A 48,049-nucleotide genomic window follows, 5' to 3' on the forward strand; every position below is an offset into this window, starting at 1 on the left:
GGGATGGAGCAGTCTGGTAGCTCGTCGGGCTCATAACCCGAAGGTCGTCGGTTCAAATCCGGCTCCCGCAACCAATTCTACTAGTAGGTATTACCTTACTAATTTATATCGCGCATTCTAAGTAATGCGCGTTTTGCGTTTTAGACTATGTAGTTTAATTAGGTCAGTTTACTGACTCGCAACCAAGCTTGGCCCTAGGCCACACAGTTTTATGCTTTATTGGTGTGACGCCCCGCTTGGTTCGGGGCGTTGTTGTATCTGCACCTTGCGATTTGTGGCAATTGTCATCAAATTAAAACTTAAACTCAGTATTTTAGGGCTATAAGCCCTTTTTTTGTTTGTATGGAGGATTTTCGTGACAAAACTTGAACAAGATTTAGTAACCATGTTAACGCCTGCGGTAGAAATGTTAGGCTTTGAATTGCATGGTCTTGAATTTGTGCAAGCGGGTCGCCATTCTACCTTAAGAGTATATATTGCTCATGAGGATGGGATCTCAGTTGATAACTGTGCGGATGCAAGTCGCCAAATTAGTGCGATTTTAGACGTCGAAGACCCAATTACAAATGAATATGATTTGGAAGTATCGTCTCCTGGTGTTGATCGTCTATTATTCAAACAAGATCACTACGAGCAGGCGCAAGGAGAGGAAGTACGCGTGCGTACTAAACTTCCACAGGATGGTCGTCGTAATTTTAAAGGCGACTTAGTAGCAGTTAGCAGCGATATGATCACACTATCTAGCGATGGTGCAGAGCATCTGATCATGCTTAGTAACATCGAACGTGCGAATTTAATCGCGAAGTTTTAAATTCGAGTGCGAAGGAATAGGGCAAGCGAGGCATTACCCATGGCAAAAGAGATATTATTGGTTGCTGAAGCCGTTTCCAATGAGAAAGCGGTTCCAAAAGAAAAGATTTTTGAAGCTCTAGAGTTCGCTTTAGCGACAGCTACAAAGAAAAAACACGATGGCGAAATTGAAGTACGCGTAGCAATTGACCGTAAAACTGGTGATTACGATACGTTCCGTCGTTGGCAGATTGCCGCTGTATTAGAAGATGGTTCTTTAGAGAATCCATACAGCGAAATCACTCTAGAAGCAGCACAGGTTGAAGAACCTGATTTGCAAATGGGTGATTATGTTGAAGAGCAAATCGACTCAATCAAATTTGACCGTATTACAACACAAATGGCTAAGCAAGTTATCGTACAAAAAGTACGTGAAGCTGAGCGTGCTTTAGTTGTTGAAGCATACAAAGATCAAGTAGGTGAGTTGGTAACGGGTGTTGTTAAAAAAGCAACGCGTGACTCTATTGTTCTTGATTTAGGCAATAACGCAGAAGCAGTAATTTACCGTGATGACATGTTACCACGTGAAAACTTCCGCCCGGGTGACCGTATTCGTGGCTTTTTATATGAAGTTAAGCCTGAAGCACGCGGTGCACAATTATTTGTAACGCGCTCTAAACCTGAAATGCTAATGGAATTATTCCGCATTGAGGTGCCAGAAATTGGCGAAGAGATGATTGAATTACGTGCTGCAGCACGTGATCCAGGTTCACGCGCTAAAATTGCTGTTAAATCTAACGACAAACGCATTGACCCAATTGGTGCATGTGTTGGTATGCGTGGCGCACGAGTGCAAGCTGTATCGTCAGAACTTGGCGGTGAGCGTGTTGATATCGTACTTTACGATGACAACCCGGCACAATTTGTTATCAATGCAATGGCGCCAGCAGAAGTTGCTTCAATCGTAATGGATGAAGACACTCACTCAATGGATATCGCTGTAGAAGCAGATAACCTAGCGCAAGCAATTGGTCGTAATGGTCAAAACGTTCGTTTAGCAAGTCAGTTAACTGGCTGGGAACTAAACGTAATGACTGTTGAAGACATGCGTACTAAAAATGAAGCTGAATCTGATAAGTTACTTAACTTATTCACTGAAAATTTAGAAATTGATGATGAGTTTGCATCATTACTTATCAACGAAGGTTTCTCTACACTTGAAGAAGTGGCGTATGTACCAGCGTCTGAATTTTTAGAAATTGATGGTCTTGATGAAGAGACTGTAGATTTACTGCGTTCACGCGCAAAAGATGCATTGACTACTAAAGCACTTAAAACGGAAGAAAGCTTAGATGGCGCAGAGCCAGCTGAAGACTTACTTGCGCTTGAAGGCTTAGAACGTCACTTAGCATTTGTGATGGCAAGCAAGGGTGTTGTTACACTTGAAGACTTGGCAGAACAAGGTATTGACGAATTAGTTGATATCACAGAAGTTTCATCTGAAAAAGCGGGTGAACTGATTATGGCTGCACGAAACATTTGTTGGTTTGCAGACGAGTAATTTATTAACGGAGGTATTACACACTATGGCAGAAGTAAATGTTGAAAAACTAGCCGGCGATATAGGTACGACTGTTGATAAATTGCTACAGCAGTTTTCACAAGCAGGTATCACTAAGCAAGCAACTGATAATGTAACAGAAGCTGAAAAAGCAACGTTACTTGATCATTTAAGTAAGCATCATGGCGGTACAGGTTCAGATGGCCCTGCGCGCATGACTTTACAACGTAAGAGCAAAAGCACGCTAAGTGTGACTGGCTCTACGGGTAAAGCAAAAGATGTTCAAGTTGAAGTTCGCAAAACACGTACTTACGTGAAGAAAAGCGCAATGGAACAAGAGCAAGAGCAAGCACGCTTAGCTGCTGAAGAAAAAGTGCGCCTTGAAGAGCAGCAAAAAGCTGACCAAGAAGCCGCAGAATTAAAAGCGAAACAAGAGGCAGAACGCAAAGCGAAAGAAGACGCTGACCGTAAAGCCAAAGAAGAAGCTAAACGCAAAGCTGATGCAGAGCGTAAAGCGAAACAAAAGCAGATGACCCCAGAGCAAAGTGCTAAGTCTGAGAAAGATCGCATAGAAGCTGAGCGTCTGCAAAAAGAAGCAGAAGAGGCCGCATTGAAGAAAGCTGAAGAAGAAGCGAAACGTCAAGCAGAAGAAGCAAGAAAGCTAGCTGAAGAGAATTCAGCACGCTGGAAGAAAGAAGAAGAAGAACGTAAGAAACGCGAAGAAACAGCGGATCACCATCTTACGACTTCTACTTATGCACGTGAAGCAGAAGATGTTGCCGATGCTCGTGATGAGCAAGGTACACGCCGTGCTAAGAAAAAGAAAAAAGCGCCAGCAAAAGATAAATTTGCAGCGTCAAGAGGCCGTAACAAGTCTAAGCTAAAAGCGCCAGCATCATTACAACATGGTTTCCAAAAACCAACTGTTGATGTTAAAAATGAAGTGCGTATTAGCGAAACAATTACAGTAGCCGAGCTTGCATCACGCATGGCCGTTAAAGGCGCTGAAGTTGTTAAAACAATGATGAAAATGGGTGACATGGTTACTATTAACCAAGTGATTGACCAAGAAGCTGCACAATTAGTTGCAGAAGAAATGGGTCACAAAGTTATCATTGTTAAAGAAAACGAATTAGAGCAAACAGTACTTAATGACCGCCATGAAGATGGTAAGTCAGAGCCTCGTGCTCCAGTAGTAACTGTAATGGGTCACGTTGACCATGGTAAAACATCTACGCTAGATTACATTCGTTCTGCGAAGGTTGCTTCTGGCGAAGCCGGTGGTATTACACAGCATATTGGTGCATACCATGTTGATGTAAACGGCAATATGATTACGTTCTTAGATACTCCAGGACATGCTGCATTTACATCAATGCGTGCTCGTGGTGCTAAAGCGACTGATATCGTAATCCTAGTGGTTGCAGCAGATGATGGCGTTATGCCACAAACTAAAGAAGCGGTACAGCATGCACGTGCAGCTGGCGTTCCTTTAATCATTGCTGTAAACAAAATGGATAAAGAAGGCGCAGATCCAGATCGTGTTAAAAACGAACTTGCTGTACTAGACGTTATTCCAGAAGAATGGGGCGGCGATACGCAGTACGTTCATATCTCAGCTAAAACTGGCTTAGGTATTGACGACCTTCTTGAAGCAGTATTGAACCAATCTGAGCTTCTAGAGCTTTCTGCACCGACTGAAGGTATGGCGGCTGGTGTTGTTATTGAATCTCGTCTTGATAAAGGCCGTGGTCCAGTAGCATCAGTACTTGTTCAATCTGGTACGCTTAACCAAGGTGACATTGTATTATGTGGTCTTGAGTATGGCCGTGTTCGTGCAATGCGCGATGAAAACGGTAAAGACATTAAGTCTGCTGGTCCATCTATTCCAGTTGAGATTTTAGGTCTTTCTGGTATTCCAGCTGCGGGCGACGAAGCGACTGTAGTTAAAGATGAACGTAAAGCGCGTGAAGTTGCTTTATACCGTCAAGGTAAGTTCCGCGATGTTAAACTAGCACGTCAACAAAAAGCTAAGCTTGAAAACATGTTTACTAACATGACTGAAGGCGATGTTTCTGAAGTTAACGTGGTACTTAAAGCTGACGTTCAAGGTTCTATCGAAGCAATCTCTGATTCACTAACTAAACTTTCTACTGATGAAGTAAAAGTGAAGATTGTTGGTTCAGGTGTTGGTGGTATTACCGAAACTGATGCAACACTAGCTGCAGCGTCTAACGCAATTGTAGTTGGCTTTAACGTTCGTGCTGATGCTTCAGCTCGTAAAGTTATCGAGACTGAAAACTTAGACCTACGTTACTACAGCGTAATTTATGCCTTGATTGACGAAGTTAAACAAGCAATGTCAGGTATGTTAGCGCCAGAGTTTAAACAAGAAATCATTGGTCTTGCTCAAGTTCGTGACGTATTCAAGTCTCCAAAAATTGGCGCAATCGCTGGTTGTATGGTTACTGAAGGTGTTATTAAACGTAGCGCTCCAATCCGTGTACTACGTGAAAACGTTGTTATCTATGAAGGTGAACTTGAGTCACTTCGTCGCTTTAAAGACGATGTTGCTGATGTTCGTAACGGCATGGAATGTGGTATCGGCGTTAAGAACTACAATGACGTACGTGTTGGTGACCAAATCGAAGTATTCGAAACAGTTGAAGTACAACGTACTCTATAATTGTTACTAGGGAGTATTGAACGCTCAGGTTAACGCCGGACGTTCTACACACCCTACGCTAAGATTTTAAATGGGGGCTTAGCCCCCATTTGCATATCCATTATTTAGTTAACTTATTATTTAATTTCAATAAGTTATTATTTTAGGACAAGTATAATGAGAGAATTTTCTCGCACTGATCGTGTTGCACAGCAAATCCAAAAAGAGATTGCTGTAATTTTACAACGCGAAATTAAAGATCCACGCTTAGGTATGGTGACAGTGTCAGCGGTAGAAGTATCGCGCGATTTATCTTATGCCAAAATTTTCATTACTGTGTTTAACACACAAGATGAAGACGCAGCAAAGCAAAGCGCAAAAGTACTTAATGAAGCAACGGGCTATATTCGCTCGTTACTTGGTAAGCGTATCCGTGCACGTATAATGCCTGAGTTAAAGTTTGTAGTTGATAACTCATTAATGGAAGGTATGCGTATTTCTAACTTAGTGGATTCTATTATCCGCGAAGATAACGCAAAGCATGTAGATGAAGACGTAGAAAGTGTTGATGCTGCTGATGTTTCAGATAGCGAAGAAGGTACTGATCACGTAGACGATACAGATAGCGAAGAAGGCACTGATACAGATGGCAAAGCGCAGTAAAGGCCGTGCAGTTGACGGTATTTTGTTGTTAAACAAACCTGAAGGCATTTCATCAAATAAAGCATTACAGCAAGCAAAAAGTGTTTATTTTGCGCAAAAAGCTGGACACACAGGTGCTTTAGATCCACTTGCCACAGGTATGCTGCCAATTTGTTTTGGTGAAGCGACTAAGTTTACGCAGTTTTTACTCGATACAGATAAAACCTATATCGTTCGAGCACAACTGGGTGAGCGTACAACAACATCAGATTCTGATGGCGAAATTGTTAGCACTAAAGATGTGAACGTTACGCGTGAACAGCTAACAAAAGAAATAGCTGCTTTTGTTGGTGAGTCTGAACAATATCCGTCAATGTACTCAGCTCTTAAGTACCAAGGTAGACCGTTATATAAGTACGCGCGCGAAGGTATTGAAGTTCCTCGTAAATGCAGAAAAATAAACGTGTTTAGCTTATCGTTTGACGAATTTGATGAACAAAGCAACGTATTACAAATGACGGCCCATGTATCTAAAGGGACCTACATTCGTACAATCGTTGATGATTTAGGCGAAAACCTAGGCTGTGGCGCACACGTTATTATGCTCCACAGAACCGCTGTTGGTCAGTATCCGGCAGATAAAATGGTCTCGCTTGATGAGATTGAAGCGTTGCTTGCTAAAGCGAAAGAAGAAGAGCTTGCGCCTTCAACTTATTTAGACTCGCTATTGCTACCAATTGATACTGCTTTAACTGATTTACCCGTTGTTGAAATTACAAAAGAACAAGGGGGGATTTTTAGTCACGGGCAAGCTGTAGAATTATCAATCGCTTTACCTGATGGTGCAATTAAAGTTGTTGCGGATAATATATTTATTGGTACTGGTGAGCGCAACTCAAACGGTCATTTAAAGGTTAAACGTGGTCTTGCTAGTCAGCAAGACGATTACGTAAAGCCTGAATAAGCAACTAATGTGCCTAACGGTGGCTTATTAGTTGTAGTTGGGGATAATTAGCTTGTAGTTATTCCTACAGTTGGTAGAATACGCCCGCTTAATCGTTTTGGCTGAATTAGTGATCGGCTAAGACACCTTTTAAATTTAATTTTTGGAGTTACTATGTCACTAAGCAATCAAGAAAAAATCGATATCATTGCTAAATTTGCACGTGCAGAAGGCGATACAGGTTCATCAGAAGTACAAGTAGCATTACTTACTTTTGACATCAACAAGCTTCAAGGTCACTTTGCTGATCACAAGCATGACTTCCACTCACGTCGTGGTCTGCTTCGTAAAGTAAGCACTCGCCGTAAACTACTTGATTACCTTAAAGGTAAAGACATCACTAGTTATACTGCGTTAATCAAAGAACTTGGCCTACGTCGCTAAGAACTAGATTATAGAAAAAGGAGCTTTTTAGCTCCTTTTTTTGTGCCTAAAATTTGTGTTTCCAAATTAAGAAAATTCTTAAACCTATTGAATTATAATATAAAACCCCCATTTCATAGACTACCAATAGCTGTTGTATTTACCCGCTAATTAGCCCAGTTTAAATCTAGTAGCGAGTGTGTGTTGACCTTTCGTGATTAATTTTGCAGCTGTATGTTTGGTCTTTAGGCAAGGCAGCGCCTATGTAGTGTGGTTATTCCCCATAAATAGGCGATAACGCAGCATAAATGCCAAACATGCGCTGCCCTGCGGGTTCATCCTAGGGGCGATTAACTCTTTGTTGCTCGATTTTTACTTAGCCCACTAGGTTACAAATCTCGCGCCGTGATTAAATCGACCCTAGATTGAACAAATTTCAATCCACAAAGATCAACACACCCTAGACTCGCATTTTGAAGCAGCTTTGGTATATACTATGCGCGTAGGTAAAAAGGTTTATCTACGCTTATTCACATCATTGCCAATTGTAGTACTTAATTGATTTCCAACTGAATACAATTATGTACTGTAATTGGTACTTTGATGACAACTTATTAGAATACATTTAAGGAATATTTTAAGTGCAAGCAATTATTAAAGAATTCAAACTAGGTCAACATACAGTGACTCTAGAAACTGGTGCAATCGCTCGTCAAGCAGACGGCGCTGTACTTGCAAGCATTGGCGACACTTCAGTTTTAGTAACTGTTGTTGGTAAGCGTGAAGCACAACCTGGCCAAGACTTTTTCCCACTAACAGTTAACTACCAAGAGCGTATGTATGCTGCTGGTCGTATCCCAGGTGGTTTCTTAAAGCGTGAAGGTCGTCCTAACGATGGCGAAACACTTATTGCACGTCTTATTGACCGTCCAATTCGTCCACTTTTCCCAAGCGGTTTTGTAAACGAAGTACAAGTTATTGCTACTGTTGTTTCTGTTAACCCTGAAATCCAACCTGATATGGTTGCGATGATTGGTACTTCAGCAGCACTTGCTATCTCTGGTATCCCGTTCAGTGGTCCAATTGGTGCATCTCGCGTTGGTTACATCAACGGCGAATATGTACTTAACCCTACATTAAAAGAGCTTGAAGAAAGCCAACTTGATTTAGTGGTAGCCGGTACTGATAAAGCGGTACTTATGGTTGAATCAGAAGCTAACGTACTTGCAGAAGACGTAATGCTTGGCGCTGTTGTATATGGTCATGAGCAATCTCAAGCGATCATCACTGCAATCGAAGAATTTAAAGCAGAAGCAGGCAAGCCTACTTGGGATTGGACTGCACCAGCTAAAAACGTTGCACTAGAAGATAAAGTTGCAGCAATTGCTGCTGATAAAGTAGGCGCAGCTTACTTAATCACTGATAAAGTAGCGCGTAAAGAAGCACTTGGCGTAGCTAAAGATGAAGTTGTTGCAGTGTTAACAGCTGAACTTGCTGAAGGCGAGTCTTTAGATAAGCAAGAAATTGGTAAAATCTTCGGTTCACTTGAGAAGAAAATCGTTCGTGGCCGTATCGCTTCTGGCGAAAAACGTATCGATGGTCGTGAACCAGATATGATTCGTGCACTAGATGTAATGACTGGCGTATTACCGCGTACTCACGGTTCTGCTATCTTTACTCGTGGCGAAACTCAAGCGTTAGTAACAGCTACACTTGGTACAGAACGTGATTCACAGTTAATCGACGATTTAACGGGTACTCATAAAAACCACTTTATGCTTAACTACAACTTCCCTCCATTCTGTGTAGGTGAAACTGGTTTTGTTGGTTCTCCTAAGCGTCGTGAAATCGGCCATGGTAACCTTGCTAAGCGTGGTATTGCTGCTGTAATGCCAACATTGACTGAATTCCCATATTCAATCCGTGTAGTATCTGAAATCACTGAATCAAACGGTTCATCTTCAATGGCTTCTGTATGTGGTACTTCACTTGCACTTATGAATGCCGGTGTACCAATTAAAGCGTCTGTTGCTGGTATTGCGATGGGTCTAGTTAAAGAAGACGATAAATTCGTTGTTCTTTCTGACATCTTAGGTGATGAAGATCACTTAGGTGACATGGACTTTAAAGTTGCTGGTACAGCTGCAGGTATCACTGCACTTCAAATGGATATCAAAATCGAAGGTATCACTCAAGAAATCATGCAAATTGCGCTTAAACAAGCAAAAGCTGCACGTTTACATATCTTAGAAGTGATGGACGAAGCAATTTCTGCTCCTTCTGAAGAGCTATCAATGTTTGCTCCTCGCATATACACAATGAAAATCCCACAGAAGAAAATCGCTGAAGTTATCGGTAAAGGTGGCGCAACTATTCGTCAGCTTACTGAAGAAACTGGTACAACGATTGAAATCGGTGACGACGGTACGATTAAAATTGCCGCTACAGATGGCGAAAGTGCAGCTAATGCAATTAGCCGTATTGAGCAATTAACAGCTGAACTTGAAGTAGGTACTATCTACGAAGGTAAAGTTGTACGTATTGTTGATTTCGGTGCGTTTGTAAACATTCTTCCTGGTAAAGATGGTCTAGTACATATTTCTCAAATTAGTACTGAGCGCGTTAATAACGTGGCTGATCACCTTTCTGAAGGTCAAGAAGTTAAAGTTAAAGTACTAGAAGTAGATCGCCAAGGCCGTGTACGTCTAAGTATTAAAGAAGCAATGGAATCAGCAGCACCTGCAGCTGACGCGCCAACTGACGCGTAATTGTTAACTTATTAATCTAGTTATATTAGCTAGATGATAAAAAAGGGGCTGTTTAGCCCCTTTTTTTATGCTTTAATGAAACCTTATTGGACAAGGTCTGTCTTATATTAATCGCGATATATCTTGGTATTAAGGATTTTAATGATACTCAAACATTTAGCTTTGGCATCTTTTGCTATTTTGTCTTTAAGCGCTTGCCAAACTACAACAGAATCAGAACCAACCCCGATTGTTAATGTGCCATTTACTGCACCTTTAGCCTCTGACTTTAGAAGTGAAATTGCTATTGCACGCTACTCAGAGTTATTGAATAGGGCTGACTTAAGCGAAGAGCAACAAGCTAAGCTTTATTACGACCGTGGTGTACTTTTCGATAGTCTAGGTATGACCACTCTTTCGCGTATTGATTTTAACCGCGCAGTAAAACTTAAGCCTGATTTAGCTGAAGTGTATAATTTTTTAGGTATTCAACATACGCTTATGCAGCAGTACGAAAAAGCCTATGAGTTTTTCGATTCAGCTCTAGAACTTGATGAAGAGCATGAATACGCCTATTTAAATCGAGGAATTGCACTGTATTACGGCGATAGAGCTGGCCTTGCTAAAAATGACTTTAATGAGTTTTTAGCCCGTTCTCCTAACGATCCGTACCGTGTTTTATGGGTTTATTTAGCCCAGGCACAAGAGGATAAAGTAATCGCACTTGATGCCCTTAAACAAAATGCGACTGCGCTTGATGATTCACAATGGGCGTATCAGTTAATTTCTCTTTATACGGGCGATATGAGTGAACATGCATTTTTATCAGGCATTAGTGATGGTGTTAGAACTGAGCAAGAATATGCGCAACGTTTATGTGAAGCTTATTTTTACTTAGCCAAAATGCATCAAGCAGCGGGTGAGCTGTACTTAGCATCAGACTATTTTAGGCTTGCGCTAGCAACCAATGTACATGAGTTTATTGAGTACAAATATGCGCGTTTAGAACTTGAGTTGATGGAAGGTGTTGACGCAAGTTAAGCGTTTTAAATTAATAGGTGTATTACTATGTTGTTTGTTAATTACAGGCTCGAGTAATTACCTTGGCGCTATTGGCTTTTGGCATGTTTTAAATACAAAAGCCAATGTTCTACAAAGTTATTGGAATTCACCAGCTTATTTTTCTGATCACCTAGAGCAGTTACCAAAGACCTCTTTAGCTATACTTGCTCGCAGTAAAATTTCCTCAGCACAATATATGTATTCTCTTAAGCTTATTAAAAGCAGTCAGAGTGATACTGCAAAACAATTTTGGCTCTCCGCTATAAATGACTTAACAATCCCAGAGCGTAAAATATTAGCAACAAAGTTACTTGAGCAATCACGTTGGAGCGATTTAGAGTTACTCGCTAGTAAAAACAAATTACCAGCAGGGGATGTACTAAATCATCTAAAACTTCAGTTAAAAATACCACAGAGTAAAATATCTACCGCGTTTATCCACGATCTCGGTTTTTCATCTTTAAGAAATATAAGCAAACCTAATAAGCAATGTATGTTTAACGTGCTGACTATGAGCGATCATCGCAGTGGCTTATATAAACTTACAGAGTTTATTAATGCTTATAATAAACAACCAGAGCCCCGTGAAAATATTTTTTGCTTTTCAAAACCCGTTTACGTTGCGGGTATGCTTGAGTGTAAAAGTAGTACTAGTCAAATAGCAAAGTGTGACTGGCAATCATCTAAACTTAATAGCCAGCTTCCTAACAATTTTGATTTTATAGTGATGATGCCTAAAGATGGAACGGCTAATGTCACGAAGGGAACAATGCTAATAAACTCAAAAGCAAAATACAGTATATTTTTGCATGAGCTGATGCATTTTAACGGTTTTGAAGATGAATACGCTTTGCCTAAAACTAAGCAAGCATGGTTGTGTGCAAAAACGGGTTTTGTTGCACCTAATTTATTTATTTCTCATGGTGAGTCACCGCCAACAGGTTGGCATAAAGCAAAGAGTTGCCAGGTAGGAGGTATTGCTTATAAACCTAGTGAAAATTGGTCTATTATGCAATATCAGCAGTTAGGGCTCTCAGCGCAGTATAGACAACTTTGGTTGAAACATTTAGATATGACCAATGGTAACTTTCATCGTCACCCTGGCGCGCTTACATTTGCAAATAAGGCCATATTAAATTAACAATTATCAGTATTAATTAATTGTTTTTTTAGGCTTAATAAATTGTTAGTTCTTGTTTAAAAAACACCCATACAGAACCGCTTTTTATAGACAAAATCAGTGTTTTTCAGTATAACTATAGTCATTAATGTCGTTTAAAAACAGGCAGTAAAAGCATCACTTAGTATTAAAAAGAGATGCCCTAATAAACTTATGATAATAAAAGGCCCTACATTATGACTTTGCTCTGGATACCCTTGTTATCCTTAATTGGCAGTGTTATTTCTGCATGCACAGGTAAGTTATCCCGCAATTTAAGCACTAGTTTAACGGCTCTTGCGCCTTTGACGGCTTTGGGGATTACTCTATACCATGCACCTGCCGTTTTAGCGGGCGAAACCATTCGTTATTCTTTAGCTTGGATCCCGTCAATAGGACTCGATTTGTCTCTGCGGTTAGACGGCCTCAGTTTATTGTTTATGTTTATGATTTTAGGCATAGGCTTGCTCGTTATCCTCTACACCCGTTACTACCTAAGCGCTAATGACTCAATGGCTAAGCTATATAGTTACTTAATGCTATTTATGACTGCAATGCTTGGTATTGTTATGTCTAACAACGTCATTCAACTGTGGTTGTTTTGGGAATTAACGAGCATCAGCTCATTTTTATTAATTAGTTTTTGGTGGCATAAATCAGAAGCGCGAAAAGGCGCACGTATGGCGCTTGCTGTAACAGGCGCGGGCGGCTTAGCGTTACTTGCTGGATTGATGCTATTAGGTGATATTGTTGGTAGTTACGACCTAGATGTTATTCTAGCGAGTAAAGCAATAATTCAATCTCATGATTTATACGAAGTAGCATTGGTATTGGTGCTACTGGGTGCGTTTACTAAATCGGCACAATTTCCATTTCACTTTTGGCTTCCTCATGCAATGGCAGCGCCTACGCCAGTAAGCGCGTATTTACATTCTGCGACGATGGTAAAAGCCGGTATATTTTTGTTAGCACGTTTTCATCCTGCTTTAGCCGGCACCGATACTTGGTTCTTGCTCGTTGGGTTAACGGGTTTAGCTACGCTGTTGTTTGGCGCTTATATAGCACTATTCAAACACGACTTAAAAGGCTTGTTAGCCTATTCAACAATAAGCCATTTGGGTTTAATAACGCTATTACTCGGACTTGATACTGAACTTGCGACTGTTGCTGCTATTTTTCACATAATTAACCATGCGACGTTTAAAGCGTCGTTATTTATGGCCGTTGGTATTATTGATCACGAAACGGGCACGCGCGATATGCGTAAATTAAATGGTATGTGGCGATACTTACCATACACTGCAACGCTTGCGATGGTCGCGGCGGCTGCAATGGCAGGAGTTCCTTTACTAAATGGCTTCTTGTCTAAAGAAATGTTTTTTGCAGAAACGCTGCATCAGCAAGTGCTTGGTTCTATGTCGTGGTTAATTCCAGTACTGGCAACTGTTGCAGGTGCATTAGCTGTTGCGTACTCAGCACGCTTTATTCATGACGTGTTTTTTAATGGTGAACCAATTGATTTACCTCGTACGCCGCATGAGCCACCGCGCTATATGCGTGTACCAATAGAAATACTTGTTGTGATTTGTTTGTTAGTGGGTATGTTCCCGCACTTTACAATTGATGGCATTTTATCTGCGGCGTCTTTAGCTGTACTTGGAAAAGAAATGCCTGTTTACGAATTAGCTATCTGGCATGGGTTTAACTTGCCTCTACTAATGAGTGCGATGGCGATTGCTGGCGGCTTATTTATTTATATTAATCGTAAATATCTATTTCAATTTCAAGCATCACTACCACCTCTAAACGCTAAAAAAACGTTTGAACGTGTAATCTTAAATATTGTTGCTTGGTGTCAGTCAAAAGTAAACAGTACAGAAAATGGATCGCTGCAGCGCTACCTTGTAATTATGTTAGCGGTAGTATTACTGTGTGCAGGTTGGCCGTTATTTGAAATGCAACAACTTGCCGGAAGCATGCCACTTACCCCTGTTGATGTGCACAATGCAATTGGTGCAGGCTTATTGATTATTGGTGCTCTTGCCACCGTTATTTGGCATCGCTCTCGAATGGTATCGCTATTAATGCTCTCAATTGTAGGATTAATGGTGTCGGTTGTATTTACACGCTTTTCTGCTCCAGATTTAGCGCTTACGCAGCTAACCGTTGAGGTTGTTACTATTATTTTACTTATGTTGGCATTGTTTTTCTTGCCGCAGCATACGCCAAAAGAATCAAGTTCATTACGCGTACTTCGAGACTTAGCAATAGCCTCTACGTTAGGTGTAGTGATAGCGAGTATTTGTTACGCATTACTTACACGTCCATTAGATTCAATCTCAGACTTCTTTATTGCTAACGCTAAAATAGGTGGCGGTGGTACCAACGTGGTTAACGTTATTTTGGTCGACTTTAGGGGCTTTGATACGCTTGGAGAAATTACCGTATTAGGTATTGCCGCATTAGGTATATTTAAAGTACTTTCTCGAATTCCATTATTTATGCCAGCAAGCGACAGCGAAGGGCGCCCATGGGCTAAAGAACGTCATCCAATATTACTGGCGAGTATTTCACAAAGTTTATTACCGCTTGCGTTATTAGTTTCTGCATATATTTTCCTACGTGGACATAACTTACCTGGTGGTGGCTTTATTGCAGGACTGGTAACGTCAATCGCGTTTATTTTGCAATACATGGCGCATGGTACAGCATGGATAAACGAACGCTTTGATGTTAATTATCGCAAAATTATAGCCTCAGGCATCGGTATTTCTTTGTTTACAGGTGTGGGTAGTTGGTTCTTCGATAAGCCATTTTTAACAACTTGGTTTGACTACTTTGATATTCCGTTTGTCGGTAAAACAGAGCTTGCCAGCGCGATTGCATTTGACCTAGGTGTTTACTTAACTGTTGTAGGCGCTACGTTAATGATTTTAGCAAGCTTAGGTAATATGACAGCAGATACCCAGAAAAAAGAGGTAAATATTTAATGGAATTATTGTACGCATCTTGCGTTGGAGTATTGGTCAGTTGCGGTGTGTTTTTACTGCTGAGAGCTCGTACATTCCCTGTAGTACTTGGGCTTACTATGATTTCATACGCTGTTAATTTATTTTTGTTTTCAGCAGGTCGCCTTACTATTAATAAAGCGGTAGTACTTGGTACTGGCACAGAATACGCCGATCCTCTACCTCAAGCATTAGTACTAACTGCAATAGTGATTGGTTTTGCGATGACCGCATTTGTGGTTATTTTGGCAATACGTGGGCGCGCCGATTTAGGTAGTGACCATGTTGATGGTTATGTGCCTAACACCTCTGCAGATAATAAGGAGCAAAAATGATCCAACATTTAGCTTCGCTACCTATTTTATTACCTATGTTGACGGCAGTTATTTTATTGCTGCCGCCATGTGGTAAAAGCGTCAAAATTCGCCGCTTAGTTTCAATTGTAATGGCAATAGCTACTTTTGCCATTAGTGTGCTTTTACTTGTACATATTAATAATACAGGTATTAATGTTTACGCTATTGGTAGTTGGTCTGCACCATTTGGGATAGTCTTAGTCGCTGACATGTTATCTACCTTATTGGTTACGTTAACTTCACTTTTAGGTTTGGGCGCTATTTTATATGGTAGTGCTGGCGATGATGAAAAGGGCAGCTTTTATCATCCACTTGTTCATTTTTTAATATTGGGTGTAAATGGCGCGTTTTTAACTGGCGATTTATTTAACCTATTTGTATTTTTTGAAGTGTTACTGATTGCATCATATGCACTGTTAATGCACGCAGGTGATAAACAAAACACTCGTGCGGCACTGCAATATGTAATATTAAATTTAGTTGGCTCAAGCGTATTTTTAATCGGTTTGGGTATTTTGTACGGTGTACTTGGTACGCTTAATATTGCAGATATGGCGCAAAAAGTATCACAGCTTTCGGGCGATGATGTATACCTAGCAAAAGCAGGTGGTTTATTACTATTAATTGTATTTGCTTTAAAGGCCGCACTATTACCTCTGCATTTATGGCTTCCAAATACGTATTCAAGCGCTAAACCTGTGGTTGCTGCATTGTTTGCGATTATGACCAAAGTAGGCGTTTACGCCATGCTTCGTGTTTACACGGTGATATTTGGCGAACAAGCAGGAGCGCTTGAACATATGGCGCAGCCTTGGCTTTGGGGCTTAGCAATTGCCACCATTATAGTGGGTGCCATTGGCGTTATGGCAGCGCAAGACTTACGTAAACTCACCTCTAACTTAGTATTAGTATCGGTAGGTACGTTGGTTGCGCTAATTGCATTGCAAAATGTAAATGCCACTGCTGCACTTTTATATTATTTAGTGCATTCAACACTTGTTAGTGCCGCACTGTTTTTACTAGCAGACTTAGTTTCAATCCAGCGCGGTAAAGTTGGTGATAGGCTAGTAGCGGGTCGCTCTGTTAAACAACCATTTTTATTAGGTGTGTGCTTTATTGTTGCGGCTTTAACTGTAGTTGGTATGCCGCCACTATCAGGCTTTGTAGGTAAAATTTGGATACTTAAAGCCACATTAAATAGTGAGCAAGCTTTACTATTTTGGCCTGTATATTTAGTAACAAGCTTCGCGTTGTTGGTAGCGCTTTCGCGTGCTGGCACGACCTTGTTTTGGGAGCATAAAAGTAAAAATAGCGAAAACGCAGATTGTGCAAATGCACACCCGTTGCAGGTAATTGTAATTATAGGTTTACTTGCGTGTTCGCCATTGCTCGTTATTTTTGGCGGACCAATAAGTGAATACATGCTAGGTGCTGCTACTCAGTTACATGATATAAGCGGCGGTATTAATGCTGTACTTAAAGGAGGCATGTGATGAGATTACAAGCCCGTTTTCGTTGGTTACCAACGCCATTTCGTAGCTTATTTTTGTTTATGGTTTGGCTATTGTTAAATAATAGCGTGTCGGTAGGGCACTTAGTATTAGCGACTATTTTTGCAATACTTATCCCGATATTAAGTTTTTCGCTTCGCGAGCCTCAGCCACTAATTTTAAAGCCGGGCTTGGCTCTTAAGCAGTTGCTTATTGTGCTGTACGATATTGTCGTAGCAAATTTACAAGTGGCTTTACTTATACTTGGGCCATCTAAAAATTTGCGTCCGGCATTTATAAAAGTACCGATAGATTTAACTCATGATATGCCAATTACCATATTGGCCAGTAGTGTATCGCTTACACCCGGTACAGTGAGTGCAGAGGTTTACCCAATTGCTGAATCGTTACCTGAGGGTGAAGAGCCAACACAACGCTACTTATTAATACATGTGCTTGACCTTAAAGATGAAGAAGCACTTATCAAACAAATAAAACAACGCTACGAAGCTCCACTAAAGGAGATATTTCAATGTTAGACACCGTATTACTCATTGTTTTTTCGATGATTGGCTTATCATTATTGCTTAATTTATGGCGATTGATCATTGGTCCATCAGTGCCTGATCGTGTTTTAGCGCTCGATACAATGTACATTAACGTCATTGCACTGATTATTTTATATAGCATTAGTATGGATACAGGGCTTTATTTTGAAGCTGCACTGCTTATTGCCATGCTAGGTTTCATAAGTACAGTTGCAGTGTGTAAGTATTTACTACGTGGCGATATAATTGAATAAGGTGAAAACATGATCAGCGAATGGGTTGTATCAATATTATTGTTATTTGGTGGTACGTTTATTTTAATTGGCTCAATAGGCTTAGTTAAACTACCTGACTTTTTTATGCGTTTGCATGGGCCAACTAAAGCAACAACGTTGGGCATGGCAAGTATGCTAATTGCAGCTATGGTTTATTTTGCAAATTCAGGGCATGGCCTAAGTGTTAAAGAAATACTCATTACTATATTTTTACTAATTACGGCACCGATTAGTGGTTACATGCTAATAAAGTCAGCTATTCATCATAAGCTAAAAGCCAAAGAAGGCACTAAAGGCCTAGATAATGTAGAAGACGATTAACATAAAAATATATTTATAAAAGGCCGAATAAATTCATTTTACTCGGCCTTTTTAGTGATTGCTTGTACCCTTTACAAGACTAATTAATAATGTAACTATAAAACGATTATTTATATGAAAGGATATTATTATGGGTAAGGTACTACTTTTATCATTACTGATTTTTTCTAGTAGTTTATATGCTGAACAAAATACTAAGCAGCAAAAAATAGATGAACTTATTAGTGTAATGAATTTAGATTCAATGGTTGACTCTATGTACGGCCAGGTTGAAGGTATGATGAAAGGCATGTCAGACCAAATGGGCGTTAAGCCTTCTGAGCAGCCAATTTTTGATAAATACTACGCAGATATGACAGCAGTATTAAAAACGCAAATGAGCTGGGCTAAAATGCAGCCAATGATGGTTAACGTGTACGACAAGCATTTTAATGAACAAGAAATTGCCGATATGTTAGCTTTTTATAAAACAGATACTGGGCAAAAAATACTCGCTAAAATGCCAGTTGTAATGCAAGAATCTATGCAAATGTCACAAAGCTTAATGCAAGATGCAATGCCTAAAATACAAGCTTTAGCGCAGCAACTAAGTGACGAATTAAAAGTATCTCGCGAGGGTGAAAATAAGTAAGGCTGATATTTATCTAAACTTTTATTTTTCATCACATGGGCAGGGTTTACCAATATGGTAGCCCTGTACATAGTTAACACCGATAGTCTCAAGTATTTGGTTAATCTGTTCATTCTCTACAAACTCTGCAATGGTCTGCATTCCCATCATATGGGCTATTTCATTAATAGATTTGACTATTTGTTGATCTACTTGGCTGCGTTCAATATTTTTAATTAAACTGCCATCTATTTTAAGATAATCAGCTGGTAGGTTTTTTAAATATTCGTAAGTAGACGCGCCACTGCCAAAATCATCGATTGCGAACTTAATACCAAGTACTTTCATCTCTCTTATAAAATTTTGAACTTTAGTTATCTGAGATATAGCAGCTGTTTCGGTGATTTCAAAACAAATATTCTTAGCATTGATATCACTTTTTTTTATGAGTTTAATTATGTGTTGTACAAACGCCTCATTACTTAGGCTAATCCCAGATAAGTTAATAGATACAAGGGTATTATTATCAGGGAAAAACTCTCTATATCTCACTAATAAAGTACTCACTACCCATTGATCTATTAATGTTATTAAGCCATTTTTTTCTGCAGCTGGAATAAATAAATCAGGGGGAATTAGTTTATTATCAAGCGCTTTAAAGCGAATTAAAATTTCGTAGTGGGCTTGTTCACTTATAGAAGAGCTTAGTGGAGCTATTTGCTGTTTAACTAAAAAAAACTGATTATTAGTAATAGCTTGGCTAATATTCGCAATATAGCCTATTTGAAGTGCTTCGTTGTATAAACTATTGTTACCGTGATCGGTAATATAAACACGACCTCGGCCTAGTTCTTTAGCTTTATAGCACGCTAGATCTGCTTTACTAAGTAACTCTGTCGCATTTAGTCCATATGTTATAGGCACCATACCTATACTAATACCTGAGTCAAAAATTCGTTCATTCCATATAAACTTATAGCTTCTAATCGTACTAATTATTTTTTCACAGGTGAGCTGAGCTTGCTCTAAAGTTGAATCATTAACTAATAAAGCAAATTCGTCCCCGCCTAAACGTGCAAGTAAGTCTTTATTAGTAATGCTTTGCTTTATAAGTGTCGCGACTTCACATAACATGGCATCACCAACTAGGTGACCTGCGCTGTCATTAACTAATTTGAAGCGGTCTAAATCGAGTATACATAAAAAGCGTGGAGCTTGATTATTTTGCTTATTAGATAAGTAAGCTTTCAGTTTTTCATTAAAGGTTTGGCGATTTATAAGCCCAGTAAGTTGGTCATAGCTTGCTTGATATACGACTCGTTCCGAAAGCTGATGTTGCTGTGTGATATCCTTAATTATTCCGCGGTAACCCGAAAAATTACTGTTTTGATCAAAGGTTGGCTTAGCCACGAGCATTAAAATTTTAAGATCTTTACTGGATAATTTTATTTTTATAATTAGGTTTTTTATTTTATTTTTTTTCTCAGTAGCTACTTTATAATTTTCCCAAGGAAACTCAATATTATTGTTATTTTTCAATAATGACTCAAAGGTATGATTAAGCATTTTTTGCTGAGATAAATTAAAAAATAACGTTGTATTACCAGAAATATAGCAAAGTTCACCTAATTGATTTGTTTCCCAAAATACATTTGCGCCAGCTTGAGCTAAGTCTTTATAACGCTGTTGATTTATATTTAATATTTTTTGGTTTTGCTTTGTACGTCGAATTATTTCAGCCATTAATATAATGATGCACAGTGCTGTGCTAAATGCTGTAATAGTAAGCCAAACGTAGGTTTTGTACTTTTTATAAAAGCTTGTTTTTTGATTAATAAGAACTTTAGGTGTGGGGGTTAAAGCTAAATTAATACCAATTTCTTCTAATTTTCCAACATCTAAAACCCATATGCTTTGCGCCTGTAAAATAGGCTGTAACAGTGAAGCCTCAGTACCATTTAATATTTTCTTAATGAGCTGACTCGTCTGCATTGCGTGCTGAATACCGTCAAGTTCGTGTGCGCCAGTTGCGCCATTATTTAACGTAACTTTTGCAATAGTGAATATGGGTCTAGTAGTATGCTTAGCTAGTAAAGAGCTACTCTCGCTCCAGCGAATAAGTTCATTTCTTTGATTGGGATTAATGAGTTGTCCGATCACCAGTATTGGAATGTTTTTAGAGTATGGGGTAAGTGTTGTTGCAATATCTATTTCATTTAAATCGATGACCTCATAAATATGTTTAGGTGCTTTTGGGTCCTTATTAATTGCTCTAATTTTATTTAAGTTTATTTTACCGGTTATACTGCTGTCGGAAATAACAATTAACTGTTCTTTCCCCGTCATTCTCTTTATATCGAATACTGTTTGGGCAAGGTTTCTATTTTCGAAAACACCTGTCATGTTTTTTTTTGCTAAAATTTCAGGTGTAACTTGGTTAATACCACTGTATACAATTGGTAATGAAGGGAAAAATGTAGCCCTGTGACCTGTCACCCACTCGAGTGCAGAGTCATCTGTTACAGCAATAAGGCTTAAATTAGTAGATATGTATTTGTGTTGGAGGTAGGTCAAAAATTGTTCTTTAAATTTTCCTTGAGGATAGCGCTTAGCATCCATAAATTCATGGAATAAATGCGTACTTTTTTCTTCTTTAAAAGAATCTTCAAATCCTTTTTTAAGCATACTGGTCCACTCATGCTCACTATGATAAGAATGAATGATCAGAATATTATTTTTAGCATTTTCTGCTATGCCTAGATTGCTATATAGGCAACCTATAAAAATGATAAGGTATTTTAGCAAAACATAAAATAATCAATTTGTTAGGGAGTTTATAGTATGCGTTTAATTGCACTATATCCAACTTTCGATTAAAAATACGAGTTAAGTTTATACTATTATATTTTTTGTAGGGAAAAGTCATTGCATTTTAATGATGCTATTGACCTATGTGTTGCACCTAGGTTTATTATGAAACTACTGAAACATGACGGAGCTAAATTATGTATGTTAAACAACTCGCCAAGTTAATGGGCGTGACTGCCGATACTGTTCGTCATTACACGCGTGTTGGGTTACTTAATCCAATACGCAGTGAAGAAAATGGCTATCAAGAATATACAAAGCGAGACCAGCAACGTTTAAAGTTTATTATTAGCTCTCGTCAACTTGGTTTTTCACTCAAAGATATTCAACAGATTATAGGCGAGTCAGAGCAGGGGAATTGTCCTTGTCCGTTAACGCGTAAACTCATTACTAAACGCCTAGAAGAAACCGAAGCACTATTTCAAGAAACATTAAAATTACGAAACAGAATGCATGCAGCTCTGGAGCAATGGGATACATCAGCCGATGGTGCAAATACCAGTGACGTGTGTAGTTTAATAGAATCTTTTGTTGATCCAATAAACGATTCTGCAAATAAGGAGCAGCGTAATGACGACTAATACAAAAGACACCGCGCAAAACTTTATTATTGAAGGTGCTAATTGTGGCAGTTGTGTGGCCAAAATTGAAAAAGCCCTCAATAGTGTTCAAGGTGCGCAAAGCGTAGAAATGAACTTTGCTGAGCGTACTGTACGTGTAGAAGGTAAAGCCGACGAAAGCACGCTTATTAAAGCAGTCGAAAACATTGGTTATTCAGCTAAGCCAATGAGTAACGAATCTGATCAAGATGCACTTGATGAAAAAGCAAAGTCAGACGAGGCACATTACAAAAAGCTAATGCGTAATATGATATTAGCGTTAGGAGTCGGTACACCGTTAATGATATACGGGCTTATTTTTGACATGAGTGTAACCACCGACACACAACGAATAGCGTGGTTTTTAGTGGGTATAGTCACGCTTGTAGTTATGGCTATATCAGGTAAACAATTTTACAACGGCGCATGGCAAGCATTTAAAAACCATGCGGCAAATATGGATACATTAATAGCGCTTGGTACAGGTACTGCGTGGTTGTATTCGATGTTTGTAGTAATCGCACCAAATTTATTACCAGAAGTCGCAAGACACGTATATTTTGAAGCGTCATCGATGATCATCGGTTTAATTAGTTTAGGGCTCGCTTTTGAAGTAAAAGCACGTGGGCGAACCTCACAGGCAATTAAACGCTTAATTGGTCTGCAACCAAAAACTGCACGCGTAATACGCGATGATCAAGAGCAAGACATCGACATTAGTGATGTTGTAAAAAATGATGAAGTACGTGTTCGCCCGGGTGAAAAAATCCCTGTAGATGGCGACGTTATTGAAGGCAGCAGTACGGTTGATGAGTCAATGCTTACTGGTGAGCCAATGCCTGCCCGCAAAAAAACGGGCGACAAAGTCGTTGCCGGAAGTATTAATAAAAGTGGCACTTTATTATTTAAAGCCACGCACATTGGTAGCGAAACCACACTTGCCAATATTATCAATATGGTAAAGCGTGCACAAAACTCTAAGCCATCTATAGGGCGCTTAGCTGATGTTATATCAGGGATATTTGTACCAACAGTCATGATTATAGCAGTACTTGCTGGCCTTGCATGGTTAAACTTTGGACCTGAGCCATCAATTGCTTATGCCGTTGTTGCTGTAACCACGGTACTTATTATTGCTTGTCCTTGTGCGCTGGGACTCGCAACCCCTATGTCGGTTATGGTGGGTATTGGTAAAGCCGCTGAGTCGGGAATATTAATTCGAAATGGCGAGTCGCTGCAAACTACATCTAAAATCACCACCATGATTTTAGATAAAACAGGCACTATTACTCAAGGCACACCGCAAGTTACCGATGTGGTTACATTTAACAACAGCGACGAAAATACAGTAATGCAATGTGTTGCAAGCCTTGAAAGTAGCTCAGAGCATCCACTGGCTGAAGCAATTACGGCATACGCTAAAAAGCATGGCTTAACACTGAGTAAAGTTACCGACTTTGATGCCATTACAGGTAAAGGCGTAACTGGCAGTGTTGACGGGCAAACATTGTTATTTGGCAACAAAGCGCTAATGGATAAATACAATGTGAGTGTTGATGATGCAACCGAGCAAGCTCAAACACTTGCCAGTGATGCTAAAACGCCCATGTATTTTGCAAGTAATAATAAGCTCCACGCTATTATTGCTGTAGCAGATCCTATTAAAGAGGATTCAGTAGAAGCGATTAAACGCCTGCAAAATAAAGGTATCCACCTAGTTATGCTAACTGGTGACAACAAAGCCACTGCACAAGCTGTTGCTAAGCAAGTTGGTATTGATGACTTTATTGCAGAAGTAATGCCCGATGACAAAGTAAACGAAGTAACAAAACGCCAAGCCAATGGTGAAATAGTGGGTATGACTGGTGACGGTATTAACGATGCTCCCGCACTTGCGCAAGCCTATGTAGGCTTTGCAATTGGTACAGGTACTGATGTAGCAATAGAAAGTGCAGACATTACCTTAATGCGTGGCTCGTTACATGGCCTTGCTGATGCAATTGCCGTGAGTAATGCAACTATTTCAAATATTAAACAAAACCTATTTGGTGCCTTTATTTATAACGTGGCGGGTATTCCGATTGCAGCCGGCGTGTTGTATCCATTTTTTGGCATATTACTTAACCCCGTTGTAGCAGGAGCTGCTATGGCACTTTCATCGCTTACTGTGGTAAGTAACGCTAATCGCTTACGTTTTTTCAAACCAAATAAATCGTAATTTAAGCTAAGGAGTACATTATGTTGATGATTAATATAGGTGGTGCACTGTTAATAGCCGCAATTATTTATTGGTTTTGGCTATACAAACCAGAGCAAACACAAAGTGATGACAATAAAGTAACGATAGTCGTTGATAACGGTATCTATAAGCCTGGCCATATTCAAGTGGCTGCCAACAAAGAGGTTGTACTTACCTTTGATAGAAAAGACAGCGCACCGTGCGCCGAAACAGTGATATTTCCACAGCTTGATATAAGTAAAGCTCTGGCAATGGGTGATGGTAATACAGTTAAACTACCTGCGCTTGAAGCTGGTGAATATGACTTTCATTGCCAAATGCAAATGTACAAAGGTAAGCTAGTTGCGCAGTAACCTGAACTAAGTAGGTGTTGGGGTCGTATAGTTGCTTTATATAAGCTGTGATATTAGCAGGAGTCGCTATATTAAATGAATAAATTAAACCCTAAAAAATTATTGAATAGTAAATGGACCGCAACACCTGCTATAAATAAAGAAAAGCACTTTATTATTGTTGAGGTGGAATTTGATGAAGACGGCAATGTAATTGAGTGTATTACCGAGGCTGTTATGTCAAAAAATCAATATCCAATTAGTTGGCGAGATTTAAAAGACAACCAAAAGTGGCTACAAGGGTGGAAGTAGTTTAAATCTATATAATTTACCTCCCTCAAATAGTGGCACTTTTAGCGGTACTTTTGCAGATGGCTGGCACACGATGTAGGTTTGCTTAACTCAAGCGAACCTATATTTTACGGCGCATTAAGTTATGAACTCAATGCTATAACTTAGCTTTCACATTGCAACCTTTCTAGATAAATTCGCCATTTGGCAACAAAACAGTTAATTTCAAAATATCACTTCACAATTTTTATAAAATACCTCAAAAAAATATAACTATCTAATTTTAAATAAGTTTATTTTTTAATAAACTTGAATAAATCCTATGTAATTTCCATGTTCATATTCAGTTTATTTTGAAGACGAACCTAAATGCTCCCGTCACTGGCTTTTTAGCTAAAGTGTGTCTTTTTAATTAAAGTTAACTTATTGATTTATATTGGCTTATTTTTTTTAGTTAAATGACTGTTGCTAAAAAGCAACAAAAGCATCTCCCCAAATTTAGCTTCTCTCGCTTTATATTGTTTAACCCATTGTTTTTAAATAACAAATAAAAAGTGGCATCGAAGTTGTAATACCAAGAGTGTATTAAGCAAAACGTGATGAAAGCCAAAGGCCTTAATCGCAACAACCCAATGAAGGAATACTATTATGAAAACATTTCAATCAACATTAGTACTAATGGCGCTAGCTTCTTCATCAGCGGCTTTTGCAGCAACAGATTTTGATACGCTAGACGTAGATGGTAATGGCGCAATCAGCCAAGCCGAAGCTTCAGTAGATGCTGAGCTTTTAAGCAAATTTGAAGAACTCGATACAAACCAAGATGGTGAGCTATCTGAAGATGAGTTTTCTAAGGCCTAAAATTAAAGCCTTAAGCAGTTAATGCTCTGTGATGTTATCTAAATTCTGAGTTGCCAAAGACAACCTAAGTAGGCAAGGGAGCCTACTAAAAAGAATAACCAGGAAGTGACTAGAGAACACTATTGAGCAAATTTATTTAGGACACCGCATACTTTTGAAGGATTAAATTATGAAAAAGCTACAATCAATATTTGTGCTCATAGCTATTGTTTCCTCGTCAGTTGTATTTGCAAACACAGACTTTGAAACACTTGATACAGGCGGCAATGCTTTAATTAATCGCTCTGAAAAATCGGCGCAAGTGATAGAGCAATTTGACGAGCTGAATGTTCAAAGTAGTGGTGGTCCGACAGAAAATGATTTTTTTGAATATTAATTTATTCAAACTTTACTCCTAAAGGATCTTTGAAAAGGACTTCTTACCTCTCTCTTATCAGGCACAAAGCCTAAGGAAACGCTTATGAAAACATTACACAAAACTTTAGGGCGTATTGATCTTTGTGGATTGAAATTTGTTCAATCTAGGAACGATTAAATCGCGGCGCGAGGTTTGTAACCTAGTGGGCTAAGTAAAAACCGAGCAACAAAGAGTTAATAGTCCCTAGAAAGAACCCAAAGGGCAGCGCATGTTTGGTATTTATGCTGCGTTATCGCCTATTTATGGGGAATAACCACACTACATAGGCTCTGCCTTGCCTAAAAACCAAACAGACTGCTGCAAATTCACCCACCAAAGATCAACACGCCCTACCACTTGTAGCCCTAGCTTCTTCTTCAGCGGCGTTTGCTGCGGTAGATTTTGATTCTTTTGATACTGATGGCGACGGCGTAATTAGCAAATCAGAAGCACAAGTAAACTCGCAACTAGTACAGTTATTTGATCAATTAGATACAGATGGAAATGGCGAGTTACCTAAAGAAGAGTTTTCAACGGTTCAGTAACAGGCTTTATATTTGAGTTAGTTGTAAAACCTTACCAGTCATACTCACAAAGCAACTAAGTATTTAATACTTAGTTGCTTTTTTCGTAAAAATTTTTATAGTTTGTCACTATAGACAGATTTACTGTGCTAACTATTTTATTAATAGGGTGCAGGTAATCATGTTTAAAGTGGTACTTGGGCAATAAAAGCATTTATATATGGCTTAATGAAAAAACCCTCCAAGTAGGAGGGTTTTATATTACTCAGTAATAGCTATTACTACTTATCTTGTGCGCGCTTAGCTTTAAAGTCAGACTCGCTAGTCCACTTTGGCCAATCGCCATTGTTTGCAAGTTGAGCGGCTATATCAACAATAAGATCTATATCTTGCTTAACTCCCCCTAGCGACCAATCAGCAGAGTAGTCGTCTGCTTCTTTATGGTACTTATGCGCTATGTATTCAGGGTCGGTATCGCCCAGGCTCATAAATAATAGACTAGGCACACCTTGCTTAGAAAGTGAGAAATGATCAGATCTAAAAAATAAGCCATTTTGCGGGCGAGGATCCATTTTAACAACACGGCCTTGTGATTTTGCAGCCTTTGCTAAATAGTTTTCCATTGTCGATAAATCTTTACCGTATTGTAAAATGTAGTCAGTGCCATCAAGCACGTTCATGCCATCAATATTTAATAGACCGACCATTTTTTTTGTAGGTACAACCGCACCCGATGCAAATTCTTCAGAACCAATTAACCCCGTTTCTTCTGCTGTAAAGTTAGCAAAAATAATTGAGCGTTTAAATGGTTTTTGCTTATTCATTTTGTTCATGATGCGTGCTATTTCAAGCGTGGCTGCAGTGCCTGAAGCGTTATCTACTGCGCCGTTATAAATCTTAGGGCCAGTATCCGTTTGTTTAGTACCAAAGTGGTCCCAGTGAGCGCTAATAACAACGTATTCGTCAGGTGATTCGCTACCTGTAATTTGTGCAACTACGTTATGCGATTTTGCATGAGATACTTCGTTTTTAAAGGCAAGGTTTGCTTTTAAGTTAAGTGGCGTCGCTTTAAAGTCATCATTTAATGCTGCTTGTTTTAAATCTTGATAGTTAAGCTTTGCGGCGTTAAACATTTTCTCAGTCGCATCAAGTGTTAGCCAGCCCATAACCGGTAATTTAGACGCGTTTAAATTGTTATCCGTTAACGTGTATTTAGTGCCGGTGTTTGAACTTTCAACTACGCCCCAAGGGTATGCCGCAGGTGCTGTTTCATGAACAATAAATACAGCCTTTGCACCTTGGCGAGCGGCTTCTTCATATTTATAAGTCCAGCGACCGTAGTAGGTCATTGCATTACCAGTAAAAAGGGCATTGTTTTGAGTAGCAAAGCCTGGATCGTTAACTAGCACAACCACTGTTTTATCTGTTACATCAATATTTTTATAGTCATTCCAGCTATATTCTGGCGCATTAATGCCATAGCCAACAAATACAACGTCAGAGCTTCTTACATCAATTAATGGCTGAAGTTGCTCGGTACGTGCGGTAAAGTCTTTGCCTGATTCAAAGCTCAAATCACCTACCTTTAACTGCATGTCCTGATTAGCTGTCACCATTGCCATTTTTACAGGCTGTAAGTATTTACCTTTATAAGCACCGGTTAAACCCAGCGCTTTATATTGCTCGCTTAAGTAGCCTACTGTTTTTACTTCGCCATGAGTAAGCGGGCCTCGGCCTTGAAAGTCATCAGAGGCTAGCGTTTTAATATGCTGTTTAATATTGCTAAGGCTTACACCGGCTGTATTTTCTAATGGGGTTTGTTGGCTTGCAGGCTCTGAGCAGCCAAAGAGTGCAACTAGCAGGCTTAGGCTAGCGCTTTTTAAAAGAGTAGATGCCATAGTCTTCATATTGTTATTTAATTAGGCTTTCAATATAAAGGAAGCACCGCAGCGATGTCGAATTTTTATAGAGAACTTTTCATTCAATTGCAGATTGATTTTATAATGTGTATAAATAACGAACAACCTAAAGGAGCACATAATGAGCCAATGTAAAAAAAGTGGGTATTTATTTATAGCTAGTGGCATTGCATTTTTTGCTGCTGCAATATTAGCTGAGCAGGAGACATTTTTTGTGCTGTCTGCTTCTTTTATAATATTGGGCACTATAAGTATAAAAAAAGCGGCTTAATAACCGCTTAGTTTTTTTAGCTAAATATAAAGCTTAAATACAATACTTGGCACTAAAAGCAAAAAACCAGCATTAGCTGGTTTTTTAGTATAAGTTGCAGTTAGCTTTATGCGTCTGCAAGCTTTACGCGGATCTTACTTTTATCAACAGTAGATTGGTTAAGTGCTTTAATGGCGCTTTTACTTTCTATGTCGTTTGGCATTTCTAAAAAGGCAAAGCCTTTAGATTGGCCAGTTTCTTTATCAAGTACCAAGTTGCAGGTAGTCACTTTACCGTGCTCTGCAAATAAAGTACGAAGCTCATGCTCAGTGGTAGCACGAGACAAGTTACGAACTAATAGTTTCATAATGAACCTAAATAATTATGTCAGTATTAATTATCTCAAGTAACTCAGCTTTAACCTAATTTTATTTTAAAACATATATAAATAAACGTTCTATAGGAATAATTGTTTGTATCACACTGAAAAAACATAGCTTTTATAATTTTAAATAGATTGCCATCAAATTGGTCATGTTAATTGGTAATTGAGTTGTGGTTATTTGCATAGTTAATTGGTAAGTTTATGTTTTATTAACTTACTATTAACTATAAAACTAACAATGCCTAAATATAATCTTAAACTGCGTAATGTAATTACAACCGCACTTCTATCTTGTTTAGTTGTTGGTTGTGGCAGCTCTGGCTCTGATTCTACGGTGCAAAATAATGAAGCGGTTACTTTACAAACTCCTGCAATAATTGGTGGTAATAGCCGAGGCGAAGTTATTAGTGATAGTAATGATGCAATAACAGGCTCATTAACCATTACTGATCAACAATCCGGTGAGGCTGCTTTTATAGCACAAGAAAATAGCGCTACAAGCTATGGTTTTTTTAGCTTAAATGCTGGTGGAGATTGGTCATACACACTTGATGATTTAAATGCTTCAATAACATCTTTAAGTGAAGATGAAACACTGCAAGACACAATAACTGTAAACTCTTTAGATGATACTAGCGTGCAAGTTGTCATAACAATTGTTGGTGCACCAATAGCTCAAGCTGATGGCTTTGAGAAAATATCACACGTTTTATTGCAATCAGATGGCGTTAATTCGGGGCTTGACGCATACACGCTTATTGAAAATGCCTTCGGCGAAGGGTCAATTGAATCCCCAGATTTATACGCTGGCAATCATGAAAGTGTTGTCCATATTATTGAAGATACCGATACGATAATTGGTAACCATTTTGTCTTTTTAGCTCACCGAGATGATGACCAAGATAAAGACAAAGGCGTAAGTGATAGACAACGTAACGAAATAAAAACCTACGATAAATCACCACAAGAAACACTGGCGTTTGAGGGTGAAACATTTCAATACAGTTGGAAATTTAAAGTAAGCAGCGAGCTTGAGCTTACGAGTAAGTTTAGCCATTTTTTTCAAATGAAAGCCCGAAATGATAGCAACGACAACACCAATGGTAATGACGATCAGCCTATTATCACGCTTTCTGGGGCGCAAAAAAACAGTACAGGTAATCAGCTGCAAGTGCGATATAGTGCAGGCTTTGATGAAAACGGTAACAGCACGGGTCTGGATAGAAACTTAATTGAAACCGACTGGTCAGTTATTACTGATGAATGGGTCGAGGTATTCGTACAAGCTACATTTAGTGAAAGTGGTAAGCTTGATATGACATTAACGCGCTTAAGCGACAACGCAGAGATATTTAATATAAGCGAGCAAAACATAGATATGTGGCGCGGCTTTAATGATGATGATTTTGCTCGTCCTAAGTGGGGAATATACCGCTCAATTGTTGAAACCGACAGCCTTCAAGTTGATGAAGAACGTGTTAGGTTTGCTGATTTTTCTATCACAAGAGGTAAGTTAGCGCAGTAAGCTATTTTATCAATTAGCATGAAAAAGCCGTTAATAATTATGCATTATTAACGGCTTTTTTTATTCTTTGATAAAAGTGGTTATTTTACTTCTTTGCCCGCTGCCTGTTGATCAGCATGGTAGCTTGAGCGTACAAACGGACCTGAAGCCGCGTGAGTAAAGCCAATTTCGTCTGCATACGCTTTTAAGCCGTCAAACTCTACTGGTGGCACGTAGCGTTTAACCGGTAAGTGATGCTTAGATGGTTGTAGATATTGGCCTACAGTTAGCATGTCAACGTTGTGTGCACGTAAATCGCGAAGCACTTCTTCAATTTCGCTAATTTCTTCACCTAAACCTACCATTAAGCCTGATTTAGTTTTAACTTCTGGGTGAGCTTCTTTAAAGCGACGAAGTAATTCTAATGACCATTTGTAGTCAGCACCTGGGCGAGCTAGTTTGTATAAACGTGGCGCAGTTTCAAGATTGTGGTTAAACACATCTGGTGGCGTCTCGATTAATATCTCTAGTGCGCGGTCCATACGACCACGAAAATCAGGTACTAAAATTTCGATAGTGATAGTTGGATTATGTTTACGAATCTCGCGAATACAATCGGCAAAATGCTGTGCACCACCATCACGTAAATCATCACGGTCAACTGAAGTGATTACAACGTAGCTTAGCTTCATATCTTTAATAGTAAGTGCTAGCTTTTCAGGTTCAGTGGCATCAGGTTTTAATGGGCGACCATGGGCAACATCACAAAATGGGCAACGACGAGTACAAATAGCACCTAAAATCATAAAGGTAGCTGTACCGTGGTTAAAACATTCAGATAGGTTAGGGCACGAAGCCTCTTCACATACCGAGTGTAAGCCATGCTTACGTAGCGCTTTTTTAATGCCGTCAATGCGATCGGTTGATTTAGGTAAGCGAATTTTTAACCATTCTGGCTTACGCAACATTTCAGTTTTTTCTGTAGGTAAAACTTTTACTGGGATCAACGCCATTTTTTCTGCGTCGCGTAGTTTTACACCTGGTTCCATTTTGACTGGTTTATTCATTCGTTTTCAAACCCTTCAGTATGCTTAACCTGTGTTGCATTAAGCTTATTGATCATGTGTTTTACCAATCCTTCACCCGCACTTTCTAGGTTTTGAGGACCATCTAATTCTTTAGTTTGCACCATATTCATGCCCGCATAACCACATGGGTTAATGCGTAAAAATGGACTTAGATCCATATTAACATTTAATGCCAAGCCATGAAACGAGCAACCACGACGAACTCTTAACCCAAGAGATGCAATTTTGCTGTCGTTAACGTAAACACCTGGTGCATCAGCTTTAGCATAAGCTTGAATACCGTACTCGGCGAGTGATTCAATAATGCACTCTTCAAGCCACGTAACTAGTTCACGTACACCAATTTTTAAACGACGTAGATTAAATAATACATACATCATTTGTTGGCCTGGTCCGTGATAAGTTACTTGCCCGCCACGGTCAACTTTAATCACCTCAATATCGCCAGGAGCAAGTAAGTGTTCGTCCTTACCAGCCTGACCTTGGGTGAATACACTCTCGTGCTCTACAAGCCAAATTTCATCTGGCGTATTTTCATCACGGGTGTCGGTAAAGTCCTGCATTTTTTGCCAAATTGGCATATAACGCTGGCGACCCAGTTGGCGTACGATCAAAGTATTTTCGTTCACAACAAATCTCAACTATGGATTAAAGCATGTGGCGTACGTCATCAATATTGCTGATCACGTTGTAAATTTCTTCAATGTGTTTGCCACTAGTAACTGTTGCTACAAGGCTTACTGACTCGTAATTACCTTTGCTGCTTGGTTTTACTTTAGGGGCGTAATCGCCAGGTGCTATTGGTTGTAACTTAGCTAAAATTTGATCAGTTAAGTTTACATTAGCTAAACCCATTATTCTGAATGTAAATGGGCAAGGGTACTCTAGGTACTCATCAAATTTAGTATCTTTAACAGGTTGAACCACGACGGTGACTCCTCATACAAAAGTGTGGACTCTATGCAAGCTTGAAGCTTAATACAGATAGGCAATTAGCAGTCTTGCTTATATGGGGCGCATTCTAACATTTTTCAAGCAAAAAAAAACGCCTCACAGTGGAGACGTTTAAATTAGTTACCCACGTTAGTAGGGCAACTGTAAATTACTGCATTATCTGTAAACGTAAGTAATCATAAATTTTGCTAAAGAAGCTGCCTTCTTCCACTTCTTCAAGTGTTACTAGCGGGTATTGAGCAATATCTTCGCCCTCTAGTTGTAAGAATAACGTACCTACTTTAGTACCTTTAGCAAGTGGTGCTTCAAGCGTGTTATCTAGCTCAAAGTTAGCTTTAAGGTTTTTATGCTGACCACGTGGAATAGTAATTGGTGTATCTTCTAAAATACCTAAAGATACATTTTCTTTGTTACCCATCCAAATACGTTGTTCTGCAAAGCTGTCGCCTGCTTTGTACGGAGTAATTGTTTCATAAAAACGAAAACCATAGTTAAGTAGCTTTTTACTTTCTACTTTACGAGCACGTTCGCTGGTAGTACCCATAACAACAGCAATTAAACGCATATCGTTTTTAGTTGCTGAGGTAACTAGGCTGTAGCCTGCTTCTGATGTATGGCCAGTTTTAATACCGTCAACATCTAAGCTTTCGTCCCACAATAATGAGTTACGGTTATATTGCTTAATGCCGTTATAAGTAAATGACTTTTGCTTATAAAGTGCGTATTCGTCTGGCACATCACGAATAAGTGCAGCACCAAGTGTCGCCATATCGCGCGGAGTTGTGAAGTGCTCGTCAGTATCAAGGCCGTGGCTGTTGATAAAGTGGCTGTTGCTCATACCTAATTTAGCAGCATGTGCATTCATTAAATCAGCAAATGCGCTTTCGCTTCCAGCAATATGCTCAGCCATTGCAACACATGCATCATTACCTGATTGAATAATAATACCGTGGTTAAGCTGATCAACACTAATTTGCTTACCTACTTCAATAAACATTTTAGAAGATTCTGGAAAGTTTTTAGCCCATGCTTTTTCGCTTACCGTTACCATATCGGTATTGGCAATGTTACCGGCTTTAATTTCAGTACCAATTACATAACTGGTCATCATTTTAGTTAAACTTGCTGGTGCTAGCTGTGTGTCAGCTTCACCTTCAGCAATTACTTTACCAGTTGTAAAGTCGACTAAAAAATAACCTTTTGCATTAACTTGAGGTGGTGCCGGAATAATTTGGGCGCTGGCTGAGAATACGGCGGCTGTACAAACGAGGCCGCATACACCTTTGAGGATTTTATGTTTAATAGATTTCATCATACTCATTAATGGTTAAAGTTAAAAATTCGCGTTACGCCATTTTATACCCAAACTACCCCGAGATGCGAGCATCCTGGGGTAGTTTGGGTATTAGTCTTACTGAGTGTATAGCAAGAACGCGTTTTGAAATTGATCTTGTTTTAATTTTTGTAATACTTCTTTTGCATGCTGGGCATCTTTAATAGGGCCGAGGTGCAATCTATAAATAGCGTCCTTTTGAACGATATTTGTTGGTAATTTATACTGACTTCTTAACGTGCTTGCTAGCGCTTCAATGTTTGTTAGTGTACTACCTGCAGCTACTTGAATATAGGTTTGATTTACAGCAGAGCCAGCAAGCGTAACGGCCTCTAGCTTAACCTTTGCTGTACCATGAGTGTAATAGCCAAGCTTATAAGCGGCTGCGTACGAAAGGTCAATCACTCTATCGTCATGAAACGGGCCCCGGTCGTTTACGCGCACTATTACCGATTTACCATTTGCGGTATTGGTTACTTTAACAAAGCTAGGTAATGGCAGTGTTTTATGCGCTGCGGTCATGGCAAACATATCGTAGGTTTCACCATTTGAGGTGTGATAACCATGAAACTTACGGCCATACCACGAGGCAATACCTTCCTCAGAATAACCGGTTTCATCAAGCATCGGGGAATAGCTTTTACCAAGCACTGTGTATGGGCGGCTAGCGCTAGCACTTTTAGTGGTTTCGGTTACTATAGCGTCTTGCATCTCAAGTGTAGTTGGGGCTCTTAATGGCGCTGCATCATGACGCATACTATAACGGCTACTTGATCCGCTACTACAAGCACTTAAAAGTAAAATTAATAATGTAGTAAATATAAGCTGATTAGTGTGTCGCATTATTTTAAAAGCATCCTTTTATCTGTTGCGATTGACATAATAATGCCAAATCCTGCCATGAGCGTCACCATCGATGTACCACCATAACTAATCAGTGGTAAAGGTACGCCTACAACAGGTAATAAACCCGATACCATGCCTATGTTAACAAATACATATACAAAAAAGGTGAGGGTGAGTGCGCCTGCGAGCAATTTACCAAATGCATCTTGTGCATTAACAGCAATGTATAAACCACGGCCAATAATAAATAAATAGAGACTAAGTAAAACACATACGCCAAATAAACCAAATTCTTCGCTTAAAACCGAAAATATAAAGTCGGTGTGGCGCTCTGGCAAAAATTCTAATTGCGATTGCGTACCAAGCAGCCAGCCTTTACCTTCTATACCGCCTGATCCAATAGCAATTTTAGATTGAATAATATGATAACCCGAACCGAGCGGATCGCTCTCAGGGTCTAAAAAGGTGAGTACACGCTGCTTTTGATAATCGTGCATACCGTAGTGCCAAAATGGCCATGCGGCAAGCGCTACAATAGAGCTTAAAAAGCCGATTAAACGCCAACTTAATCCAGACAAAAACAAAACAAATATACCTGAACTTGCAATAAGTATAGCGGTACCTAAATCGGGTTGTTCTTTAATTAATAATGTAGGGAGCATTACAATCATAAAGCCAATAATTAAGTGCATTGGCCGAGGGGGTAAGTGGTTACGCCCTATATACCAAGCTACCATCATCGGGACTGCCAGCTTCATTAATTCTGCAGGTTGAAACCGTGTCACCCCTAAATCGAGCCATCGCTGTGCGCCTTTTGAGCTTACGCCAAATAAAAGTACACCCACTAGCATTAATAAACCAACGCAATAAAGTGGGATCACTAAACGCTTTAATGTGGCAGGCGAAAATTGGGCCAAAACAACCATAGCAACAACCGCACCGCCCATACGAGTCATGTGCCTAATCATCATTGAAGAGTCTTGGCCGCTTGCGCTGTAAACAACCATTATGCTACCAGCCATCATTATGAGTAATGCAATAAGCAGTGGTAGGTCTAGATGCATACGCATCCAAATAGAGCGTTTATCGTGCAAAGCGGTCATGGTGTATCGTTCCTTGCAAGATTAACTGGATTGGCTGCAAAGTAGTAATCCATAAGTTGGCGAGCAATTTGAATACCACCGTGGTTGTTTTCTAATACAACAGAAACCACAATTTTAGGATCGTTGTAAGGTGCAAACCCTACGTAAATTGTGTTGTCACGCTGGCGCTCTTTAAGCGATTCTGCATCGTAGCGTTCACCTTGGGCAATACTAACTACCTGTGCAGTACCCGTTTTACCAGCCGAGTCGTAGTTAGTGCCTTTAAATGCTTTGTGCGCTGTGCCTGATATTTTTTGAACTGTATTATGCATTGCATCTAACGATACTTGCCAATGGCGTGGATCTTTTAAAATAACAGGGGGTTTTTCTTCGTTGTTAATTTGCGTTATGTCGCTATCTTTTTTTATTACTTGCACCAAATGAGGTGGATGATTAATACCACGATTAACTAATATGTTAGTCGCATTTGCAATTTGAATTGGTGTAGCAGTCCAGTAACCTTGACCAATACCTACCGAAATAGTATCACCACGCCACCAAGACTCTTTAAAGCGTCCTTCTTTCCATTCTTTTGAAGGTAGAATAGCAGTAGTTTCTTCATGAATATCAATACCTGACAAATCGCCGTAGCCAAAACGGGCCATAAAATCACTGATTTTAGTGATGCCTAATCGATAAGCCGCATCGTAAAAATAGGTATCGCACGACTCTTCAATCGCCTTGTATACATCCACATGACCATGGCCCCAACGTTTCCAATCTCGCCATTTGTGTTCAACATTTGGAATTTGAAAAAAACCAGGATCCCACATTGATGTTGATTCATTTACTATATTTTCTTCAAGCGCTAATACAGCCATTAAGGGCTTTACCGTAGAGGCAGGCGCATAACGACCTTGCGTAGTACGGTTTATTAACGGACGGTCTTGGTTAAGTAACGCTTTATAATTTTTGCTGCTAATGCCGTGTACAAATAAATTTGGGTCGTAACTTGGGTTTGAATAAAGTGCCAGCACGCCACCATCTTTTGCATCCATAACTACAACAGCGCCACGCATATCTTTAAGCCCATGCTGTGCAATTTGTTGCAAGCCAATGTCTAAGGTAAGTACTAAATCGCTACCAGGTTGTGGCTGGGTCATGCTTAGAGTGCGAATTACACGGCCACGGTTATTAACTTCTACCCGTTGTGAGCCCACTTTACCGTGCAATGTCTCTTCATAGTATTTTTCTAATCCGAGCTTGCCAATATCATATGTAGCACGGTAATTGGTTGCACGATCTTCTTGTTCTAATTGGTTTAGCTCTTTTCTATTAAGCTTGGCAACATATCCAAGCGCATGCGTTAGCGTGTCGCCAAATGGGTAGTAGCGAGCCAGACGTGCCTCAATACTAAAACCAGGAAATTTATGCTGATTAACCGAAAATTTCGCCACTTCTGTTTCGTCTAAGCGGGCTTTTAATACTTGTGATTTAAAACGACGGGTGTGTTTTATATCTTTTAAAAAGTCTTGTTTATCTTGCTCTGTAATCGCAATTATTTTACTTATTTGATCAAGCGATTCGTCAAGGTCATCTACCTCTTCGGGGATGACTTCAAGGTTGTAAACAGGTTTGTTTTCAGCAAGTAGCACACCGTTACGGTCGTAAATTAAACCACGGTTGGGTGCAATAGGAATAACTTTAATGCGGTTATCGTTGGAGCGGGTTTGGTAGTCTTGGTGATCTTCTACCTGAATAGTATAAAGATTAGAAAGTAATACAGCGACTAATCCTAATACAAAAACAAAACCCACGAATGCTCGCCTAGCAAATAAGTTTGCTTCTGCGGAGTGGTCACGAATAGTGGGTCTATGTTTTAGCATGGCAAGGGGTTACTCGCGATGATAAGGATGGTTGTTATTTAAGCTCCAGCCTCGGTAAAGGCTCTCTGCAACAATTATACGCACCAAAGGGTGCGGCAATGTTAAATTAGATAACGACCATTTTTGCTCAGAAGCTGCAATGCACTCTGGAGCAAGTCCTTCAGGTCCGCCAATAAGTAAACTTACATCGCGGCCGTCGAGTTGCCATTTTTCCATATTTTTAGCAAGTTGGTGAGTATCCAGCGCTTTCCCTGTTACCTCTAACGTTACAATACGATTGCCTTTTGGAATAGCCGCTAATGTTTTTTCACCTTCAATGTGTAAAATACGCTTTATATCTGCATTTTTACCACGTTTTCCGGCTTGAATTTCAATTAACTCAAGGGCCATATCTTTAGGGAAACGGCGCTGATATTCTGCAAATCCCGTTTCTACCCATGCTGGCATTTTGGTACCAACAGCAATCATTTGTATTTTCACGTATTACTTCCAAGCATTGTCTAAAATAAGTGAGCGTTTAGCCCCACAGTTTTTCTAGATCGTAATAGATACGTGCTTCGCTTTGCATCACGTGTACAACCACATCACCTAAATCAACCAGTGCCCATTCGCCGTCGCCTTCACCTTCATAACCTAGTGGTTCTGAATCTGCATGACGCGCTTCTTTTGCTAAGTGATCAGCAATTGACTGTACGTGACGTTTAGAAGTACCAGAACAAATTACCATGTAATCTGTGATATCTGATGTCTTAGTTACGTCAATATGAACGATGTCACGCGCTTTCATATCGTCAATTTTATCCATTGCAAAGGCGAGTAGTTGTTTTGAATCCAAGGTTTTGTCTCAATTTAAAAATTTAATGGCGCGCATTTTAACACGCTAGGAGTTTTTAAGCATCAATTTGATAGAGCTGATGCGCTTCTATGTAATGACTCACTGCATCGGGCAATAGTTCATTCTTTTTATTACTTATTTTTAGCTGCTTGCGAATAGTACTTGAGGCCGCATCGAGCATTTCACCGGGTAAAAAATAAAGTTTACCGGCAAGTGACTGCTTAAGTGTTGCTGCTTCGTCTACATTTGCGTGCTGCATATAGCTTTTTAGCTCGCCATTAACAGTGCGATGTTGAGCAGGGCGTTGGTAGACCACAATATGACAAAGTTGCGTTATTGCTTGCCACTCAAACCATTTATCAAGATTGTTAAAAGAGTCCATACCAATTAAAAATAAAATAGGTGTAGTGGGGTGCTCCTTACGAAGTTCTTGCAAGCTCAGCAACGAGTACGATGGACCTGTTCGGTTAAGTTCTCTTAAATCGAGTTTAAAATGAGGATAAGGTGCAATAGCTGCGTTTAGCATATTAATTCGATGCTGCGTACTAATACCCGGCGCAGCTTTATGTGCAGGGAGTGCACACGGCATAAAATAAAGCGTATCTAAATTAAACGCATTAACGCATTGCTGCGCCATATTTATATGGCCTAAATGGACTGGGTCAAAGGTACCACCAAAAATTGCGATCATTTAACACCCATTAGCTATTTATTAATTAGCCGTGTGGCACGGCATAGGAATGTTAAGCGGCTGGCAAAATTTAATGCAAATATGTGCAAGCGCTTGGTAAGGTGCTATTAACTTACCTTGCTTATAACTGGCATCAAACAACGCTACATCACTATTTATTTGCTCTAGTGTGTGCATGTTTAACCGGTTAATAGCATTTTGAACTGGGCCTTGTTGGTTTTTCCAAATAGCCTTTTGTTTAAATAAATTAGCAATAGGCTCGCCATTTAGTAAACCAAGTTGCACGCTTATTAGTGTATTAAGCTCTTTGGTAATTGCCCACAAAATGCTCACCACTTCGGTGTTATCGCTCGCAAGTTTGTTTAATACTTTTATAGCTTGTTTAGCGTGACCATTTAATAGTGCATCACTTAAATCAAAAATATCAAACTTGGCTTGATTTAAAAGCCCTTGCATTACTAATTGCTGAGTAATTAAAGCATTGCCGTGCAGTAGTGAGAGTTTTTCAAGCTCCTGAAAACACGCTAATAAGTTACCTTCAGTGGCATTAATTAAGCTTACTTTGGCGTCGTTTTGTACATTGAGCGATAAACGTTGGCATTGATCGTCAAGCCATCGTTTTACATGCGTGCCTGTAAGCGGGTAACAAGGAACAAATACGCCTAGTTTATCAAGGGCTTTAAACCATGCACCACGTTGTACTTCTTGGCTGGCTTTAGCGCCTTTAATAATTAAAATAGTATCGGGATTAACCAGTTCAACCACTTTTTTAAAGGTGTTGCTGCCAATAACGCCTGGTTTTTGTTGGTTTAAATCAAGCTCAATAATAGTGCGCGCGCTAAACAACGACATGCTTTGATACTGGGCTATAATTTCTTGCCAATCGAACCCTTGCATTAAAGTAAACTTAATTACCTCATCAAACCCTTGCTGCTTAGCAACGTCACGAATTTGCTGTACGCATTGCGCTTCTTGAAAAGGCTCTTCCCCAAACACTAAATAAAAGGGCTTTAGCCCTTTATTTAGTTCACTCGGTAGTTGATTAGCGTAGCAGCGCATTATAGTTGCGACAGCTCTCTAACAATACGACGACTGGCTTGCTCACGAATCTCGCTAATAAGTAGCTCAAGCTCTTTTGCTTTTGCTAATGCATGATCCGGATCGTCTTGGTAATTACGGTAAAGCTCAAAGCGTTTTTCTATTGCTTTTTCGCCTGGTCGTTTAACTACATACGATACGCCATAAGCGAGCTCGTATTCAGCAACCTGACCATTTTGAAACAACGAAAGTGTTTGGCGTTCGATAGTTTCTTTACGTAAATACAACTGAGCTTTATCTTTAGCTGACGATACTAGCTCTACGTTACTCGCTTTAAGCTCTTTTTTAAGCTCAGTGAATAAAGTCGATTTTTCGTCATCGCCTACAAGTGTTAGCTGTTTTAAGTTATCAGGTAAGCTAGAGGCTTTTTTTAAATGAAATCCACAGCTTGATAACAAAAAACAGACTAGCACTAAGGCTAGTCCATTTTTAATGGCGTTAAATGCAGCCATATTAGTTAGCTACCACGTTAAGTAGTTTGCCTGGTACGTAAATAATTTTACGAATAGTTGAGCCATCAGTAAATTTAGTGACGTTAGACTCAGCAAACGCAAGGGCTTCTACTTGCTCTTGAGTTGCACCAGCTGCCACTGTTAACTTAGCGCGAAGCTTACCATTTACTTGCACGATGATTAGTTTTTCATCTTCAACAAGTGCCGACTCGTCAACTTTTGGCCATGCTGCATCTAAAATCTCGCCTTCTTTACCAAGCTCTTTCCAAAGCTCATGCGATAAATGCGGAGTAATAGGTGCAAGCATAATAATTAATGCTTCAAGTGCTTCATTAGCAATGGCTACATCTTGCTTGTCGTTTAATGGTGCTTTTAATAACTTATTAGAAAGCTCCATAATAGCGGCAATAGCGGTGTTAAAGGTTTGACGACGTTCAACATCATCAGTCACTTTAGCGATTGCTTTGTGTAAGTCACGGCGAAGTACTTTTTGCGGGTTAGTTAGCGCTGATTTATCAAGTGCTTGGTAACCTACTGTTTTAACGTCTACCGCGTATTTCCATACACGTTTTAAAAAACGGTGTGCGCCTTCTACGCCCGAGTCTGACCATTCAAGCGTTTGCTCTGGTGGTGCTGTAAACATCATGAATAAACGCACTGTATCTGCACCATACTGGGCAATTACATGTTGTGGGTCTATACCGTTGTTTTTAGACTTAGACATTTTGCTCATGCCTGATGAGAATACCGGCTCGCCATCTTCTTTATGCCATGCTTTAGTTACACGACCTTTATCGTCAGTTTCGGTGTTTACATCAGTTGGCGAAATCCAAATGTCGCCGCCTTTTTCATCTTTACGATAAAATGTTTCAGCAAGTACCATACCTTGACAAAGTAAGCGGTCAAACGGCTCGTCTGAATTTACTAAACCAAAGTCACGTAATAATTTATGGAAAAAGCGCGAGTACAATAAGTGTAAAATTGCATGCTCAATACCACCAATGTATTGGTTTACTGGTAACCAGTAGTTAGCAGCTGCAGGATCTAGCATACCTTCGTCGTAGCGTGGGCTACAGTAGCGTGCGTAGTACCAAGACGATTCCATAAAGGTGTCAAACGTATCAGTTTCGTGAAACGCAGGTGCGCCATTTACGGTTGTTTTAGCCCACTCTGGGTCTGCTTTAAGCGGTGACGTTACACCGTTCATAACTACATCTTCTGGTAAGCGAACAGGTAGCATATCTTCTGTGGCAGCAAGTTCTTTACCATCTTCATCGCTAAGCATTGGAATTGGCGAACCCCAATAACGCTGACGGCTAACACCCCAGTCACGCAGGCGGAAGTTTACTTTACGCTCACCAACACCGAGTGCTTCTAATTTATCGGCAATCGCTTTAAAACCAGCTTCAAAATCAAGGCCGTTAAATTCACCCGAATTTACAAGTACGCCTTTATCAGTAAATGCTGATTCTTTTAGATTTACTTCAAGATCGGAACCTTCAGCAGGCGCAATAACTTGTTTTATATCTAGGCCGTACGCTGTTGCAAACTCAAAGTCGCGTTGGTCGTGTGCAGGTACTGCCATAACAGCGCCTGAGCCGTAATGCATTAATACAAAGTTAGCAACCCAAATTGGTACTTGCTCGCCCGTTAATGGGTGAGTTGCGTAAAAGCCTGTTGCTATGCCTTTTTTCTCCATTGTTGCCATGTCTGCTTCGGCAACTTTGGTGTTTTTGCACTCTTCAACAAACATTGCAATAGCATCGCTATTTTTAGCGGCTTCTTGCGCAATAGGGTGACCACCAGCAACAGCAACATACGTAACACCCATAAAGGTATCAGGACGTGTTGTGTATACGCTAAATGTTTCGTCGTTATCGGTGCGTTTAAATTCAATATCACACCCTTCAGAGCGGCCAATCCAGTTACGCTGCATTGTTTTAACTTGCTCTGGCCAATCTTCTAACTTGTCTAAATCGTCAAGTAGCTCTTGTGCGTAGTCAGTAATTTTAATAAACCACTGTGGAATTTCTTTTTGTTCAACCACAGCGCCTGAACGCCAACCGCGACCGTCAATAACTTGCTCGTTAGCGAGTACTGTTTGATCCACTGGATCCCAGTTAACAGTCGACATTTTTTTATACACTAGGCCTTTTTCGTAAAGCTTAGTGAAAAACCACTGCTCCCACTTGTAGTACTCTGGATGACACGTCGCAATTTCGCGATCCCAGTCATAACCAAAACCTAATTGCTTAAGTTGGGTACGCATGTAATCAATATTTTCGTATGTCCACTTAGCGGGTGCTGTTTTGTTTTTAATAGCAGCGTTTTCTGCAGGTAAACCAAACGCATCCCAACCCATAGGTTGCATTACGTTTTTGCCTTGCAGGCGCTGGAAACGAGAAACAACATCACCAATGGTGTAGTTACGCACATGACCCATATGCAGTCGACCACTCGGATAAGGGAACATAGAAAGGCAGTAATACTTTTCTTTGCTCTCATCTTCAGTGACTTTAAATACCTGGTTTTCTTCCCAGTAGCTTTGTACTTTTGACTCTATATCTTGCGGGTTATATTGCTCTTGCATCTATGGTTCCAGACTTCTTGCAAACTAATAAAAAATTGCCGTTAGGATACCCCAAATAAAACACTATTCACAGCGTCAAAAACATGCTTTTATTAAATTGTAACTTTCAGTGCAGGTTAACCTGCTTTTTTATAGTGTGGTTAGCTAAAGACATAAGTTACAGACTGATTTAACAGCAATTTTGAAGGAGTAAAAAATGACTGATTACAAAACATGGCTTAGCAGTTTTACCCATTGGATAAAAGATGTGAAAGAGCATGGTTTAAAAGATGTGGTTTCTGGGTTTGTTGAATCTGAGCAGGCGCTTAAAGATTTAAGTCAAGAAAGATATGAGCTCTACAAAAGCTATTTAAAGAATGATATTGAACATATAGTAGAGAACGAATCACACTATAATTCGCTTGCATGGCAAGAGCTTAAAGAGTCTCTTTGGTTTGAACTTTCGCATATAGAAGATAAAACCCAGCTTGAGTGGCAATCTTTAAGTCAAGATTTTAAGCACAATGGTGTGTATCACGCAGGCGAATGGATAGCCATGGGAACATTAGTATGTAAGAATTGCACCCATAGTTACGATGTTTATCACGCTACACAAATTACACCGTGTATTGAATGTGATGGAATCTATTTTAGTCGTAAGGCACTGCACCCTTAAATATAAGTATTAAGTGGCTGCGGGCCACTTAATACGCCCAAAGGCCAGCGAATATGCTGGTAAAAAAAGAAGTTAGAATGACGAAAAAATTGCTGCCACTATCTGTTTCAAAGCTCGCACCGAGTATTTCTACTAATCACGTAAACACGTGCATGAGCAATCCATACCCAGAGCAACTTACGTTTATAGGCCAACAACGCGCCCAAAGTGCTTTAGATTTTTCATTAGGGATGGAACTGCCGGGTTACAACGTTTATGTAATGGGCGAGGCCGCTCACGGGCGCTTTACGCTTGTTAAAGATAAACTTAAACAACACGCAAAAGACCGCTCAACGCCAAACGAATGGTTATACGTAAATAATTACGATGATCACAGAGAGCCCATTGCGCTGTTTATGCAACCAGGGCAAAGCAAGCAACTTAGTGACGACATAGATTCATTTTTAGATGAAGTGCTCGACACGTTTCCTGCTGCATTTGACAACCCAGCGTATCAGCGTAAGAAAAAATCAATCGACCGTGAATTTAACGATGCCTACGACAGTGCTATTACCGCAGTAGAAATTGCGGCGTTTGAGCAAAGCGTTGCATTAGTAGAAGAAAAAAATTCAGTCGGGTTTGCACCACTTGTAGATGGTAAACAATTAAGCGACAGCGAATTTGGCGAACTTGAAGAAACGTTACGTGAAGAGTTTTTTGAAAAAATTGAAAAGCTAGAAGATGCATTAATAGAAGCGTTAATAGAGCTGCCACGTTGGAAACGCGAATCAAAAGAAAAACAACGCAACCTTAAAAAGTCGACAGCAGAGCAAGCCACTAAACCACTTTTAAAAGACTTAGAACATAAATACGCAACTCATATTGGCGTACTGCGTTATTTAAAAGATATTCGCGTTGAGATTATAGACGCGGTACTTGAATGGCTAGATGACGAAGATGAAAGTGAAGAAAGCAAAGAAGACTTTGACCGCAAAGGCATGCTTACCGACTTTTTTGCACCTAACATTTTAGTTGAGTTTAAAGAGGACGACGCAGCACCGGTTGTGTACGAGCCTAACCCAACGTTTGGCAATATATTTGGCAAAATTGAGTATTCAACATCGCAAGGCTCTTTAATTACTTGTTATCGCTCAATTCAGGCAGGTGCATTGCACCGTGCTAATGGCGGCTATTTAATTATGGACGCTGAAAAAATCATGGCAAACCCACAAGTGTGGGATGGTTTAAAGCTCGCGTTAAAAACACACCAAATTAAAAACGATTTACCGTACCAAGACAGCACAGTAGGGACGAGCTTTACACTTCGCCCGCAGCTTATACCGCTTGATGTAAAAATTATTTTATTAGGTTCGCGTGAGTTGTACTACACCATAGGTGAATACGACGAAGAATTTGCAGAGCTATTTAGAGTATTAGCCGACTTTGATTACTACTTGCCAAGTAGCGACAAATTGCAATACCAGTTTATTACTAAAGTAACCGAGTATTGTGAGCAAACATTAAAGTGCACTGCAACGCAGGCTGCTATGGTGCGTTTACTTAAATTTAGTTACCGCCAAGCTGAGCATCAAAATAAATTGTCAGCGCGTTTTGCTGATGTACTTGAGCTTATTGCAGAGGCGAGTTACTACGCAAAACAAGATAAATTAACCGTTATTGACGCGCACCATATTGACGAAGCCATTGAAGGTAAGCAATACCGTACCGGCCAAATTAGCGAAAATATGCTCAGTGACATAAAAGAAGGTCACACACTTATTGCAACCGACGGCCAAGCCATTGGTAAAGTAAATGGCTTAACCGTATTACACATTGGCGATACCTCGTTTGGTACACCAGCACGTATTACCGCAACCGTTTATGCTGGCGCCGATGGCGTAATAGATGTAGAGCGCGAAGCCGAACTTGGTAAAGCAATTCACTCAAAAGGCGTAATGCTACTTACCGGCTACCTTGGTAATAAATATGCGCAGCACTTTAGCTTAACGCTTAGCGCTAATATTGCTATTGAGCAAAGCTATGGTTACATAGATGGCGATAGCGCATCTTTAGCAGAGTTGTGTGCGCTTATATCGTCTATTACAAGCCTACCTATTAGCCAATCTATTGCGCTTACAGGCTCTATTAACCAACACGGTGATGTACAAGCCATTGGTGGCGTAAACGAAAAAATAGAAGGCTTTTTTAAACTATGTAAAATGCGTGGTTTAACAGGTTCGCAAGGCGTTATCATTCCTAAATCTAACCAAGTTAACTTAGTGCTTGATGACGAAATACTTAATGCGGTTGAAGCGGGTAAATTTAATATTTATGCAGTAGAAACCGTAGACCAAGCGCTTAACTTGTTAATGGATATAGAAGCTGGCGATATTATTGATGACCAGTATCCAGAAAACTCAGTAAATGGCATTGCGCTTGCTCGTCTTAAAGAAATTGCCGACATAGTTAATGGCGATGATGACGACGAAAAAGACGAAGAGCCAGATAACGAAAAGTAAAACAACGAAAAAGGTTAATGATGATCAATATAATTTTGGCGGTAGTTATCGCCATTTTTTGTTTTTTAATATTTCAAAATAGTAAAAAAGCAAAACAACAAGCAGGCATAAATGCACAAATAGGTGCAGACTATTTAGCCGCTAACGCAAAGGTAGAAGGTGTAGTAGAAACGACTTCTGGCTTGCAGTATAAAGTAATCCATAAAAGCGATAGTGAAAACACACCAACCCCAAAAAGTATGGTTAACGTGCATTACCACGGCACACTAATCGACGGCACTGTGTTTGACAGCTCAGTAGAGCGTAAAACACCGATTAGCTTTGGTTTGCACCAAGTTATTAAAGGCTGGACTGAAGGCTTACAACTGATGAGCCCAGGCGACAAATACACGTTATACGTACCGCATCAATTAGCGTACGGCGAAAAACGGGTAGGGAGTATTCCTCCTGCCTCAGTACTTATTTTTGAAGTAGAGTTACTGGCAATTGAGTCGTAATTTTATTCAAGGTAATAAATAGCTAAAGCCCTACTTTAATAAAGTGGGGTTTTTTGCTTTTAGCTAACAATAAAATTTACTCAAGGATTTTAATACGAGGTCGATACCTATAATAGTTACAGAGCTATTTTAGGGATAAAATAATGAAGATTTCACCGACTCCCATTCCATACTAAGTAAACAGCTCTAATACTCAACCTTTAGCGCAATCAGATAAACTATCTGTTGAAAAAGCGAGTGGAGAAAATAGCGAGGAAGAGAATGAAGAAGAGCCAAAATATGTGTTATCTAAGTTTCTAGATACCAAAGCGCAAGAATATAGTGAAGATAACGCTACGTTTAGCAATCAATATAAAAATCTAGAAAAAGTATACAAGCACTTTACTGGGCGAGTTATTGCGCTGCAAGAACAAATTAGCAAGCTTAAACAAAGTCCCGTACAACGTAGTTTAACTATAAATACTTCTGCAAGTGAGCCGAATAAAAGTGATGCGAGTTTAACTTTAGATGCAGAGCATCTAGGTGCAAAACAATATAAAAACACGCAACAACAAGAGCAAATAGACATGCTAGAGCTGCAACTTGGAGAGCTAAAATCAGAGCAAGCGGCAGTAAAGCAACAAATGGTTGAGTTGGTTATTAGTGAAATGAAAAGGCGAGGTGACGACTATACTATTTAGCGCCATCAACATGCTGGTGGAGGGCGTTCAGAATTCTGTGTCAGCCTAAATTGCTAAATATCTAGCACACCATCTAACCTACCTTCGAAGTGGATG

General features: G+C 39.7%; 43 protein-coding genes and 2 pseudogenes. 29 read left to right on the forward strand and 16 right to left on the reverse strand.

Annotation, left to right across the window (positions count from 1 at the left end; genetic code table 11):
* Nucleotides 1–355 precede the first annotated feature (355 nt).
* The 16 genes from rimP to I6F66_RS17680 all read left to right on the forward strand — a co-directional run bounded on the left by rimP (nucleotide 356) and on the right by I6F66_RS17680 (nucleotide 18,620).
* Nucleotides 356–811 carry a ribosome maturation factor RimP gene (gene rimP, locus I6F66_RS17605; RefSeq protein WP_002958482.1) on the forward strand — a complete coding sequence of 152 codons (456 nt, stop codon included), beginning with the start codon at nucleotides 356–358 and terminating at the stop codon, nucleotides 809–811.
* Nucleotides 812–850: 39 nt separating this feature from the next.
* Nucleotides 851–2,350: a transcription termination factor NusA gene (nusA, locus tag I6F66_RS17610; protein ID WP_197141540.1), complete on the forward strand. Its 1,500-nt coding sequence runs from the start codon at nucleotides 851–853 to the stop codon at nucleotides 2,348–2,350.
* A 25-nt stretch (nucleotides 2,351–2,375) separates the two neighbouring features.
* Nucleotides 2,376–5,036, forward strand: coding sequence for a translation initiation factor IF-2 (gene infB, locus I6F66_RS17615; protein WP_197141542.1), 2,661 nt, complete (start codon nucleotides 2,376–2,378; stop codon nucleotides 5,034–5,036).
* Between the two features lie 156 nt (nucleotides 5,037–5,192).
* Nucleotides 5,193–5,678 (forward strand): 30S ribosome-binding factor RbfA, encoded by a 486-nt coding sequence (gene rbfA, locus I6F66_RS17620; protein ID WP_007585506.1) that lies wholly within the window; start codon nucleotides 5,193–5,195, stop codon nucleotides 5,676–5,678.
* Nucleotides 5,662–6,621 (forward strand): tRNA pseudouridine(55) synthase TruB, encoded by a 960-nt coding sequence (truB, locus tag I6F66_RS17625; RefSeq protein WP_007585508.1) that lies wholly within the window; start codon nucleotides 5,662–5,664, stop codon nucleotides 6,619–6,621. The genes rbfA and truB overlap by 17 nt, the downstream gene beginning before the upstream one ends.
* A gap of 153 nt (nucleotides 6,622–6,774) precedes the next feature.
* Complete coding sequence (gene rpsO / locus I6F66_RS17630; protein WP_007585509.1) at nucleotides 6,775–7,044, forward strand: 30S ribosomal protein S15; 270 nt, start codon at nucleotides 6,775–6,777, stop codon at nucleotides 7,042–7,044.
* Nucleotides 7,045–7,664: 620 nt separating this feature from the next.
* Complete coding sequence (gene pnp / locus I6F66_RS17635) at nucleotides 7,665–9,791, forward strand: polyribonucleotide nucleotidyltransferase (RefSeq protein WP_007585511.1); 2,127 nt, start codon at nucleotides 7,665–7,667, stop codon at nucleotides 9,789–9,791.
* 141 nt (nucleotides 9,792–9,932) lie between these two features.
* Complete coding sequence (gene nlpI / locus I6F66_RS17640) at nucleotides 9,933–10,811, forward strand: lipoprotein NlpI (protein WP_010554683.1); 879 nt, start codon at nucleotides 9,933–9,935, stop codon at nucleotides 10,809–10,811.
* Entirely contained in the window at nucleotides 10,798–11,973 is a 1,176-nt protein-coding gene (locus tag I6F66_RS17645) for a hypothetical protein (protein ID WP_165728933.1), read from the forward strand. The genes nlpI and I6F66_RS17645 overlap by 14 nt, the downstream gene beginning before the upstream one ends.
* 215 nt (nucleotides 11,974–12,188) lie before the next feature.
* On the forward strand, nucleotides 12,189–14,981 hold the full coding sequence (locus tag I6F66_RS17650; protein WP_165728932.1) for a monovalent cation/H+ antiporter subunit A: 2,793 nt from the start codon (nucleotides 12,189–12,191) through the stop codon (nucleotides 14,979–14,981).
* On the forward strand, nucleotides 14,981–15,334 hold the full coding sequence (locus I6F66_RS17655; protein ID WP_010554685.1) for a Na+/H+ antiporter subunit C: 354 nt from the start codon (nucleotides 14,981–14,983) through the stop codon (nucleotides 15,332–15,334). The genes I6F66_RS17650 and I6F66_RS17655 overlap by 1 nt, the downstream gene beginning before the upstream one ends.
* Nucleotides 15,331–16,848 (forward strand): monovalent cation/H+ antiporter subunit D, encoded by a 1,518-nt coding sequence (locus I6F66_RS17660; RefSeq protein ID WP_010554686.1) that lies wholly within the window; start codon nucleotides 15,331–15,333, stop codon nucleotides 16,846–16,848. Before I6F66_RS17655 ends, I6F66_RS17660 begins: the two co-directional genes overlap by 4 nt.
* Entirely contained in the window at nucleotides 16,848–17,384 is a 537-nt protein-coding gene (locus I6F66_RS17665; protein ID WP_007585523.1) for a Na+/H+ antiporter subunit E, read from the forward strand. Before I6F66_RS17660 ends, I6F66_RS17665 begins: the two co-directional genes overlap by 1 nt.
* Nucleotides 17,378–17,647, forward strand: a complete 270-nt coding sequence (locus I6F66_RS17670) for a K+/H+ antiporter subunit F (RefSeq protein WP_007378493.1) — start codon at nucleotides 17,378–17,380, stop codon at nucleotides 17,645–17,647. The genes I6F66_RS17665 and I6F66_RS17670 overlap by 7 nt, the downstream gene beginning before the upstream one ends.
* A 9-nt stretch (nucleotides 17,648–17,656) precedes the next feature.
* The gene (locus tag I6F66_RS17675; protein ID WP_007585525.1) at nucleotides 17,657–17,989 is read left to right on the forward strand and encodes a Na+/H+ antiporter subunit G; all 333 of its coding nucleotides are present in this window, start codon (nucleotides 17,657–17,659) and stop codon (nucleotides 17,987–17,989) included.
* 130 nt (nucleotides 17,990–18,119) lie between these two features.
* Nucleotides 18,120–18,620 carry a DUF2059 domain-containing protein gene (locus I6F66_RS17680; protein ID WP_165742258.1) on the forward strand — a complete coding sequence of 167 codons (501 nt, stop codon included), beginning with the start codon at nucleotides 18,120–18,122 and terminating at the stop codon, nucleotides 18,618–18,620.
* Between the two features lie 21 nt (nucleotides 18,621–18,641).
* Here the strand turns inward: I6F66_RS17680 and I6F66_RS17685 are convergent, their stop codons facing one another.
* Complete coding sequence (locus I6F66_RS17685) at nucleotides 18,642–21,284, reverse strand: EAL domain-containing protein (RefSeq protein ID WP_166419157.1); 2,643 nt, start codon at nucleotides 21,282–21,284, stop codon at nucleotides 18,642–18,644.
* A 320-nt stretch (nucleotides 21,285–21,604) separates the two neighbouring features.
* Between I6F66_RS17685 and I6F66_RS17690 the strand changes: the two genes are divergently transcribed.
* The 7 genes and pseudogenes from I6F66_RS17690 to I6F66_RS17720 form a co-directional block, all read left to right on the forward strand.
* Complete coding sequence (locus tag I6F66_RS17690; RefSeq protein ID WP_165741484.1) at nucleotides 21,605–22,048, forward strand: MerR family transcriptional regulator; 444 nt, start codon at nucleotides 21,605–21,607, stop codon at nucleotides 22,046–22,048.
* The gene (locus tag I6F66_RS17695) at nucleotides 22,038–24,284 is read left to right on the forward strand and encodes a heavy metal translocating P-type ATPase (protein ID WP_197209532.1); all 2,247 of its coding nucleotides are present in this window, start codon (nucleotides 22,038–22,040) and stop codon (nucleotides 24,282–24,284) included. The genes I6F66_RS17690 and I6F66_RS17695 overlap by 11 nt, the downstream gene beginning before the upstream one ends.
* A gap of 20 nt (nucleotides 24,285–24,304) precedes the next feature.
* Nucleotides 24,305–24,658, forward strand: coding sequence for a cupredoxin domain-containing protein (locus I6F66_RS17700; RefSeq protein WP_165728929.1), 354 nt, complete (start codon nucleotides 24,305–24,307; stop codon nucleotides 24,656–24,658).
* Nucleotides 24,659–24,733: 75 nt separating this feature from the next.
* Nucleotides 24,734–24,949, forward strand: coding sequence for a TIGR02450 family Trp-rich protein (locus I6F66_RS17705; RefSeq protein WP_002958506.1), 216 nt, complete (start codon nucleotides 24,734–24,736; stop codon nucleotides 24,947–24,949).
* 627 nt (nucleotides 24,950–25,576) lie between these two features.
* Entirely contained in the window at nucleotides 25,577–25,789 is a 213-nt protein-coding gene (locus tag I6F66_RS17710) for a calmodulin (RefSeq protein ID WP_007585535.1), read from the forward strand.
* Nucleotides 25,790–25,958: 169 nt separating this feature from the next.
* Complete coding sequence (locus I6F66_RS17715; protein ID WP_165728928.1) at nucleotides 25,959–26,165, forward strand: calmodulin; 207 nt, start codon at nucleotides 25,959–25,961, stop codon at nucleotides 26,163–26,165.
* A gap of 377 nt (nucleotides 26,166–26,542) precedes the next feature.
* Nucleotides 26,543–26,731, forward strand: a pseudogene (locus tag I6F66_RS17720) (calmodulin); the annotation flags it as partial.
* A gap of 260 nt (nucleotides 26,732–26,991) precedes the next feature.
* Here the strand turns inward: I6F66_RS17720 and I6F66_RS17725 are convergent.
* Nucleotides 26,992–28,608, reverse strand: a complete 1,617-nt coding sequence (locus tag I6F66_RS17725; protein ID WP_165742105.1) for a M28 family metallopeptidase — start codon at nucleotides 28,606–28,608, stop codon at nucleotides 26,992–26,994.
* A gap of 142 nt (nucleotides 28,609–28,750) precedes the next feature.
* Here I6F66_RS17725 and I6F66_RS17730 point away from each other — a divergent pair, with 142 nt between their 5' ends.
* Entirely contained in the window at nucleotides 28,751–28,900 is a 150-nt protein-coding gene (locus tag I6F66_RS17730) for a hypothetical protein (protein WP_007585545.1), read from the forward strand.
* Between the two features lie 106 nt (nucleotides 28,901–29,006).
* Here I6F66_RS17730 and I6F66_RS17735 read toward each other — a convergent pair whose 3' ends face one another.
* A complete protein-coding gene (locus I6F66_RS17735) occupies nucleotides 29,007–29,246 on the reverse strand; it encodes an RNA-binding protein (RefSeq protein ID WP_007585551.1) in 240 nt (79 codons plus the stop codon).
* Between the two features lie 256 nt (nucleotides 29,247–29,502).
* Here I6F66_RS17735 and I6F66_RS17740 point away from each other — a divergent pair, with 256 nt between their 5' ends.
* A complete protein-coding gene (locus I6F66_RS17740; protein WP_165739930.1) occupies nucleotides 29,503–30,789 on the forward strand; it encodes a VCBS domain-containing protein in 1,287 nt (428 codons plus the stop codon).
* Nucleotides 30,790–30,869: 80 nt separating this feature from the next.
* Here I6F66_RS17740 and lipA read toward each other — a convergent pair whose 3' ends face one another.
* The 13 genes from lipA to leuS form a co-directional block, all read right to left on the reverse strand.
* Entirely contained in the window at nucleotides 30,870–31,835 is a 966-nt protein-coding gene (lipA, locus tag I6F66_RS17745; protein WP_002958515.1) for a lipoyl synthase, read from the reverse strand.
* Nucleotides 31,832–32,485, reverse strand: coding sequence for a lipoyl(octanoyl) transferase LipB (gene lipB, locus I6F66_RS17750; RefSeq protein WP_165728925.1), 654 nt, complete (start codon nucleotides 32,483–32,485; stop codon nucleotides 31,832–31,834). The genes lipA and lipB overlap by 4 nt, the downstream gene beginning before the upstream one ends.
* A gap of 19 nt (nucleotides 32,486–32,504) precedes the next feature.
* Complete coding sequence (ybeD, locus tag I6F66_RS17755) at nucleotides 32,505–32,783, reverse strand: DUF493 family protein YbeD (RefSeq protein WP_002958517.1); 279 nt, start codon at nucleotides 32,781–32,783, stop codon at nucleotides 32,505–32,507.
* A 175-nt stretch (nucleotides 32,784–32,958) separates the two neighbouring features.
* On the reverse strand, nucleotides 32,959–34,122 hold the full coding sequence (locus tag I6F66_RS17760) for a serine hydrolase (protein ID WP_165728924.1): 1,164 nt from the start codon (nucleotides 34,120–34,122) through the stop codon (nucleotides 32,959–32,961).
* A 99-nt stretch (nucleotides 34,123–34,221) separates the two neighbouring features.
* Nucleotides 34,222–34,986: a septal ring lytic transglycosylase RlpA family protein gene (locus I6F66_RS17765; RefSeq protein ID WP_165739928.1), complete on the reverse strand. Its 765-nt coding sequence runs from the start codon at nucleotides 34,984–34,986 to the stop codon at nucleotides 34,222–34,224.
* Complete coding sequence (gene rodA, locus I6F66_RS17770; protein WP_007585558.1) at nucleotides 34,986–36,092, reverse strand: rod shape-determining protein RodA; 1,107 nt, start codon at nucleotides 36,090–36,092, stop codon at nucleotides 34,986–34,988. The genes I6F66_RS17765 and rodA overlap by 1 nt, the downstream gene beginning before the upstream one ends.
* Nucleotides 36,089–37,957 (reverse strand): penicillin-binding protein 2, encoded by a 1,869-nt coding sequence (gene mrdA, locus I6F66_RS17775; protein WP_033012431.1) that lies wholly within the window; start codon nucleotides 37,955–37,957, stop codon nucleotides 36,089–36,091. The genes rodA and mrdA overlap by 4 nt, the downstream gene beginning before the upstream one ends.
* Before the next feature lie 9 nt (nucleotides 37,958–37,966).
* Nucleotides 37,967–38,437 (reverse strand): 23S rRNA (pseudouridine(1915)-N(3))-methyltransferase RlmH, encoded by a 471-nt coding sequence (rlmH, locus tag I6F66_RS17780; protein ID WP_007585562.1) that lies wholly within the window; start codon nucleotides 38,435–38,437, stop codon nucleotides 37,967–37,969.
* Nucleotides 38,438–38,474: 37 nt separating this feature from the next.
* Complete coding sequence (rsfS, locus tag I6F66_RS17785) at nucleotides 38,475–38,792, reverse strand: ribosome silencing factor (protein WP_165728920.1); 318 nt, start codon at nucleotides 38,790–38,792, stop codon at nucleotides 38,475–38,477.
* A gap of 55 nt (nucleotides 38,793–38,847) precedes the next feature.
* Nucleotides 38,848–39,483, reverse strand: coding sequence for a nicotinate-nucleotide adenylyltransferase (gene nadD, locus I6F66_RS17790; protein ID WP_197209533.1), 636 nt, complete (start codon nucleotides 39,481–39,483; stop codon nucleotides 38,848–38,850).
* A gap of 21 nt (nucleotides 39,484–39,504) precedes the next feature.
* Nucleotides 39,505–40,542, reverse strand: a complete 1,038-nt coding sequence (gene holA, locus I6F66_RS17795; protein WP_197209534.1) for a DNA polymerase III subunit delta — start codon at nucleotides 40,540–40,542, stop codon at nucleotides 39,505–39,507.
* Nucleotides 40,542–41,033, reverse strand: a complete 492-nt coding sequence (gene lptE / locus I6F66_RS17800) for an LPS assembly lipoprotein LptE (protein ID WP_165744033.1) — start codon at nucleotides 41,031–41,033, stop codon at nucleotides 40,542–40,544. Before lptE ends, holA begins: the two co-directional genes overlap by 1 nt.
* A 1-nt stretch (nucleotide 41,034) precedes the next feature.
* Nucleotides 41,035–43,623 carry a leucine--tRNA ligase gene (gene leuS / locus I6F66_RS17805; protein WP_197209535.1) on the reverse strand — a complete coding sequence of 863 codons (2,589 nt, stop codon included), beginning with the start codon at nucleotides 43,621–43,623 and terminating at the stop codon, nucleotides 41,035–41,037.
* Between the two features lie 196 nt (nucleotides 43,624–43,819).
* Here leuS and I6F66_RS17810 point away from each other — a divergent pair, with 196 nt between their 5' ends.
* From I6F66_RS17810 to I6F66_RS17825, 4 genes and pseudogenes are all read left to right on the forward strand, one after another.
* Complete coding sequence (locus I6F66_RS17810; RefSeq protein ID WP_007585575.1) at nucleotides 43,820–44,278, forward strand: zinc ribbon-containing protein; 459 nt, start codon at nucleotides 43,820–43,822, stop codon at nucleotides 44,276–44,278.
* A 77-nt stretch (nucleotides 44,279–44,355) separates the two neighbouring features.
* Nucleotides 44,356–46,776, forward strand: a complete 2,421-nt coding sequence (locus I6F66_RS17815) for a Lon protease family protein (protein WP_231611901.1) — start codon at nucleotides 44,356–44,358, stop codon at nucleotides 46,774–46,776.
* 20 nt (nucleotides 46,777–46,796) lie between these two features.
* Nucleotides 46,797–47,273 (forward strand): FKBP-type peptidyl-prolyl cis-trans isomerase, encoded by a 477-nt coding sequence (locus I6F66_RS17820; RefSeq protein ID WP_197141563.1) that lies wholly within the window; start codon nucleotides 46,797–46,799, stop codon nucleotides 47,271–47,273.
* 143 nt (nucleotides 47,274–47,416) lie between these two features.
* Nucleotides 47,417–47,953: pseudogene (locus I6F66_RS17825) on the forward strand (hypothetical protein).
* Nucleotides 47,954–48,049 lie beyond the last annotated feature (96 nt).

Source organism: Pseudoalteromonas sp. NZS100_1, assembly GCF_015864285.1.
Classification (GTDB): Bacteria; Pseudomonadota; Gammaproteobacteria; order Enterobacterales; family Alteromonadaceae; genus Pseudoalteromonas; species Pseudoalteromonas arctica.

Bases quoted from the DNA above. Each gene is read 5' to 3' on its own strand.
- I6F66_RS17675 (WP_007585525.1), top strand. From the start codon at position 17,657: ATGATCAGCGAATGGGTTGTATCAATATTATTGTTATTTGGTGGTACG.
- nusA (WP_197141540.1), top strand. From the start codon at position 851: ATGGCAAAAGAGATATTATTGGTTGCTGAAGCCGTTTCCAATGAGAAA.
- I6F66_RS17650 (WP_165728932.1), top strand. From the start codon at position 12,189: ATGACTTTGCTCTGGATACCCTTGTTATCCTTAATTGGCAGTGTTATT.
- I6F66_RS17815 (WP_231611901.1), top strand. From the start codon at position 44,356: ATGACGAAAAAATTGCTGCCACTATCTGTTTCAAAGCTCGCACCGAGT.
- I6F66_RS17705 (WP_002958506.1), top strand. From the start codon at position 24,734: ATGAATAAATTAAACCCTAAAAAATTATTGAATAGTAAATGGACCGCA.
- I6F66_RS17665 (WP_007585523.1), top strand. From the start codon at position 16,848: ATGAGATTACAAGCCCGTTTTCGTTGGTTACCAACGCCATTTCGTAGC.
- I6F66_RS17690 (WP_165741484.1), top strand. From the start codon at position 21,605: ATGTATGTTAAACAACTCGCCAAGTTAATGGGCGTGACTGCCGATACT.
- I6F66_RS17700 (WP_165728929.1), top strand. From the start codon at position 24,305: ATGTTGATGATTAATATAGGTGGTGCACTGTTAATAGCCGCAATTATT.
- I6F66_RS17695 (WP_197209532.1), top strand. From the start codon at position 22,038: ATGACGACTAATACAAAAGACACCGCGCAAAACTTTATTATTGAAGGT.
- I6F66_RS17660 (WP_010554686.1), top strand. From the start codon at position 15,331: ATGATCCAACATTTAGCTTCGCTACCTATTTTATTACCTATGTTGACG.
- I6F66_RS17760 (WP_165728924.1), bottom strand. From the start codon at position 34,122: ATGAAATCTATTAAACATAAAATCCTCAAAGGTGTATGCGGCCTCGTT.
- leuS (WP_197209535.1), bottom strand. From the start codon at position 43,623: ATGCAAGAGCAATATAACCCGCAAGATATAGAGTCAAAAGTACAAAGC.
- I6F66_RS17730 (WP_007585545.1), top strand. From the start codon at position 28,751: ATGAGCCAATGTAAAAAAAGTGGGTATTTATTTATAGCTAGTGGCATT.
- rpsO (WP_007585509.1), top strand. From the start codon at position 6,775: ATGTCACTAAGCAATCAAGAAAAAATCGATATCATTGCTAAATTTGCA.
- I6F66_RS17740 (WP_165739930.1), top strand. From the start codon at position 29,503: ATGCCTAAATATAATCTTAAACTGCGTAATGTAATTACAACCGCACTT.
- I6F66_RS17655 (WP_010554685.1), top strand. From the start codon at position 14,981: ATGGAATTATTGTACGCATCTTGCGTTGGAGTATTGGTCAGTTGCGGT.
- infB (WP_197141542.1), top strand. From the start codon at position 2,376: ATGGCAGAAGTAAATGTTGAAAAACTAGCCGGCGATATAGGTACGACT.
- truB (WP_007585508.1), top strand. From the start codon at position 5,662: ATGGCAAAGCGCAGTAAAGGCCGTGCAGTTGACGGTATTTTGTTGTTA.
- holA (WP_197209534.1), bottom strand. From the start codon at position 40,542: ATGCGCTGCTACGCTAATCAACTACCGAGTGAACTAAATAAAGGGCTA.
- I6F66_RS17715 (WP_165728928.1), top strand. From the start codon at position 25,959: ATGAAAAAGCTACAATCAATATTTGTGCTCATAGCTATTGTTTCCTCG.
- I6F66_RS17670 (WP_007378493.1), top strand. From the start codon at position 17,378: ATGTTAGACACCGTATTACTCATTGTTTTTTCGATGATTGGCTTATCA.
- I6F66_RS17725 (WP_165742105.1), bottom strand. From the start codon at position 28,608: ATGGCATCTACTCTTTTAAAAAGCGCTAGCCTAAGCCTGCTAGTTGCA.
- nlpI (WP_010554683.1), top strand. From the start codon at position 9,933: ATGATACTCAAACATTTAGCTTTGGCATCTTTTGCTATTTTGTCTTTA.
- rodA (WP_007585558.1), bottom strand. From the start codon at position 36,092: ATGACCGCTTTGCACGATAAACGCTCTATTTGGATGCGTATGCATCTA.
- I6F66_RS17735 (WP_007585551.1), bottom strand. From the start codon at position 29,246: ATGAAACTATTAGTTCGTAACTTGTCTCGTGCTACCACTGAGCATGAG.
- I6F66_RS17685 (WP_166419157.1), bottom strand. From the start codon at position 21,284: ATGCTTAAAAAAGGATTTGAAGATTCTTTTAAAGAAGAAAAAAGTACG.
- I6F66_RS17810 (WP_007585575.1), top strand. From the start codon at position 43,820: ATGACTGATTACAAAACATGGCTTAGCAGTTTTACCCATTGGATAAAA.
- I6F66_RS17680 (WP_165742258.1), top strand. From the start codon at position 18,120: ATGGGTAAGGTACTACTTTTATCATTACTGATTTTTTCTAGTAGTTTA.
- lptE (WP_165744033.1), bottom strand. From the start codon at position 41,033: ATGGCTGCATTTAACGCCATTAAAAATGGACTAGCCTTAGTGCTAGTC.
- nadD (WP_197209533.1), bottom strand. From the start codon at position 39,483: ATGATCGCAATTTTTGGTGGTACCTTTGACCCAGTCCATTTAGGCCAT.
- lipA (WP_002958515.1), bottom strand. From the start codon at position 31,835: ATGAATAAACCAGTCAAAATGGAACCAGGTGTAAAACTACGCGACGCA.
- rbfA (WP_007585506.1), top strand. From the start codon at position 5,193: ATGAGAGAATTTTCTCGCACTGATCGTGTTGCACAGCAAATCCAAAAA.
- I6F66_RS17765 (WP_165739928.1), bottom strand. From the start codon at position 34,986: ATGCGACACACTAATCAGCTTATATTTACTACATTATTAATTTTACTT.
- I6F66_RS17820 (WP_197141563.1), top strand. From the start codon at position 46,797: ATGATCAATATAATTTTGGCGGTAGTTATCGCCATTTTTTGTTTTTTA.
- I6F66_RS17710 (WP_007585535.1), top strand. From the start codon at position 25,577: ATGAAAACATTTCAATCAACATTAGTACTAATGGCGCTAGCTTCTTCA.
- mrdA (WP_033012431.1), bottom strand. From the start codon at position 37,957: ATGCTAAAACATAGACCCACTATTCGTGACCACTCCGCAGAAGCAAAC.